This is a genomic window from Vibrio sp. 1249-1 (assembly GCF_033340495.1).
The window spans coordinates 288,357-346,027 of sequence record NZ_JAWOWJ010000002.1 but is presented as its reverse complement, the minus strand read 5'-3'; the positions used below and the strand labels follow the sequence as shown (position 1 = coordinate 346,027).

Genomic DNA, 57,671 nt, shown 5'->3' with positions numbered 1-57,671 from the left:
GTTGAAAGCGGTAATATCGTTCTTCATACCGATCGCACTCTCGATGAAGTACTGGGTGACGATATGGGCGTAACGGGCGTCCGCATTAAAGACGTGAACAGCGGTGCGACAGAAGATATCGATGTAATGGGTGCATTCATCGCAATTGGTCACCAGCCAAACACACAAATCTTTGAAGGCCAAGTAGACATGAAAGATGGCTACATCATCGTTCAATCAGGTCTTGAAGGCAACGCAACACAAACTAGTATCGAAGGTGTATTTGCAGCTGGCGACGTAATGGACCACAACTACCGTCAAGCGATCACCTCTGCAGGTACAGGTTGTATGGCTGCATTAGATGCTGAACGTTTCTTAGACTCACTTGGTGACAAATAACTTTTCACATTTGTGTCATATCCTTAAAGCCCAGCGGTATTCCCGCTGGGTTTTCTTTTGTATACTACCGCCTCATTAAAACAATTATCATTAAGCCTTCACGATGGATAAGAAAAAGCAAAGCAGCTTGAATAAGTGGCTGAAGCAACAAAGTAAGTTAGCCAAGCGCTGGCTTATGATTGCGATAGGCCTAGGCGTACTTTCAAGCGTGTTTTTATTGGCTCAAGCAGCCCTGCTCGCCTCCATTCTGCACCAGTTAATCATTGACCAAGTCGACAAAGCCGACCTCATTTGGCATTTTGTTGGGCTCGGTGGCACGGTTATCGGTCGAGCTGCTTGTACCTGGGGTCGAGAGCTTGCCGGTTACCGTTGCGGGGAGCAAATTCGAGTTTATATTCGCCAACTCATTTTAGATAAAGTTCATAAACTTGGGCCAGCTTACATCAAAGGCAAACCTGCTGGCAGTTGGGCAACGCTCATCTTAGAGCAGGTAGAAGATATGCAAGATTTCTTCTCACGCTACTTGCCTCAAATGTCATTATCGGTACTAGTGCCTTTCATCATTTTGGTTGTCGTATTCCCAGTAAACTGGGCAGCAGGCTTGATCTTCCTGGTCACTGCACCACTAGTGCCTATTTTCATGGCACTGGTTGGGATGAAAGCCGCAGAAGCAAACCGTAAAAACTTTAAAGCAATGCAGCGTTTGTCGGGTCACTTTTATGACCGCTTGCAAGCAATGACGACCATTCGCTTATTCGATAGAACAAAATCTGAAACTGAAACTCTTAAGGGTGCTTCAGAAGTCTTTCGTACTCGTACCATGGACGTTCTGAAAATCGCGTTTCTGTCTTCTGCGGTGTTAGAGTTTTTCACTTCTATTTCTATCGCAATTACCGCTGTCTACTTTGGCTTTAGTTATATCGGGGAGCTGGACTTCGGCTACTACGGCACGGGTGTTACGCTCTTTGCTGGTTTGTTCATTCTGATTCTTGCGCCAGAGTTTTATCAGCCATTACGTGATTTGGGCACGTTCTATCATGCGAAACAGCAAGCGGTTGGCGCAGCAGAAAGCATTGTCGAATTTCTGGATTTGGAAGTCGATCAAATCAAAGATGGTACCCAAGCGTTAGATAAAAACAGCCCTATCCATATTGAAGCGGACCAGTTAACCATTTTTAGTCCGGAAGGTAAGCAGCTCGCAGGTCCCCTATCCTTCTCTCTTGAAGCCAACAAAAGTACGGCTTTAGTTGGACCAAGTGGCGCAGGTAAAACAAGCTTGGTAAACACCATCCTCGGTTTCATGCCTTATCAAGGTAGCTTGAAGATTAATGGTTGTGAATTGTCGCAACTGGATCTAGCCACATGGCGAGAGGCAGTAAGCTGGATTGGTCAAAACCCGATGCTATTACACGGTAGCATTCGAGATAACATCACACTAGGTAAGCACAATATTCAGGATGCAGACGTACATTCTGTGTTGAATGACTCTCACGCTGCTGAATTTGTTGAAATGCATGGGTTGGATTATCCGATATCTGATCGTTCTGGTGGTTTATCTGTCGGCCAAGCGCAGCGTTTAGCACTGGCTCGCGCCATGCTACAAAATGGTCGTTTTTGGTTATTAGATGAACCAACCGCAAGCTTAGATGCTCGCAGTGAAAAACTCGTGATGAAAGGCATTAACAAGTATGCGCATGCCACAACGAATTTGATGATTACTCACCAACTTGCGCCTTTACAAAACGTATCGCAAATTCTTGTTATGCAGGACGGCCAGATTGTTCAACGTGGTGATTACGCCACACTGTCGACAGAATATGGCTTATTTAAAGACATGTTGGAAGCGAACCTCGCACAACGTGAAACAGACAAGGGGAACTTAGATGCGTGATTTACTCCCTTATCTAAAACTCTATAAGAAACACTGGTTTGGTCTTTCGCTAGGTATGCTACTGGCATTTCTGACCTTAGCGGCATCTATTGGCTTATTAACGCTATCAGGTTGGTTTATTTCAGCCGCAGCGGTGGCAGGCTTGACGGTTGCTCGTGAGACCTTCAACTACATGTTACCAGGTGCCGGGGTACGCGGCGCTGCAATGACTCGAACCGCAGGTCGATGGGGAGAACGTGTCGTTAGCCACAATGCAACGTTCAAGCTGCTTACCGATCTACGTATCTTCTTCTTTAAGAAACTTGCACCACTGATTCCGGGTCGTGTTTCTACGATGCGTGATGCCGATCTGCTCAACCGCCTAGTAGCGGACGTAGATGCGATGGATCACGTTTACCTTCGACTTATCAGCCCTGTCGTGATTGGTGTTTTTGGCATATTGAGTTTAACGGCTGTCCTGGCGTTCTTTGATTGGCATCTCGCGCTGCTGCTTGGCTCGATTCTTACCGTCATGTTGTTTGTATGGCCAGTGTTGTTCTATAAACTTGGTAAAAGTAATGGCGAGAATCTCACTCATCATAAAGCGCAATTGCGAGTGGCGACACTGGACTGGCTTCAAGGCTACAGTGAACTGAGTATCTTTGGAGCAGAAGAACGTTATCGTAATCTCATTCTAGAGAAGCAGAAGCAGTTGCTGTCTAACCAATTTGTGAACGCGAATTTAACGGGCATGGCTTCAGGCCTGCTTATGCTGGTGAACGGCCTTACACTGGTTGTGATGCTTTGGTTTGCTGCAGACGGCGTAGGTGGTCGTGCTCCTGATCCTTGGATTGCGCTGTTTGCGTTTGCAACCATGGCGAGCTTTGAGATTCTGATGCCTATCGCGGGCGCATTCCAGTATCTCGGTCAAACGTTGACCTCTGCTCGTCGTTTAAATGAAGTAATTTTGGCTGAACCTGACGTTGTCTTCCCTGAGCTGTCGAAACATAAAGACACAACGTTAGACATTGAATTCGACAACATAGATTTTACTTACCCTGACGGTCAGCAAAAGGTGCTGAAAGACTTGTCACTCTCACTACCGTTGGGCACTAAAACTGCAATTGTAGGTCAAACAGGTTCAGGTAAATCAACACTGATTCAGCTTCTTTGTCGCTACTGGGATGTAAACCAAGGTGAAGTTCGAATCGGTGGTACAAAACTGCAAGATTGGAGCGAGTCGGACCTGCGAGCAGCAATGACAGTGGTCAGTCAACGCGTAGATGTACTAAACGGGACACTACGTGACAACTTACTCATGGCCGCTCCGGACGCAAGTGATGAGCAACTGTCTACTATTTTACAAAAAGTCGAGCTTGGCGGACTTCTTGAAGAGCCGGGTTTAGACGCTTGGTTAGGCGACGGCGGTCGTCAGTTATCTGGTGGTGAGAAACGCCGAATCGGTATTGCTCGAGCATTGCTACGTGATGCCCCAATCCTACTCTTAGATGAGCCGACTGAAGGCCTCGATAAGCGTACGGAACAAAAAGTGATGGCGCTTTTCAATGAACACTTTGCTAATAAGACAGTAGTATTCATTACACACCGACTGATAGAGTTAGAAAGTATGGATAGCATCTGTTTGATGGAACAAGGTGAGATCATCGAACAAGGCGACCATCCAACGCTACTCGCTCAAAAAGGTCGTTACTACCAGCTATTACAATCTCTATAATTCGATTTTCAGTGACGAGAAGGGCTCATCAAACGATGAGCCCTTTTGTTATTCCTGTATTATTAGTTACCTAATTAAGCACGTATACAGTGCTGATTTACCGACCAGATTTTTTGAGATAAGCCGCCATTTCATCTTTCGGAACCATGCCCCCACCAGTTGCCCAAACAAGATGTGTTGCGTTTTTGAGTTTTTCTTCGTCAAATTTCATTTGAGACTGATAAGCATGGTTATTCGAGACGTGCACTGCCCCAATCATACCGGCTAATGCAGAAGGCTCTAGATTAATACCTTCCAGTTCACTTAACTCACCCAAGTGGTGATACATACGAGCGTCATCAATGGTGTAAAAACCATCAAGTAGCCTTTCCATCGCTCTTCCGACAAATCCCGAGGCACGCCCGACTGCCAAGCCATCAGCGGCGGTGATGTTATCGATACCCAAATCTTGTACCGAAATATCGTCATGCAAGCCTGTATGTACGCCCAACAGCATGCACGGGGAGTGCGTTGGCTCCGCGAAAATACAATGGACATGCTCGCCAAACGCTACCTTCAAGCCAAATGCCACCCCACCAGGCCCGCCGCCAACACCACAAGGAAGATAAACAAACAATGGATGATGCTCATCAACCACGATTCCCAAGTCATCAAACTGCTGCTTAAGACGCTCACCCGCAACAGAGTAACCTAGAAACAGCGTCCGTGAGTTTTCATCATCGATAAAGAAACAGTTGGGATCTTTTTCTGCCTCTTTACGACCTTGCTCGACAGCAATACCATAATCTTCTTGGTGCTCTACGACATTAACACCATGTGACCGGAGCTTATTTTTCTTCCATTCCCGCGCATCCGCAGACATGTGGACTGAAACTGAAAAACCCAGCTTCGCACTCATGATACCAATGGACATACCAAGATTGCCGGTTGAGCCAACTGCAATACTGTACTGCTTAAAAAACTGCCGAAACTCATTGCTGAACAATTTGCTGTAATCATCGCTTTCACAGAGCAAGCCGGCTTCAAACGCCAACTTTTCTGCATGAGTGAGCACTTCATAAATACCACCTCTCGCTTTGATCGAACCAGAAATTGGCAAATGACTGTCTTTTTTGAGCATTAAATGGCCCAATATTGGTGTGTCGTATTGCTGCTCCAAACGCACTTTCATATTGGGAATATCCACCACTGCGGACTCAATAACGCCACGCGACGTTTCCGTTTCGGGAAACGCTTTCATCAAATAAGGCGCAAATCGTGCTAGCCGTTCACTCGCCGCTTGAATATCTTTTTCATCTAACCCGACATGAGGTAAGCCTTCCTCCAAGGAAGTGATATGGGGGTTAAACCAACAAACCTCTTCAAGATCAATAAGTGCTGCCAAGAGTGGGAACTGCTTAGTCAGCGCTTCAATATTTGCCTTGGTCATTTTACCTTCCTGGAATGATGTGAGTTGAGATAAACAAAAGCGCCGCAATAGCGACGCTTTGGAGAACAAATATCAGTTATCAGTTTGAGCTTACGCGTAGTTTTTCTCAAACTCTTGCATGAAGTCTACTAACGCTTGAACGCCTTCAAGCGGCATTGCGTTATAAATGGATGCTCGCATACCACCAACTGCTCGGTGACCTTTTAGCGCTTTCAGCCCTTTAGAGTCTGCTAACTCAAGGAAGGTTGCATCCAGTTCAGGCTTAGCAAGTTGAAATGGAACGTTCATCAAAGAACGGTTCGCTGAGTGCACGCCATTACGGTAGAAATCAGACTGATCGATGTAATCATACAGTAGCGCGGCTTTAGCGCGGTTCACTTGCTCAATCGCTTTTACTCCGCCCTGTGCCTTCAGCCATTTGAAAACAAGACCAGACAGGTACCATGCAAAGGTTGGTGGCGTGTTGAACATTGATTCTTTTTCTGCCAAAACAGTGTAATCCAAGATACTTGGTAGAACCTGCTTCGCCATACCTAATAAATCATCGCGCACGATAGCAATAGCAATGCCGGAAGGACCAATATTTTTCTGAGCGCCCGCGTAAATCACACCGTATTTAGACACATCGATTTCACGAGAAAGAATTGTCGAAGACATGTCAGCAACAATCGGTTTGTCGGTGATAGGAAGATCGTTAATCTCAATACCATCAATGGTCTCATTTGGACAGAAGTGAACGTAAGCCGCTTCTGGAGCAATTTTCCATTCACTTACAGGTAGAACCGCGACTTTCCCGTTGATTTCTGTTTTTGCATCAAACACGTCTGGTTCGCAGTATTTTTTCGCTTCAGCTACCGCGCTTTCAGCCCAATAACCACCATTGATGTAAGTTGCCGTATCGGCATCACCAAGTAAGTTTAGAGGAACAGCAGCAAACTGAGCACGAGCACCACCTTGGCAGAACAGCACTTTATAGTTGTCCGGAATATTCAGAAGGTCACGTAAATCCTGCTCGGCTTCTTCTGCAACTTTGATGAACTCTTTGCTTCGGTGACTGATTTCCATGACCGAAGTGCCAAGACCTTGCCAATCGATTAGTTCCTGTTGTGCTTGCTGCATAACTGCTTTAGGCAGACCTGCTGGCCCTGCACTGAAGTTAAATACGTTGTCCGTATTTTGTTCCATGATGCTCATTGCTCCTGCTATGTAAATATTACGAAATTAATATCACGTTTTCGCAGTGATAAAAACAAGAAAAGAGGTCTTACGACCTCTTTTTAAAGACTAAGCGTTGAATTGGAACAAATTCGCAACAACACGAATTACTGTTGTTGCATCAAAGCAGGCATAAGTAGAGCCACCAATGGGAACTCATGCCCATTTTCGAACTTCAATTTGCCTTCACCAATTTCTGCTTTTAATTGATAACCGCCCTCTACTTTTTCGATCAACTCCATAATAAGGAGCTCATCAATCCCTTCTTGAATAAATGGGTAATGCGTTACTAATTCATCAGAGAAGTAAGTGCTAAGTTCACCAGTAGTGGCCGTCACCAACTTCATTGGATCTTGAGTAATATGCTCAGTACCTTCAGGGATGGATAGTTGCCACTCGTTGTGGAACTTGCCGTCACCGAACGCGAGTGAAAGCTCGTTCACGGATAAATCAAAACCTTTGCTAAACAGCGTATCGACATGCGGCAATAAATTCGCAATTTCCTGCTCATCTAGCATAGGAGAGCCTTGATAGATAGACATAATTTGATCAAAAGACTGGCTATCCACATCTGCAATTGAGAAATCCAACTTAAAGTTATCGACATCCGTCCCATCAGTTAAACGTAGTTTCTTAGCATCTAGGTTTAATTGACTGTTCAGCTTATCACCAGACTCACTCATCGTAGTGTTACCACGGTAGCTCGCATTTTCAATCAAAAAGACAGGCGTCAAGTTCGCATCAACCACATCCAGCTTCTCTAGAGAGAAAGATTGCTCGCCTAACCAGTAGCCTTTTGCTTGCTTTCCTTTACCTTGCCCTGTCAATGCATTCAGATGAAGCTCTTCACCGTTTTCAAAATCCACTTGAACAGAAGGAACGGAAACTTGGTAATTGAGATCACCCAATACCGTCACATCACCTGTTACTTTTGCAGGGCTTGTAGAAACAGAAACACCTTGCGCTTCGTTACGATAATGCCAACTGTCTAGGTCGAGGATAAATGCTGTATTGCCATTTAGTTGAGTCTGGCTATGCATCGTGAGAGGCAAAAAGTCATTGTCCACCAATTTTGAATCAGCTGTTAGGCTTGTTAGACCGTGGCTAACATCACTGGTTACGTCAAACGTCGTTGGCATACCATCACGCTCTAGCTGAGTTTTAAGCTCAGGATCAACAACTGAATAACGAGTCAGCACGACTGAAGACAAGTAGCCACGCTGATACTCGACCACTTCACCTTTAATCATTTCATCATTCATATTGGTAATACCATCTTCAATGATGGACTGACCAATTTGTCCGACAGCCAATGGCCAACACAGTGCTAATGAGATAGCACCACCAATGGCGCCGATTTTTTTAAGATTTTGCATAACGTCACTTATTAGATATTTTCGGTCAGTCTACCCCAAACCACCTGCGGAGAAAACATTGAGACAAATCAGACTATTGATGCTTATTCTAGTCCATTAATCAGGAATCATACTTGGCTCCCACTCATCATGTCCTTTTATTGTTAAAGTTTGCGTGGCGAAGTTTTAACCGGAGCTAAAACATCTGTGAATCGTTATGCTGTGTTGTGTCTCGACAACAACCCAATCAGTGCTGAACAGTTTCGATTGGAGCTGTCTGCCTTCTCAAGTAAGTTTGATATATTTTCTGTCGAATCGATAGAAGAGGCTCAAAGCGCTTTAGAGTATCTAGAAGAAAGAGAACAGACTGTTGCTTTAGTTATAGCGAGCCATCACGCTCATTTTAACGGCGTGGATTTTCTTATTGGTTTAGACCGGATGCCACATACCGAGCAAGCAAGAAAAATTCTTATTAGCTGCTCGTCTGATATAGAAGCAATTCTCACTGCCGTTAATGAGGGCAGGCTCGACCACTGCCTCACTAAACCTTTGCCAGATCACGTCTTATTTAACACAGTGCAAAAAGAGCTGACCCAATTTATCTTGCGAAATGGCAAAGAAGACCTGCTAAGTTACAGTCAGATATTGGATCATCACAGCTTGTTGCGAGCGCACATCAATAACCAGATGAGCCATTATCAAGCCGGATTCTTACACGACTACCACTCGATGTCTGATGCCGAGTTAGCCGAGCAAGTGATCTCCGCTCTCCAGCAATTTTTCAAAGATAATGACGAAACAAGAGCGTGCCGTACATACTCACCTGAACATTTGTTAACCGTGGAAGGCAAGCCAAATAGCTTTTTGTGGTTTATCACCGAAGGTGAAGTGGCTCTGTACAAGCGCGATGAGCAAGGCATGCAGCGAGAGGTTGTACGCCATAACAAAGGGAATATTGTCGGAGGCATGTCGTTTGTTACTGGGGAATGTTCTTTCTCGACAGCTCTAACACTAACCAAAACAGAAGTTATCAAACTCGATCGCAACGTATTCAATAAAGTGATGCAAAGCGACTCAAACTTACTGCCTCTTTTTACAAACTTGCTCTTACGCCACTTCAACCGCCGATTGCAAAGAAGCATCAACACCAAACTGCAACTTCAAAAAACGCTCGAATCTTTAGAATCAGCCCACCAGCAGCTCATTGAAAGAGAAAAAATGGCGATGCTTGGTCAATTGGTTGCGGGAGTGGCCCACGAACTAAACAATCCAGTAGCCGCGATATTAAGAGGCGTAGAGAATTTAACGCATACACTAGAACGATTACTTAACGATGCGCCCAGTTCCGATATACAAACCAAAGGCATTGAATTACTGAACAAAGCGCAAACCTCAAAACCCGCTTCAACCGCCGAGCTCAGATCACGCGTAAAAGCGCTTAGCCATACTCTTCCAGACCGAGCGTTGGCAAAGAAAGTGGTGAGCCTTGGTTTAGAATCCGATCACGAGCTACTTACCCAACTAACGAGAAAGCAGCAAACGTCTTATCATGCTCTCAATACACTAGAGCAATACCACAAAGCAGGTTCTACACTTCGCTCAATTAATGTCTGTGCAGCACGAATTGCTGATATGGTAAAAAGCCTGAAAGGATATGCTCGGTCAGATGATGAGACCCTGCACTATGCCGATATTCATGAGGGCATTGAAGACACCTTGGTGATTTTCGAGAACAAATTAAAAATGCACCAAGTTTCAACCGACTATGCAAACTTGCCTTCCATCCTTTGTCAACCGATCGCACTCCAACAGGTGTGGACGAACTTGGTCTCTAACGCCATTGACGCATTTCCAGAGAAAGGTGTGTTAAACATACAAACACGCCTTGTAGAAAAAGAGCACACACATTATGCCGTTATCTCATTTGAAGATAATGGATGTGGCATTCCTGAATCGCAAAGAGACGCCATTTTCGAGCTGAACTTCACCACAAAAAAAGAAGGTAATTTTGGCTTAGGCATCGGGCTGTCCATCTGCCAGCAAATCGTAACAGCACACAGAGGGTGGATTGACGTCGAATCAGAGATCGGCCAGTTCACACGAATGACCGTCTGGTTACCAGTCATCGAAGAAGGAGATGAAACATGACCAAGTATCTAATTTTATGTGTCGATGACGAACGAGAAGTCTTGGATAGCGTGCTCCAAGATCTTGCTCCCTTCGAGGAGAACTTTGTCGTCGAAGGAGCGGAATCGGTGACTGAAGCTCGGCAAGTGATTGAGGAGATGGCGGAAGAAGAAGTTCAGCTTGCGCTCATTTTATGTGACCACATTATGCCGGAACAAACTGGGATCAGCTTCTTAATCGAACTCAGTCAAAATGGTGACACAAAAGCAGCGCGCAAAGTTTTACTCACAGGACAAGCTGGTTTGGAAGACACCGTAGAAGCCGTAAATAACGCGAGTCTCGATTATTACATTGCCAAACCTTGGAAAGGTGAAGCATTGAGAAAAGCAATCGTGTCTCAGCTTACCGCGTTTGTGATTGAGAATGATGATAACCTGCTATCCTGGACTCAAATCCTTGATTCTGAGGCAATCCTCAACGCCATGGCAGAAAGAAGAGCAAGCTTTGGCGAGTAATAAAGTGTTTGGTTCTAACTTGAACTCAACGATGCTCATTGCACCACCTAACCTCGCATAGTCGAATGAGGTTAGAAAAACATCGTTACTTGTCCGAGTGAAATTCTCGGACACTACGTATATGGCGTAGTTTTTGCTTAAACCAAGGAACTATTAAGTTAATTGACAAAACATCGACACATTTTTGTTGGTCGTGGACCTTCCTTTTTATTATGATGTCGGACAAATCAGATTACGGTTCAAGTGGTTGCTTGAATCCATGGAAATAATGAACAAGGTTTATCGTTAGTTATGCGTAAAACACTATTAGCCGCTGCCTTACTAGTGGCATCAAGCCATGCCCTAGCTGCAAACGATCGCAATGCGCCAGCAACTATGAGCAACTTTAGCTACGACTATTTCGAAGCACGTATTGGCGCAAGTCCTGTGACATTTGGTGCTGGATTCAGCAAATCAATTCACCCGAACGCGCATGTTATTGCTCGTATTGACTCTGAGTTTGAAAGTGATTTTGACTCAGCTGCAGGCTTTGGCTTCCATTCTCCGCTAAACAACTGGGCAGATCTTACTGGTGAAATGCTAATGCGCGTTGTGCAACCTTCGAATGAGAGCAGCACAGATGTTGGTATGGAGCTTAACTTAGGTGTTCGCCAATGGTTGGGCCCTCAATTAGAAGTAGGCGGCAAAGTCGGCTACGTTTCTATCGATAACGATGACGATTGGACTGGCTCTGCCTACGCTCGATTCCACTCAACAGAGCTTTTCTCTTTGGGTGCTGAAGCACGTATCAACGATTTTTACGGTGATCAGGTAATGTTCACTACGCGTTTTAAGTTTTAAGATTTGTGCTATAAGAAAAGAGCAAATTAAAAAAACAAAAACCGAGGTCTCTGCCTCGGTTTTTTTGTCTAATTTAATGACTAACTCAATGAAGTGGTAAAAAACTTCAACGTCCTTTTTCCGCTTTTCACACTTGCCTTTACGACCCGCTAACTCCATCGAAACGAGTCAATCATTGTGCGATCAGCTTCGCTTAGTCACACAGTGCCAATAACTGTTTTTTACGCGGCTCTTGGATCAGTTTCCAATGTACGCCATCAGTTGCACCAGCAAATTTCCACAGTAGCTTTACATCAACATCATTACCGTAAGCCGTTTTAACTTTGTTGAAGACTTTTACAGGTCCAAGTTCTAAAAAGGTTTCTACGTCATCAACACCGGCTTTCTTGACCATACGTTCAAGGGTTAGTTGCATGTTGGGTAAGTCTCTTAAGCGTCTACTGGCAGAGGACTTTTGATATTTCCGTTCCTTAATTGAGTATTCAATTGATTTCTGTACCAGTTCATCAAGCCCTACATATCCGGATTCGAATAAATCGGTTACATCATAATAATTTACGGTTGCCGTCGTCTGTTTTTTGACGTGCTTATACTTCTCACAGCTCAGTTGAGTAAACACTTCATCTAGCCCATTACCACCACGTAAGTAGCAGCAATCATTGCTGACAAGCGCAAACATAGCATCATCGGTGAATAAACCAATACCACCGAACATAGAACGTTTTTGGTACTCACTGAAGGTGCGTACATATTTAAAAAAAGCTTGGTCTGTCATGTCCATTGACCTCTTTAATCTGAATAAATTACCCCGATTAGCGATGTCACCAGATAAACAGCAGCTTATAGCGAATTATAAATGTCGATTTGTTGGCGATATTTTTGTGAGTTGTGCTCACCAACTTGCTTAATCATACTTAACGTTGAAAAATAAGTTAGGACATAGGTCACATATAAAAAAGTATAAATTCTGCATACGTGATTAGTTTCACACTTATTGTTTGTGTGGTGATATTTTTTTGACGCATAGCATGCCTAAAACACGCCATCATTATGATCTCGCTGGCAATTACGGGCACATAATACGCATTTAATTGATAAAGAATACGCTGTAAGGGTACACTGTACGAAAGATCTCAAGTACAGCGTCACAATGGAACATTTATCATTTTTTTGGCTGCCAAATAATAAAGATAAGCTTATAAACGCACTGGAATCCGAGTTTGCTCAGCTGGTAGAACAGTCCATCGCCACGGGTAAGATTTCGTTACCTCCTATTCCTGATGTCGTGCTTAAAATTCAGCAGTTATGTGTCGAAGAACACACCACGATTGCCGATGTTGCTAACTGTTTATTGGAAGATCCCGGATTAGCAGCGGTCGTTTTACGAGTCGCTAACTCTGTGATTTTCAATCGCAGAAATATCACCTGCAACGACTTAACTACAGCGGTATCTCGTCTCGGAATACTTCGTGTACGTGATATTGTTACCGCACAAGCGATTGAGCAACTTAAACACTCAGTTAATCTCACTAAAGAATGCAATGCCATCTTGGTGAAGAGTGCCGCGATATCGCGTGAGCTCGGTGCCGTCATGGTGATGTTGGTTCAATCGTTTCGTAGCCACGAGCCAGGCACTTATGGCCATCTAGAGCAAGAAAAGGCGTTATTGGTCGGTCTATTAGCCGATATTGGGTTATTTTGCCTAATTAATGAGTACCACTTGTACTTAGATAGGGGCAATTACTTAGACCCAGATATTGCATTGCAAATCTTCCAAACACGTTGTTCTGCCACAAGTAAACTAGTGCTTGAGCGTTGGGGATTTGACAACGACTTCAGAGAAGTATCCTCAAACGAAAAATACGAATTAACGCGACCAGAAGTGAGTTATCTCGACATCGCTAGAATTGCGCATCATTTATTGATGTTTCGCAATCACGATGAACGCATTGACGAACACGAAGTTGAATTCAACTTAACTGGTGCAGAAGTCTTGTATGAACTTAGTAACATGAGTGATACTGACTTCAATGATCAAATCCGTGCTGTACTCAATGCTAGCGGTTTGTAATTTATCGCTTTCTGATAATACCTTATCCGTGATAAAACGATTCGCTCAAGGCTGAGCTGTGTGTGGTGAAATATCTCTAATTTCAACCGATAGATAATTTGATTTATGCGTGTTGATGTTATCTCAAAAAGGAATCATTGAGCTTTATGTTTTCAGGGATGCTATTTATTTTCGCTCCGCTTGTGGTGGGGTATCTAATTCCTATATCTCGATCTTCGTTATTGGAGAAGATCAATCAGTCAACGTCCTACCTTATTTACGTCATTTTGTCGTTGATGGGTCTTAGTTTGGCGGCGCTCGATAATTTAAGCAGCAACTTACAAAGTATTCTCCTCTATGCGAGTACGTTTTTTTTGTGTCTAAGTGCCTGCAACCTGTTGGCTCTGCCTATTATTGATAAAATTATTCCACTCCAGACCAATCAGAATCAAAAGAAGCTACCGTTATCTTCGATGGCTTTAGAGTCTGTTAAGCTTATTGTGGTCGTTGGCGGAGGGTTAGTGGTTGGCCTGCTGTTACCCATTGATTTGAGTTGGGTAGATACAGCAAGCGAATGGATACTCTTTCTACTTCTATTTTTTATTGGTATTCAGCTGCGCAATAGTGGACTTACTCTGCGTCAAATCCTATTAAATAAACAAGGAATGGCCATTGCGGCTGTTGTCATCGCAACATGTATGCTTGGTGGCGTTCTTGCAGCGGTGCTTTTGGATCTTCCTCTTTATCAAGCACTCGCAATGGCTTCAGGTTTTGGCTGGTATTCACTCGCAGGTATTTTAATGGGTGACGCTTTTGGTCCGGTATTTGGTGGCGCGTCGTTCTTGATTGAATTGATGAGAGAGTTAGTCGCACTGGTTGCCATTCCTCTCTTTATTCGTAGCTATCCGTGCACCGCAATTGGTTATGCCGGTGCAACAGCAATGGACTTCACCCTACCCGTTATTCAAACTACCGGTGGTGTGCGTTGTGTTCCTGTTGCTATCGTTAGCGGCTTTATTTTGAGTTTATTGGTACCAGTTATGATGCTTTTCTTTGTATCACTTGCTAGCTAGATCTCAGGTTTTCGCTTTAACATCCATTACAATACGGCAAAAATTTAAATACCCAGTTAACGTCAAAGTGGTCAATATTTTTTGGCAAGACCCCTCTTTCTTTTCGTCATTCAGCCCAACGATTTGTCACGACCAAATAGAAAGAAGGGAGAAACATCAACTGATGTGCATTGCGTTAATAAAGGGATAACAACCAGAAGGAAGAAGAATGAAACGCTTTGTCGTTGCAGCGCTCCTCGCTACAAGCTCAACTTTTACGCTTGCCGCAGATCAACAATGTCTTGCTAGCAAATACGATGGCTACGTCGATGCCTCACTACAGTGGTATCAAGATCTTGTTGATTTGACGGTTACCCAATATCCAGATCTGAAAGAAGTTAGTCAATGGTTCTTGGATGGACGTAAACATCACTTTGAATTAAACCGCGAAGCGGTTCACTACTTTCTAGAGAACGACCCTAGCCGCGTTGCGACGGAACAGCCAATCGAAGCATGGTTAAAACTAGAGCAACATGACGTTAAGCAGTTAGCGACCCGAAGCGATAAGTTAGGTGAAGTTGCAAAACAGACATTTAGCGACCGTCAATCAACTAACCACCCAAAAAACTACGAGCTTCGTTCAGCATTCGCTGATCTGCTTAGTCATCCCCAACAAATTGATACCGCACTTAATAAGTACAATCAGTCAATAGAAAAGATTGAAAAGCAGAAATGTGACTAAGATTGCTCGCATTAGTAGTTGATTCGCATTCGATAACATCAGAGTGTTTTAACGTACTCAATCTAGAATTTTTTAATGTGAATATCGTAACCTTCACCTAAAATTTTCATTTCTACAACTTGGGTTTCAACAATTAAAACGGGACTTTGCGCCCGTTTTAGTTTAGATTGTGCCGCTCGCATTACCAAAATAACTACAAAGATTCTTTGCTATGGTTAAGGAACAAAAAACCGCTGATGTTAGCTTTGAGAGCTTGCTAAAGATCTTCACTGTCCCAGAAGGTCCGGACTCAACGTTAACTAAAATTGACGAGAGCCTCTCGCGAAATCTAAATCAATTTCTTCGTGAACACATCGTGGCAGAAGAAAAGCCTTTACGCGAAATCGAAAAAGACTTTTCTTCTGCTCAGATTCCTGAGCAGCCAGAGTTCGTGTCAGATCATACAGAGCACTTACTCGACACTTTGGTGTCGCACTCAGTTCACACATCTTCACCAAGCTTCATTGGTCATATGACATCGGCACTGCCTTATTTCTTGATGCCACTGTCAAAGATCATGATCGCCTTAAACCAAAACCTGGTAAAAATAGAGACTTCCAAAGCCTTTACGCCACTTGAGCGTCAAGTTTTGGGTATGCTGCATCGCTTGATATATGGTCAGAATGATACGTTTTACAATCAGTGGATGCACAGTGCAAACCACTCATTAGGCGCATTTTGTTCCGGCGGCACCATTGCCAATATCACTGCGCTTTGGGTAGCACGTAACAAAGCGTTAAGAGCCAATGGCTCATTTAAAGGTGTGGAAAAGGAAGGCCTTTTTAAAGCCATGAAGCACTATGGCTATGATGGCTTAGCGGTGCTAGTGTCTGAGCGTGGTCACTACTCCCTTAAGAAAGCAGCCGATGTATTAGGGCTAGGCCAAGAGGGCTTGGTTGCGGTTAAAACCGATGCCAACAACCGTATTATTGTCAACGACCTGAAAGCGAAAATTGTTGAGCTCGAAAAACAAAATATCAAGCCTATTGCTGTTATTGGTGTGGCAGGCACAACAGAGACAGGTAATGTTGATCCATTGCCTGAAATCGCTGAAGTCTGCCAAGCTCACGGCTGTCACTTCCATGTAGATGCCGCATGGGGTGGCGCAACACTTATGTCGAACCATCACCGTCACCTTCTTAAAGGTGTGGAAATGGCAGACTCAGTAACTATTGATGCGCACAAGCAGCTCTACATCCCGATGGGCGCTGGTATGGTTCTGTTCAAAGACCCTGACGCAATGAAATCCATAGAACATCACGCTCAATATATATTGCGCAAAGGTTCAAAAGACCTAGGCAGCCATACATTAGAAGGTTCACGTTCGGGTATGGCGATGTTGGTCTACGCCGCAATGCACATCATAAGTCGCCCAGGTTATGAGCTTCTTATTGACCAAAGCATTGAAAAAGCTCGCTACTTTGCGGATTTAATCAAACAGCAAGATGATTTCGAATTAGTTTCTGAACCAGAGCTTTGTCTGCTCACATACCGTTATTTGCCGCCATTCATCCGTGAAGCATTAGCACAAGCAGAAGGCTCACAAAAAGAACAACTGAATGAGCTGATCAATGAGTTAACACAGTTTATTCAAAAGCGTCAGCGCGAAACGGGCAAATCGTTCGTTTCACGTACAAGACTGAACCCAGACCAATGGCAACGCATGAATACGATAGTGTTTAGAGTGGTTTTGGCAAATCCACTGACCACAAAAGAAATTTTGAGCTCAGTGCTTGATGAACAACGCGAAATCGCCAAGCAAGCACCAAATTTGATGAAAAGGATTCAACAGCTGGTTGTTGATATTCAATCGTCTTAACAGCCAGATCGAGTTACATCAATTTGAAATTTTTTTTCGTTTTGATGTAACTCAAACATCATTATCGTGCGACTAGCGCAACAAAACTTCGTTTACACATCCAATTCTGTAGTTTTTACAACATTTTGTTTGAGGCCTGTCAAATTCTCACTAAATAGTACCCGTTATTGGTTTAGACTGATTGAAGATCAGGTTTATACTGATTCTATGGCGCTGGTTGTTTTCGTTAACGCCCCACTCTACTCCGGAATCTTCGTGTTTCCTTTCGTTAGCAGAGCCAGCGAGTTGTTCTCTATACCCTCGTGAACACTATGAATACATTAGAAAAAATTCAAAAAAACCTGGAGAATTTCAGTAAGTCAGAGCGCAAAGTTGCGGAAGTAATTATGGCGTCTCCACAAACTGCAATTCATTCAAGCATTGCAACGCTGGCTAAAATGGCTGACGTTAGTGAGCCCACTGTAAACCGCTTCTGTCGTCGTCTGGACACCAAGGGCTTTCCAGATTTTAAGCTTCACTTGGCACAGAGCCTAGCAAACGGCACCCCTTACGTTAACCGTAATGTGGAAGAAGACGATGGCCCAGACGCGTACACCCATAAGATTTTCGAATCGACGATGGCGTGTTTAGATGTCGCGAAAAATAGCCTAGATCCAATGCAAGTCAACCGTGCGGTCGATTTGCTAACGCAAGCGAAGCGCATTTCATTCTTTGGCCTTGGTGCATCATCTTCTGTTGCCCGAGACGCACAAAACAAGTTTATTCGCTTTAATATTCCAATTACTTGTTTTGAAGATATTGTTATGCAGCGCATGAGTTGTATCAACTGCAGTGATAATGATGTTGTGGTTCTTATTTCTCATACCGGTCGAACAAAGAGTCAGGTAGAAATAGCGAACCTTGCTCGTGAAAATGGCGCAACGGTTATTGCGATTACAGCGAAGGATTCTCCTCTAGAAAAGGCAAGCTCGCTGGCCATCACGCTCGATATTCCAGAAGATACCGACGTTTACATGCCAATGGCAAGCCGGGTTGTACAAATGACAGTGATTGATGTGCTAGCAACTGGCTTCACTCTTCGCCGTGGTACAGGTTTCCGTGAGAACCTAAAACGCGTAAAAGATGCGTTGAAAGACAGTCGCTATGACAAACTAAGCCAGTACTAAGCACTAAAGCTTAGTCAATACTTTATCTAGGGGAGCTCAAGGCTCCCCTTTTGTTTTAATGCTGCTAAGGGAGCAATCACCCTAAGTCGTTGACACTCGATAAGTCCGTTCTTGATTCCAGTACTTCAACAGAACTGACATGTTGTGCACTCTCTGCTACACACTCTCCACTACAATCACAGACTTGCTGCAATATGTGTATCAAACGTTCCTGATTAAGAGGTAAAGGATTCCCTTTGATTGCCATTGATTTAAGCGCATCATTCGCCACTTGCTCAAAAGAGGTTTGGCATACTCCAAATTGAGCCAGTAGCGGTAACGCTAACTTATCTAGCACCATATTTACCCAAAGAATTCCATCGTGTTCGTTAGCATTTACTCGCTCAGTGACTAATTGGGCCAGCTTACGATAACGACTTATCACATCATTCCTACCCGCGAGTTTAGCAGCGTTAATGTTCTCCTGCATCACGTGCGGAGCTAGGCGAGCCGTAATAACGCTATGGGGGGCGTCTAACTTGCCTCCTAACGCCGATGCTAACCCATGAGCAGCACCTAATTTGGCATTAGTAATCGCCATACCACCAAGCAATGCAGCGAACGATAAATCAGAGCGCGCCTTATGATTATCTTGCTTACAAGCGGCAATCACTGAACGGCTTAAACGGCGTAGCCCCTCTTCGCAGACCATATCAGTAAGAGGGTTTGGCTCACCACACACATACGCTTCCATTAAATGAGTGAACGCATCCATTGCGCCACGTCCAGATGTGTATTGGTCGGTCCCGTAAGTAAGTGTCGGGTCTACAATGGCAACGTCTGCGAGCATATCAGGGCTTCGAAGACTCACTTTCACTTTATCTTGTCCAGATTTCAGCACAGCATTTCTGGTCACTTCTGAACCGGTGCTTGCTGTCGTAGGAATTGCAATAAAATGAAGAGGCTTTGCTTTTAAAGGGACGCTTCTTCCTACCACTTCTACGTAATCGTAAACATTGCCTTGATTGGGAATAATGGCAGCTAAGGCTTTGCCCATATCGATGACGCTGCCACCACCTATCGCAACCACCATATCAGGTTGGAATTTTCTACCGAGCACTGCGGTCTCTTCTACCATCGTGATGTATGGTTCACCAACGATAGCTACGTGCTGGTAACGCATATTTTGAGCTTTAAGATATTGGATAATGGGGGCGGCTCGTTGGGTATCCTGCCCAGTAACCAGCAAAACACTGTAGCCAAATTGGTTAATAACGGACAATGAAGATTGAAGTGCACCTTCACCAAATATAATCCTTGTTGCAGTCATAAACTGAAACATACACACCCTCCCAAAAGAATATACCCAAATAACCTCTCGCCCTCTGATTTAACACTTATGTAAGAGTTGAAGTTATTTGCGTATAGCCAAAATAGATTGCTATTTTTTTAAACAAAAAAAATTGACCAATTCCACCTTGCCATCATTAACCCTTTAGAATGTATGTTTTTTATGCGTCACTTCACATACTTCAGAGCCGTAAAATAAGCACGCGCGTTTAGTTTTTATTCGATAGATTTCACCTATAGAACCAAGAGGTAATTGCCGCTTTATTTCCGTATCTGGATCGGGCATAGTTACTCCAACAAAAGAAAGCGCACTCAGCCGCTATGTTTTGTACGCTTTCAAAAAAGAATAGATTTAGGAGAAATAAGATTATGTTCGTTGTTATCTTTGGTCGCCCTGCATGTCCTTTCTGTGTTCGTGCAAAAGAGCACGCAGAAACGCTAAAAGCAAAACGTGATGACTTCAACTACCGTTACGTTGATATTCACGCTGAGGGTATTTCTAAAGCAGATCTTGAGAAAACAGTTGGTAAACCAGTTGAAACCGTTCCTCAGATCTTTATCGACCAAGAGCACATCGGTGGCTGCGACGAATTCGAAGCATACGCGAAAGAGCACCTAGGTCTATTTGACGAGTAATAAAGACTGTTTTCAAAAAAGCCGCTTCATGCGGCTTTTTTATTATTTTTCAGCTGGTTATTACGTTAAGTCAACTAATGGTAAAACCTAAAAAAATTCACTTATCTTTTTGCTATATTTAGTTACAATTCACAGTTCTTAATCTTTTTTGGCACACACTCTACCGAGCCACACAGTGAACATAGACGTCGTATACCTTCTTGAGCAAAACCCTATCCTTCTAATCTTCGTCGTATTAGCCATTGGCCTTGCCATCGGAAAAATTCGATTTGGCAAATTACAATTAGGCAACTCTATTGGCGTTCTTATTACCTCTTTGGTAATGGGCCACCTTGGTTTCTCATTTAATGCAGAAGCTTTAACCATTGGCTTTATGCTGTTTATCTACTGCGTTGGCATTGAAGCTGGACCAAACTTTTTTGGTATATTCTTCAGAGATGGTAAGCATTATTTTATTTTAAGCATGACTGTTCTCGTGTCTGCGGTCAGCTTAACGTATGGTTTGAGTCACTATTTCGGCCTCGATTTTGGCTTATCCGCCGGTATGATGGCAGGCGCATTGACCGCAACGCCAGTACTGGTTGGTGCACAAGATGCTCTTAACTCTGGCCTTGCGACTATACCGCGGAATATGGAATTTTCTCTGGTATTAGAAAATCTATCCGTAGGCTACGCGATGGCTTATCTGGTCGGCTTAATTAGCATGATCATGTTTGCTAAATTGTTGCCAAAACTGCAAAAACAAAACCTTTCTGATTCCGCGCAGCAAATCGCACAAGAGCGTGGCCTTGGAAATTCAAGCCAGAGAAAAGTGTATTTACCCATTATTCGAGCTTACCGAGTGGGCCCAGAGCTAATTGACTGGACTGATGGTAAAAACTTACGAGAACTGGGTATTTATCGTCAAACTGGCTGTTACATTGAACGAATCCGCCGAAATGGTATTCTCGCCCACCCAGATGGTGATGCTATCTTGCAAGAGGGAGATGAAATTGCACTGGTTGGCTTCCCTGACAGCCATGCTCGCTTAGACCCTAGCTTCCGTAATGGTAAAGAAGTATTCGACCGTAACTTGCTTGATTTACGCATCGTTGAAGAAGAAATCGTCGTAAAAAGTGACGCAATCGCTGGTAAGCGTTTATCGGATTTGAATTTGTCTGAGTTTGGCTGTTTCTTAAACCGCGTAGTTCGCGCTCAGATTGAAATGCCTATGGACTTAGACATTGTGCTCGCTAAAGGGGACGTCCTTCAAGTGAGCGGCGAGAAAAGCCGAGTACATGGACTGGCGGAAAAAATCGGTTTCATCTCGATCCACAGTCAAATGGCCGATTTGCTCGCTTTTTGTAGCTTCTTTATTTTGGGTATTCTGTTTGGCCTCATCACAATGACGTTCGGTCAGGTGTCTTTCAGTTTGGGTAATGCGGTGGGTCTTCTGTTGTCCGGTATTACGCTTGGTTTCTTACGAGCAAATCACCCTACTTTCGGTTATGTCCCACAAGGGGCGCTGAATATGGTCAAAGATCTAGGGTTAATGTTCTTTATGGTCGGAATTGGTCTAAGTGCAGGTGGAAAGATGTTCGAGCACCTAACGCAAGTAGGACCAAAAGTCATTGGTTTGGCATTTATTGTCAGTGTTGTGCCTGTAGTTCTGGCTTACTTAGTTGGCGCACACGTACTCAAGATGAACCGTGCCCTGCTCTTCGGTGCCATTATTGGCGCCCGTACTTGCGCTCCGGCTATGGATGTCGTTAACGACTACGCTAAGTCCACCATCCCAGCCCTTGGTTATGCGGGTACCTATGCGATTGCGAATATTTTAATGACGCTAGCTGGTACGATTCTGATAATACTAAGTTAATACTCACTTTGACTATGAAATACAAAAAGGCGCTCAATGAGCGCCTTTTGTTTATTGGTTATCTAGTCTGTGATTCGATTAGATTTGAATGAAGTCTGCTTCAACTGCTGGATTCACATCCGCTTCGTAATCTACGCCTTCAACGCCGAAACCAAATAGTTTCAAGAACTCTTCTTTGTACTCAACGTAGTCAGTCAGCTCTTTTAGGTTCTCAGTCGTAATTTGAGGCCATAGCTCACGACAGTGCTGCTGAATGTCGTCACGAAGTTCCCAGTCATCCAGACGTAGGCGGTTCATCTCATCAACTTCTGCCGCGCTACCGTCTTCTTTGTATAGACGTTGGCTGAACATACGGTAGATTTGTTCCATACAACCTTCGTGTACACCTTCTTCGCGCATTTTCTTGAATACCATTGCGATGTACAGTGGCATAACAGGAATTGCAGAACTCGCCTGAGTTACAACAGATTTAAGTACCGCAACATTGGCACTACCACCTGTTACTGCTAACTTGTCGTTTAGCGCTTTCGCTGCACGGTCTAGGTCCATTTTTGCTTTACCTAGTGCACCATCCCAATAAATTGGCCAAGTTAGCTCAGTACCAATGTAGCTATACGCGACGGTCTTACAACCTTCAGCAAGAACACCAGCATCAGACAACGCATTGATCCAAAGTTCCCAATCTTCACCGCCCATTACAGTGACAGTGTCTTTGATTTCTTCTTCTGTTGCAGGCTCAACGCTAGCTTCGATGATCACATCTTTGTTGGTATCAACAGCCGTTGATGTGTAAGTTTCACCGATAGGTTTAAGAGATGAACGAACTAATTCACCAGTTTCTGGCATTTTACGTACTGGAGATGCCAGTGAGTAAACCACCATATCGATTTGACCTAAGTCTTCTTTGATGAGCTCGATAGTTTTCTGTTTCGCTTCATTTGAGAAAGCGTCGCCGTTTAAGCTTTTTGCGTACAGACCTTCTTCACGCGCTAGCTTTTCAAAAGCAGCGGCATTGTAAAAACCTGCTGTACCTGGTTTCTTCTCAGTACCTTCTTTTTCGAAGAAAACACCGATAGTTGATGCACCGCCACCAAATGCCGCAGCGATACGAGAAGATAGACCGTAGCCACTTGATGCACCAACAACAAGAACACGCTTAGGTGCGTTTTTGATTGGACCTTGCGCTTTGGTGTACGCAATTTGTTCTTTTACGTTAGCTTCACAACCAACAGGGTGCGTTGTAGTACAGATAAATCCACGAATTCTAGGTTTGATGATCATATTCAACTTCCTTTAAAAAACCTTGTTAGGATAAAAGTTTCGTTGGGATTTCGCATCTAATTTCTGTAAAAATGCTCTTAAAAGGCAAGTGGTTGGAGCACTATCCCACCATCCACTCCCCAAGAATACAAAAAAGCACCTCATTGAGGTGCTTTTCTTAACATTAGTTGTCTATTATGCCGCCGGATTCAACTGCGACTTTTTTGGGCTATGAGTTCGCACTTCAGAAAAGTCATGACTAAAGTGGTCAACTTGAATCGCCTTGTAGCGCAATTTATCTGCAGCCATGATTTGATCAATTTCTTGCTCAGTTAACACGCCTGCTTCAAATGCTTGCTGCAAACGGTCATGCAGCAGACCTTTACGAGCCACTTTACCATCCTTCGCAGCCTTCATAAGTTTACGCTCCAAAGGTTTAATGTCGTACATTGCAAGGAATGCATTCTCCATTAAGCCTACGCTGTCATCCTCTGATTTTCCGATGTAGCACAGATGCGTGAGGCGATCACGTTGCGCGCCTGGTGTCATCATCGCTTCAGCCAAATTCACACACAGCTCATCACTTGGCTTATTGAAATGATTACCAAGCGGGAACAATAGCCCCTTAAGCACACCGCCAACGTATTTCACAGGGAAGTTGGTGTAAGCCTCATTTAATGACTTAGAAGCGTTATACAAACAGTGTTGAACAGCGTAATGAACGAAGTCTAGATCGCCTTGTTGACGGCCTTCATCTTCATACTTTTTCAAGGCAGCAGATGCCATGTATAGATAGCTTAATCCATCACCCAAACGTGCTGAGATCATTTCTTTACGCTTCAAGTCTCCACCTAAGGTTAACATCGCAAAGTCTGCACTTACTGCAAGTGCACGACTGAGACGAGTAATGTCTTTGTAGTATTGCTGCGTTGGGCCACTCATGTGCGCGTTAACAAATCGAGAACCAGTTAGTGCTGCACCAAATGCACCGAATGTATTACCGAGAGCGTGCTTGATGTGTTTAAAGAGTAAGTTGTCAAATTCTTTCGCACCTTGTTCAGAATCTGGATTCGCCGCAGCTTCCATTTCTTTTAGAACATATGGGTGACATCGAGTCGCACCTTGACCAAAAATCATCAGGTTACGAGTCAGAATATTCGCGCCTTCAACAGTGATAGCAACCGGGATACCAAGGTAATGTTTAGCAAGATAGTTCATTGGACCATCTTGAATCGCACGACCCGCATGGATATCAAACGAATCATTTAGAATGGTACGCGCGATTTCCGTCATGTGGTACTTGGCAATCGCGGTTACAATCCCAGGTTTTTCTTTCATATCGAGAGAAGTCGTCGTTAGCGTACGCGTCGCTTCTAGTAGGTAAGTAAGACCACCAATGCGCCCCATTGCTTCTGCAACACCTTCAAACTTACCGATCGACATTCCAAACTGTTTACGCACGTAAGCATAAGCACCTGTTGTACGTGTAGTAAGGTGACCAATCGCTGTGCCAAGCGCTGGGAGAGAGATACCGCGACCAGCAGAAAGACACTCAACCAGCATACGCCAACCTTTACCTGCATAATCAGCGCCACCGATCAACCAGTCCATAGGGATGAAGACATCTTCACCACGAGTAGGACCATTCATAAACGCAGACCCCAGAGGATCATGGCGTTCGCCTATCTCGACACCTTCATGGTCAGCGGGAATCAACGCACATGTAATGCCAACCTCTTTCTTGTCACCAAGTAGCCCTTCAGGATCCTGCAGTTTAAATGCTAACCCGAGCACTGTCGCAACTGGCGCAAGCGTGATGTAGCGTTTATTCCAACTAACTCGCACGCCAAGCACTTCTTTGCCTTCATGGGTGCCGTAACAAACCACGCCTTGATCAGGTATGCCACCCGCATCAGAACCCGCTTCAGGGCCAGTTAGGGCGAAACAAGGGATGTCTGTACCATCAGCTAAACGAGGCAACCAGTAATCTTTTTGCTCTTGCGTACCATAGTGCGATAGCAGCTCACCAGGACCAAGAGAGTTCGGTACCATTACCGAAACCGCGGTACTGATACTTCGAGTCGCAATACGAGAAACAATGGTTGAGTTCGCCAAAGCGGAAAATTCACGACCACCATATGCTTTCGAGATGATCAAAGAGAAAAATCGCTCTTTACGTAGGTACTCCCATACTTCAGGCGGTAAATCCCTGTCTTCTTTGACAATCTTCTGGTCATCAAGCATTTTTAGCAGAGTTTCAAGCTCATTATCCATAAATGACTGCTCTTCTGCCGTCAGTGTAGGCGTTGGATAATGATGCAATGTTGTGAAGTTTGGCTTGCCTGAGAATAGTTCGGCATCCCACCATACACTACCCGCTTCCATCGCCTCTTTCTCTGTGCTAGACAGAGGTGGCAATACTTTTTTGAACACTTTAAAAGCCGGGTCACTAATCCATTTTCTTCGTAGAGAGCTCATAGTTCAGATCCTTTTGTTCACGTAACCGCTCGGGGTATAATCTTATTATTGGTTTAACTTTCTTATTTGTCTTATGCCAACTGCTTTGCTGACATTCCTGCTGACAAATATGGAATCAGTAAATCTACGACAGATTTCACATCGACTTCCTTTTTAAACTTACTTTCTGCCAGCTCCGAAAGAGCTTGGCTTGAAGCCATCGTAAATACACAGGTTCCTAACGTGAAGTGCAGTCGCCAAAACAACTGTTCTTCACATAGTTCCGGGTTCGCCTTCATTATCGAGAAAGTGAAAAGGTTCAGTACCTCTTCGTATCTGGTGGTAATGAACCAGCGTAGATGACCTTGAACGTCTGTATAACCGCGGCCAATTAACAACATAAATAGCGCAGTACCATTTGGGCGTACATCGTTTAATGTACGTAAAGGTAATCGCAATGACTCAAAGACATCGTCCATGTTGTAGCTATCGCGCGTGTTTAACTCAATTAATGAAGTCTTAATGCTCGGCATTAGTGCTTCTAAATACCTATCTAAAACCGCTCTAACCAGCGTTTTTTTATCGCCAAAGTGATAGTTTACCGATGCTAAGTTAACGTTAGCTTTACCTGTTATCGTTCTTAGCGAAGTATCATTAAAGCCATGTTCAGCAAAGAGTCCTTCTGCGACATCGAGTATTTTTTCTTTTGTTGATGTTCTCGGGGCCATTTTAATCACTCGTATTAAACAACTGTTTGAAAATATACTCCCGAAACTTAAGATTAACAAATGATTAACATCACACTTTAACCAATTGGTCTGACCAGACAGTAAAAGGTGTGATCTAATCTTTTGAAATTCAATCGAATACTCCAGTGAAGCTTGTCAGAAGAAAACGATCAAATTTCTCAGACCATCGCAATTGAAACGCTAACAATAGCCTTGACGGCTCGGAGTAAGCGACGAGAGTATGAAATACATCTTCGGTTCTAGGGGATATAAAATGAGAAACACCGAAGTTAGTCACTTCACCAAGTTGGTAATCCATCTCGATTTTTCTATTACTTTCGGGTGTGTAAGAAGCTAGAAAGCATTAAGTAGAAATTTTTTGAAAAAAAATGGAACTGTTTGGAAAAGGCTCGGTCTGAATATACGTAACAGTTAGGGCATTTGAAGTTTCACTGGCCGTCAAACTTGTTTCCATCTAATTGTTACGTTGCTGCTTTTTTCTTATTAACTCCTATGTTTGTATCCGCCCAGTCAAATTTTCGGCTGGGCTTTTTTTCGCCTATAGATTTGCCAAGCGCCTCTTTCGATGATTTGCCCCAACTCCATAAGCTAGACCTTAGCTGGTCACAAAAGTAACCAGCCTGAAGTGGTTGATGTGCCGATCTGCAGACATAAAAAAGCCTCCCGAATGGGAGGCTTTACTAAACAGTGTGTATCTTACGCTTGCGCTTTCTTAGGCAAAGAAAAGTGCAGTAACGCGTAGCCAAGTAACGCGGCTGTCGTCGAGCCCATTAAGATACCTAGTCGAGCATAGGTATCAAACTCAGGGCTTACATTTCCAAACGCTAAAGAGGAAATGAATATAGACATTGTAAAACCGATACCACACAACACAGATACCGCAAAGATATGCTTGAAGTTAATGCCTTCCGGTAGCTTAGCTACACCCATTTTTACAGCAGCCCAACTAAAGGTGAAGATACCTAGAGGCTTACCAACCAGTAGCCCCAAAGCAATACCTAATGGCAGCATTGAAGTTAGGCCTGACATCGATACGCCTTCTAGCGAAATCCCCGCATTTGCAAATGCGAATAGAGGTAAGATACCAAATGCCACGTATGGATGAAGTGCATGCTCCATGTGCTTAAGTGGGGAATGTTCGCCCTGTTTACCCTTAAGAGGAATAGCAAAGCCGATCACTACGCCTGCAAGTGTTGCGTGAACACCAGATTTAAGTACCGCAAACCATAAGATCGCGCCGACTATCATGTATGGCGTCAGTTTCGTCACTTCCTTCGCATTCAACATGAACAGGACACCAGTCATGATGAAGCCAACAAGCAGCGCCATGCTAGAAAGATCACCTGTGTAAAACAGTGCAATAATAACAACCACGCCTAAATCGTCGATGATAGCGAGAGCTAACAAAAATACTTTAAGGCTTACTGGTACACGCTTACCTAGTAGCGCCATGATACCTAGAGCAAATGCAATATCCGTCGCAGCTGGAATGGCCCAGCCAGAAACCGCCTCTGGGTCGTTAGCATTAAACGCAACGTAAATAAGAGCAGGGGCTAACATACCACCAACCGCTGCAATCGCAGGGAAAATTGCGGTTTCTTTTGATTTTAGCGCTCCTTCAAGTAGCTCTCGCTTCACTTCAAGGCCAATAAGTAAGAAGAAAACAGCCATTAGGCCGTCATTAATCCAGTGAGAAACTGACATACCGAATACATAAGTATGCAGTACAGATTGATAAGTTTCGCCCAGCGGTGAGTTAGCAATGGTCATCGCAATTGCCGCTGCAATTACGAGAAGAATACCACCTGCTGATTCCATTTTGAAAAAGTCACGAATGACATCGTTCATGGTTTCGTCCTTATATTTATTATCTTAATAAACGATTAACAAAGAGTGATAAGAGTGTATAGCTGTCGAAAACTTTAGAATAATCGCTTCTTCAGAGTATAAACTTCGGTTTTTTCGATGTTAAGTTTACTATACATCGTATTTTCCAACATGACACTCAATTTTGATCGGAGATCGTATTTGTACTTGTCGCACCAAATATTTATCAAGATGATGAGAAAATCAGCATAACACGGCTTGTACCATCATGATAACCCCGTACTTTTGAGAAAAAGCTAGGAAGCTTCGCGCACCAAAAAACCACCCGTAGGGGGTGGTTTTCTTCACAACTCAATAGCCTGTCAGCTGCATAAAGCCCCAAGCCTCATTGGAGCCGGAAGCTAAAGTAGGCCCTTCCCAGTAAGGTATTACAAAGGGTAGCCACATATCTGACTTGATAATGCGGGTAGTCAAATTAATTTGATGCTTCGGAATATTGATAATCCACTGCAAAGGTAACCTTCTTCCATTGGATAAACTGGTCACTTGCATTGGTTTAATACTGATATCATCGTCTGAGAGGTTGATGACTTTACCTGAGCGTGTCGACAACGTGCCAAATACGTGCGGTGTTTGCCCATGGTGACGATAACGGCTAACAGTTAATGCTCGACCATCATCTAAATTGAAAACAAACCAATCCCAGCCTTGTTGCCCCTCACCAATTAAGCCGCTGCCCCATTCTTTTTGCGCCCATGCAGAACCCGTCACTGAGAATCGCTTACCATTTAAGCTTAAGCTGCCTTTTACTTTTAAAAATGGAGCACTGAAGCTAAAAGAAGCAACAGATTGCAACGCATGTTTAACTTGGAAGCCTTTGTCTCCATTCACCACAAAGGGGCCGCTTGTCATGGTATTGAGCTCAAGTCCAAACGTATCAGTATTCACATTCAAGTTGCCCGGGAAAGGCGTCGCACCGAGTGATCGCCAAGTCCAATTATCAATCCATAACCTGAAAGGACGATTGATCATACCAGCTTGGCCTATCCCACCTCTAGCTACCCGTTGCTCTTTCCATACATGCGAGCCATGACTGACGACAACATGTGAAATGTACAATTGAGGGTTCTGCCAACCGCTGGTTTCTCGCTCGTCCGTCGCAACCCTGAAATAGCTCCATTGAACATTGTAGATCTTGCCTTGCTCATCTTTTAGCTTCGCAAAGTAGTGCCACCATTCATGCTGATACTCGGGATGAAAGCGAAAGTCTGAGGGTAAAGAGACATGCTCATTAGGTAGTACAGGCTCGAAAATCGTTTGATTTTCACGCGTTAAGATAGAATCAAGTTCGCTTTCTCGTGTTGCTGTCGCCTCTAACCAAAAAGTTGAGTAAAAAGCAGCCCCAGTCAGAAAAGCGAACGTAACAACAATGAGCGTTGAAACCAACAAGCGTTTTTTAGAGCCCATTTTTTTCATTACAACGCGTCCCTTAATGACTTCATCGGTGTACTTTTGATCATTCTAATAACTGGCAATGCGCCAGCAACCATGATGGCAAGCATCGCCCAAGCAATGGTTTGAGCATACTCCCATGGAATCGTTTGAAGCTCTAGAGACCAGCCAAATGATTGCTTAATGATAATATCAACGATCAAATGTGCGAGCGCCAAGCCGAGCGGCACTGCAATAATCGCAGAAATGGCTCCGAAGACGAATAGCTGCAAACCACCTAATACGACAAGTTCTTTTCCGGACACACCCATGCACCTTAATAAGGAAAAATGCCGCTGCCGTGAAAGTTCTCCTGCCAACGTCGCAAAGAATAAACCAAACACTGCAATAATCAGCGTGATATTGCCCAAGGTTCCTGCTATCGCAAAGGTATGATCAAACACTCTCATTGCTTGGCTATAAATATTACCGTTATCAAACACACGATCTTGCGGGAGACGGAATACATTCTCTAAGCGATTTTTCAGCCCTTCTCCATTGACGTTATCTTTTAATACTACGCCAAGACCAACATTACCCGTACCTGCAAATGCATACAGCCAATTCCGGTGCGACATCATCACCTGGCTATATGGGTTTCCATAATCGTAGTAAACGCCTACGACTTGCCAGTCACCACCAAGCGGTTCTTGCAAGTTAATGAAATCGCCAGGGCGGATATCCAGCTTCAAGGCCATCGACTCACTGACCATTAAGCTCTTGGTAGCGTGCAGTTGATACCAGTAATTTGGGACACCTAACTTGACGGTAAGTGAGTCTAACTCACCTTCAGAAGAGCCCGTACTCACAACTTGCAGAGCACCATGCTCGGTCGGCATATCTTTTTCCCAGCGCCACCAAACCGAGTTCACCTCTGGCTGATTCTGGAGCCATGCGCTCATCCTAGCGGCTGAATTGTTGGTCGGATAGATGTACACATCAGCCGCTAATCGCTGATTTAGCCACTTATCGGTTGTATCTCGAAAGCTTCCGACCATCGTTTCTACACCAATGTTTGCCGCCAGCGCTAACATAAACGCCATCGTAGCCACACCGCGATAGCTCATGCTCGCTGCTGCATCAGCAAAAAACCAACGGACACGAACCCATCGCATGGTATAAGAAAAACTTTGGAACATATGCCACATAATAAATGGCATAAACAACGCCACACTAACCAACATCAGCGCAATAATAGCAAAGCCGGTTTCTTGTGTTTTCGGCGCCTGATATACCGCTATTGCAGCGACACAAAACGCACATGCCGCAAGCGCCTGCCAAGAGAACTCTCTTCCAGCAAATCGCATTAGCGACAGTCGAGAAGAAAGGCGGATTGGTTGTGACTTCAACAAACGGATTAATGGCCACAGACACGATATCAACGCACCCATCGCTGCCATGATTAGACTGTATAAGCTAGATTGCCATGACCATCCTATGGTTAAGCCTACGTTGGCATCATACAAATCACTCAGGCTCGAAGACACTGCTGGGATAAGTTCATTTGCTAAGATCAAGCCAAAAAAGTTACCACACGCCCACGCAATAAAGACGAGCAAAGACAACTCTAGCAATAAGGCTTGCGCTAACTGTGTTCCGTTAACACCAGTCTGTCTCAAAATACCTACCAAACGTTGTCGCTGGATGAAAGACAGAGACATCGCTTGATAAAAAATAAACAACCCAACCAAAAACGAGAGCATTCCCATCGCGGTGAGATTCATATGGAATGCGTTAGTTAGCGACTCAAGCTCAGTACGCGTATTCCTAACAAGCGTCATTCCGTTTGGCAACATGTTTTTCAGTGCTATCAGCTTTTCCTCTGGCATTTCGCCACAAGAAATCGCAGACAAACCTGAGCTCCGCTTGAGCATACGCAACAACGATATATCAGTAACCAACCGAGTACCCGAAAGCATCTTGTCCTTATCTACTTGAATAGGCCCAAGACGGCTTCCGTCATTCATCTCAATGAAGTCCCCATCCTGCCAACTCATGTAAGCGGCTAAATCTTGACTAACGAGAATAGGATAAGGGGGCTTCATTAGAGATAAAACAGGCATCTCACCTAGCGATTTTCCTTGTTGTAGTGGGATCATCGCGACAGGATCAATCCCCACCAACATCAGGCTCATATCGGTCTTGGCATCTAGATGAAGCACGTCAAACGGTGCACATTGGTTAAACCCAGCTCGACGTAACTGAATATAGAAACCTTGAGGAATTTTATTGGCAGAGTGCTTCGTTCGGATTCGGTACGGCAAAGGATTGGAGAAAAGCTTTTCACCAGTGGCATAACTTTGTTTTGCATGCTGGTTGATAGAAGTAACACCAACAAGGAGGGACACGCCTAAAGTTAATCCCAGCCAGACAAGAATAATTTGTAGAGGGTAACGACGGTAATGACCGAGTAGTGCCTTAACTACGGGCCATAACATGTAGCTGCCCTCCTTGAAGTCGAATCTTTCCTTCCATATGGGCGGCCACTTTTTCACTGTGCGTCACTAACAGCAAAGTACACTCCAGTTGGCGAGCGAGGCTCGTTAGTAAGCGCATTACTGCTTCTGCGTTTCGCTCGTCTAGGCTACCAGTTGGCTCATCAGCAAGCAGGATTTTTGGCTCCATATAGAGTGCACGAGCAATCGCCGCACGTTGTTGCTGACCACCAGACGCCTCTTCCGGATAACGTCCTAGCAATGGCATTAAGTCCAAAGCAGAAAGAATTTGACGCCACAACTCTTTATCTTCCGGCAGACCTTTTAACTGACGACAAAAACGAATATTGTCGGCAATATTAAGTGTAGGAAGCAGGTTGAATTGTTGGAAGATATTCCCAATATTGTTACGGCGATAAAGGGTTCTTAAATGCTCCGGTGCTTCATGCATAGCAAAATTTGGAAACTGCACTTCACCAGAGTCGGCAGTATCTAATCCGGCGATTAAATTCAGCAGAGTACTTTTACCCGAACCACTTTCTCCCATCAGAGCAACTTGGTCGCCTTGCTGCAATGTTAATTCTGCCCCTTGTAATACAGGGTGAAACTCTCCCCCGTCTACATAGCCTTTACATAGGTCTGACAGTTTTAACATTGATTATGCCGCTCGGATGGTGTTTAAAAATTGGGATCAGAATCTACACTAAAATCCTGTTAGTAGAAAGTATTTTGAATGCTTGATCACACTATGGAAGTACAAATGCAACTCGATTCACTTTCTGTTGCTAATTTTGTTGACGTTTTGAGCAGATTTTTGCAGCCAAAATAAACTCTGTTCCTCCTTACTGGCCAATCAGGTTTTTCATCCATTTTCGGCTAACCATTCTTGGCAAGCAAATCACCCACTTCACAACTTCTTCTGTCAAAAAGAGTAAGTAAACCCATTGTGGGTCCCAATTGAGATAAATCGCTGCAAATGCTGCGAGTGGAATCCCGATCACCCACTGCGCCAAGATGTCTTGATACAAACAAAACTTAACATCACCGCCCGCACGTAATACACCAACAATAGCCATCATCGGCACCGAGCGTAGCACGACACCCAACGCTAGAATCACCATAAACTGTTCAGCTAGCTCGCGAGTGTCCGTTGTCAGTGCACTAAACGCATTAAGGATCCATTGATTTGACACTATCAACAAGACGGCGACCACAAATGCGATAAGCACATTCAAAATGACCGTAGCCCATGCTTGATAATAAACGGGTTCAAAATTACGAGCGCCGAGCTGGTTCCCGACTAGAACTGCAGCCGCATTCGATAAACCAATCATCATCGCCAATGCGATCGACTCAACAGGTGTCATTACGGAAAGTGCCGCCAAACCTTGTACACCTGCTTGCCCCATGATGGCGTGATAAGCAAACAGCCCACCAGCCCACGCCAAGAAGTTAAATGTGGTGGGCAAAGAGAGGCTCAAGAAACGCGTAATTTTATCTAAGACCAATCCTGCGCGTATATCATCCCAACCAAATGCGATTATGTGCTTTTTCAACCATAGATAACCAAACAAGCAACCTACTTCGATCGCGCCACTGATTACCGTTGCGATCGCTGCTCCCGTAATACCCAGAGCAGGAAAGCCTAATTGACCAAAAATTAAAACCCAGTTAAGAAACACATTAGATAAAATGCCTATACCACTAAAAAAAGTGCTTAGGCCTGGTTGGTGCATCGCCCTTAGGCCCACCGACATACTGGCCACACATGCAACAGCAAACATGCTAACCGACGAAATAATGAGATAGCTGGCCCCTAGCTCAATCACTTCTTGTGAATCGGTAGTCAAGCTCATGATGAGTTGTGGAAAAACAACAAACAAAGCAACAGCAATCGCAGCAAACATCATTGCGATCATCCATGTTAAAGCGGTACTGCGACGCACCCCAACTTTATCGCCAGCCCCCCAATATTGAGCGGTTAACAACGCACCGCCCGTTGTCACCCCAACTAACATGATGGTGGTGACGAAAGTCGCGCGCGCAGCAACTCCAACAGCGGCAATTTCAGCTTCACCAAGTTGACCAAGCATAAGAACATCGACGAGGCTTCTGCTAGAAAACATCATGCTTTGCAGTGTAATTGGTAACGCGATTGCAAATAAACGACGTAAGAATGCTTTATCTGCGTGTATTGAGAGTTGAGAAAGAAAAGTCACAAGCGCTCCAACGACAACTTATTGATAGAATGGGGAAAGTGTCTCATGATTATACTCTGTGGTGTTTATTCCACCAACGATAAAAGGACAGATAATGAAAAAGGTGTTGGTGCTAGGCGCCTCGGGTTACATTGGCTCTCAACTTCTTCCGTTACTTTTAGATAAAGGTTACGCCGTCACAGCAGCGGCGCGACATATTGATTATTTAGAGTCAAGAACTCAGCCTCACCCTAATTTAACGTTAAGGTATCTCGACTTGGCTGACGCAGAGACCACGAAGGCTGTAGTGAACGATTTTGATTTAGTCTTTTTTCTCGTGCACGGGATGGCTCAAGGTGATGACTTTGTTGAGTACGAACTAAACCTTGCTTTGAACTTCAAATATGCGTTGGAACAAAGCTCCGTCGAGCATGTTATCTATTTGAGCGCTATTCAACCTCAAACCGGAAACTCTCGCCATTTAGCCGCTCGTAAAGCCACGGGAAAAATAATTCGACAGTCTGGTATTCCAGTAACTGAATTGCGTGCAGGCGTTATCATCGGCCCCGGCTCTGCTGCTTTCGAAATCATGCGTGACTTTGTCTACAACTTACCTATTTTGATCGCGCCTAAATGGGTCGACTCAAAAGCGAACCCTATTGCCTTGCCCAATCTCAACCACTATTTGTTGAAGTTAGCAGAAGCCCCCTCTCCAGAAGAAAGTCAAATTTATGAAGTTGGTGGGCCAGATACACTTAGCTACCGCGAACAGTTCAAAGTCATTTGCCGAATCACGAACAAGCCGTATCGACTGTGGTCGACCCCGCTACTTACTCCGAAAATGGCATCGTACTGGCTAGGTTTAGTTACCTCAGTGCCAACTAGTATCGGTAAAGCATTACTTGCGGGCTTAGAGCACGACTACATTGCAAACTCCAAAGCGATTGAAGAACGATTTCCTCAAACGCTGATCAGCTACGAGCAAGCGGTAACTGATACCATTCAAGATGAAGGCACATTTGTACGCAGTAATGTCTGGGGGTTTGAACCCGCAGCGCTTCGTCGATGGCAACCAGGATATGGCTATTACCCAAAACAAGCTGGAGCGAGCATTAAAACTCATGCCTCCGCTGCGGCATTATGGAAAGTGGCGCAAAAGATCGGGAGTCGCGAAAAAGGCTATTACTTTGCCAACATCTTGTGGCGTACACGTGAATGGCTCGATATCTTTTTTGGTGGCGGAAAACCGATTCGCGTTTCTCCTCCTGGACCAGAGCTTAAAGTCGGTGATTTTATTGACTCTTGGAAAGTGATTCGCTGCGATAATAATCAGTTTCTTTCACTGTTTTTTGGTATGAAAGGCCCAGGCCTTGGGCGTTTAGAAATTACCATCAAAGATCTCGGTGACGAACGAGAGCTGGATATTACCGCCTGGTGGCACCCGCAAGGGTTTCTTGGGCTGCTTTATTGGTTTGCAATGATGCCAGCCCATCTTTTCATATTTAAAGGCATGGTCAAAGCCATCGCGAAAGAAGCAAACCGTTTAGAAAACAAAAAGCCCCAATAACAGGGGCTTCTAAACACTCAAAATGTCACTTTAGTCAGCTTTGAACGAGAGTGGAATTTCGGCTAACTGGTTGCCTTCGTTTGCTGGAAAAATAAGGTACTCGCCATGGTATTTCACCATCGATTTGTAGTCTGTTACCTTATGAACCATAAAGCCCGCTTGCGCTGCTTTCTCAACAAACTCAGCATGATTGCCACGCACAAACCAACTCATTGGCTTTACGAGCAACTCGCCATCAAAACAGCTTTCGCATTGGTCTGCACATAACGCTAAAGAGTTTTGACCTTCAGTGAAGATTTGTACTTTGCCGCACCCAATCAGTTGCTCAGATGTTGAGACTTCCCAGCCTGCTTGCTCCATCAAATCAAGAAAAGACTCAATATCTGAATCTTTGAACACTTTGGAGTCTTCACCTTCAGGGAAGAATTGCGCATAAAAAGAAGAAATACGTTTAAAGATAAACAACAAACCAGCATCGTTCCCCTTTGAGCGACCTGCTTTTTGCCAACGCGTTAAGTCATCGCCTACCGTACGTCCGAAACGTTGTGATTTTAGCGCCTTTGTTACCCAACGCACTAAATAATGGTTATTCGCAACAGGGGCATTGGCTAACTTACCTGAGCGATGCTCTTGATCTAACTCTTCAAGTGCTGAGTTAACCAAGTTTTGAATTTCTTTGGTGTAATTCGACATTACGCCTTTCTTCCTAAAGTCCAATAAAACAGTGCTGAAAGCACAGAACAAGCAAACATTACGATGATCATCGGCCAAGCAACATTCCCGGGCAGTGATGCCACCAGCGCACCAACCAATGAACCGATACCGAATCTTAATGTCCCCGCTAGAGACGACGCCGTACCCGCCATTGATGGGTAACCACTTAAAAGCAGCGCCATCGCGTTACTACCTATCGTCGACAATGTACCGATAAACAGCACAACAAAAGGTACAATGCCCCATAATCCGAAGTCCATTAACCAACTTACGAATAAACCAATCCCCGCCAAAAGTTGCACGAACAACCCAAAACGAAGCATGGCATGGGAACCAACTTTCTTCACCAAGCGACCATTAATACTGGTCATGATGATCATCGCCACAATGTTCAAACCAAATAGGTAACCAAAGTGGTCTGGTCGAACACCATATAAATCAATATAAACAAAAGAACCCGCCGTCAAAAATGCAAACATTCCGGAAAATGAAAACGCACCTGAGAGCATCAAACCGATCGCTTCAGGATTGGAGCATAATCTGGCGTAGTTTCTCAGCGTCGTGCGGAAACGAAGAGGCTGACGATTTTCAGGCTGTAACGTTTCAGGGATTTTCCAAAGTACGAGAAAAATCACAACTACAGCGAAAATAGCTAGTACCCAAAAAATGGAACGCCAACCAAACCAAATCGCGAGATGGCCACCGATCATCGGTGCCACCAACGGCGCAATAGTAATGACCAGAGTAACGAAGGACATTGCGCGTGCAAAGTCTTCACGGTCAAACATGTCACGCACGACAGCTTGGATAATGACCGCCGCTGCCGCGCCAGCAAAACCTTGTGCCGTACGTACATAGGTCAGCGCATCAATGCCATTTGTTGTCGCACTCACAACAGCAGCCAAGCCGAAGAAAAGTACGCCTAAAATCAACACAGGTCTGCGACCAAAGCTATCGGCAAGCGGCCCGTGAATTAACTGGCCGATCGCAAAACCCGCGGTATAAGCCGTCAACGTAATCTGAACCGCGCCAGGCGCGACCCCCAAATCTTTCGCAATTGTTGGCATCGCAGGCAAATACATATCGATCGCCAAAGGCGTCAAAGCACCAATCGCTCCTAGTACCAGAAACAATAGAAAACTGATTTGGGATTGCGGAGCACTTTGAGCTTTTTCTGTCATTCTTTTACCTCTTGTTGGAGCCCTACCGTCAATACTTGCAGAACAAAGTGAAAATAACGGAAGTTCTCATATCGCTGAATGTAGAAGCCAAAAACCTGTTCTATCCAACGTTCGAGAATCATAAGGGCAAATATGTACCAAGGTGTGACCTTGACGAACTCGACATAGAAAAGCATGTGAAAGCGAAATGTGTTTATGGGAAACAAACACAATGCAGTAAAAATGATGGCGTTGACACCATCATTCCATTCACCGTAGCCGAAGGCTTTGCAATAAGAGTATGCATGCATCAGCTAAATGCAAAGGCATATCACTGAGATGAGTAAGCACACCGGAATTGTCTAGGCACTAATTTTGGTAGGAAAATTTATTTTGAGCCAATTCCTACCAAAAGACTAGTTCCTATTAGGAACTAAAGAATTTCCCATGCCGACAATTAATTCCAAATAGAATCAATTTCTTCTTGCGTGAGGTGGCGATAATCACCTGGTTCTAGTGCCTCATCAAGTTCGATAGAACCAATACGCTCACGATGTAAGTACTCAACTTTATTTCCTAACGCCGCGAACATACGTTTCACTTGGTGATACTTACCTTCCACGATAGTTAACAATACTTCATTCTCGGCCTCGTTCACGATTTCCAAACGAGCGGGCAATGTTGCTTCTGATTCATTGCGCAAAATGATGCCTTGTTCGAGCTTTTCCGCGTAATCTGGCTGAATAGCATCGACGAGCCAAACACGGTACGTTTTCTCACACTTATGCTTAGGTGAGGTAATACGGTGAGACCACTTACCATCATCCGTAATCAACACTAAACCAGTTGTGTCGACATCTAATCGGCCCGCAAAGTGAAGGTTTTCAATTTTAGGCTCATCAAGCAATGCGAATGCAGTTTGGTTGTAGCCATCTTCATGTGAACAAACAAAGTCAGCAGGCTTATACAACATAATGTAACGAGGACCAGGAGCACCAATAACACGGTCTTCCCACATCACTTCCGCACCTTCAGGTACTTTAAATGCACCACTTTTTTGAACCTCACTGTCTACGGTGATGTCTCCACTTTTGATGATCTTTGTTGCCTGTTTGCGTGTTGCACCCAGAGCGTCACACAAATATTTATCTAAACGCATGAATACCTCATTGAATTATACCCAAGTGATCTCTAAATCTTGGTTTAAAGGTCACTTGGGTATAAAAGTCAGGTATTATAGCGTTCCTCGTTCGAATAGTTGAGCAATTTCACATATTTTCATGTACACACTTCGTCCTTATCAAGCCGACTCGGTTAAAGCCGTTATTCATTACTTTCGTAAACACTCGACACCAGCAGTGATCGTGCTGCCAACCGGTGCAGGAAAAAGCTTGGTGATCGCAGAACTTGCTCGCCTTGCGAAAGGACGAGTGTTAGTCCTCGCCCACGTAAAAGAACTGGTCGAGCAAAACCACGCAAAGTATGAAGGTTATGGTTTAAAAGGTTCCATCTTCTCAGCAGGATTGGGACGAAAAGAAACTGACCAGCAAGTCGTGTTTGCTTCGGTTCAATCGGTCGTACGTAACTTAGATTCGTTCAAAAACCAGTTTTCTCTGCTCGTTATTGATGAGTGCCATCGTGTGCCAGATGACAAAAACAGCAGCTACCAAAAAGTTATTACTCACTTACGAGAACTGAACCCTGGCATTAAGGTGCTAGGACTAACTGCAACGCCCTATCGTTTAGGAATGGGCTGGATTTATCAGTATCACACCCGAGGTCAAGTGCGAACCGAAGAGCCTCGATTCTTCCGCGATTGTATTTTCGAACTGCCGATCCGTTACTTGCTCGACGAAAACTTCCTCACTCCAGCCCGCATGATGGATGCGCCCGTTTTGTCTTACGACTTCTCTCAGCTGAAGCCCGCTAACACCGGACGCTACAAAGAAGCAGAAATGGACATGGTGATCGATAAAGCCAAACGTGCGACTCCACAAATTGTTGAGCAAATCATGCAATATGCGAAAGAGCGTCAAGGTGTCATGATCTTCGCTGCAACTGTTCGACACGCACAGGAGATACACAGTTTATTGCCAGAAGGCGAAACTGAAATCGTCATTGGTGATACACCTACGCCGGAGCGCGATGCGATCATCCAAGCGTTCAAGAATCGTCAAATAAAATACTTAGTCAATGTTTCGGTACTGACAACCGGGTTTGATGCGCCGCATGTCGATTTAATCGCGATTTTGCGACCAACAGAGTCAGTCAGTCTGTACCAACAGATAGTAGGACGAGGATTACGCTTATCAGACGGAAAATCAGAATGTTTAGTGCTTGATTACGCAGGCAACAGCTACGATTTATACCAACCTGAAGTCGGTGATCCCAAACCAGACTCTGACAGTGAAATTATCACGATTCCTTGCCCGGCTTGCGGATTCAATAACAACTTCTGGGGTAAGTTGGATAGTAACGGTTTCTTGGTTGAACATTTTGGCAGACGTTGCCAAGGTTACTTTGAAGATGAAGACACAGGCGAACGTGAACACTGTGGCTACCGTTTTCGTGCCAAATACTGCGGTGAATGTGGTGCGGACAACGATATCGCTGCACGAATTTGTCATGAGTGTGATGCGACGCTCGTAGACCCAGATAAAAAGCTAAAAGAAGCCCTTAATCTCAAAGATGCATTAATCTTTGAATGCACAGAAATGGACCTATCTGTATTTAAGTCCAGTGATGGTAAATCTCAGCTAAAGGTGACGTATTCTGGTGAACCATACCAAGGCGAAGGCAATGCGTTAGTTCATGAGTTTTGGTCATTGAGTACCAAAAAACAAAAACAAACGTTTAAAGATCAGTTCGTACGCCCCCACTTAGCAGACAAGCATCGCCCTTTTGAAGAGGCTTCACCGACACGCGTTGTCGCTAATCAACATCGTTTCCGTTTGCCTCAGTTTGTTATTGCTAGAAAATCTGGTCGCTTTTGGAAGCTGCGAGATAAAATTTTTGAAGATGAGTTGAAATAACATCCACAACACATGGCAAAACTTAATTAGCTGATTCACTCTCTGTTCATCTATATCCGATATACTGCGGCTAACGCTCCAGAAAAGGTTTGACTATGTATAAAGCAACGACTTCTCTACATTCTGCGTTACTTTTCGGCCTTATTGCGACATTCATGTGTGCACCAAGTTTTGCCAAGCATGACAACGAGTACACATCACAAAATGGCCACGCCATCGTGCAAGATGTCGAAAAGCCAGGAACACGCATCGAATTCGATGAAGATCAAGATGAGGTCTATCGCGCGGTTCAACAAGGATATATACGACCATTTTCGGAACTTTACGCCGCAGTAGAAAACGACTTATACGGCCGCATCATCAAGGTCGAGCTTGAAGAAGATGATGATGCTTGGGTGTATGAATTGAAAATTCTGTACAACAATAGCGTCCTGAAAGTTGAGTACGACGCCGCCACGCTGGAAATGCTTGAGATCAAAGGTCGCAGCTTTAACAAAGCGTTAAAGCCGCAAAACAACTAAACTTGTCTAATGCGTAATCCAGACACGATGCGTAACTTACTTCGATAAAAATCCAAACATAATAAGAATCATCAATATGAAAATACTTGTTGTTGAAGATGATCCTCGTTTAGGCGAGCAAATCATCGAAACATTAGAAAGTACCGGCTGGGTACCAGAATTGTCCCAAGATGGCATAGACGCTCTGTATCGCGCGACTTCGGAAGAATGGGACGCCATTGTTCTTGACCTCGGCTTGCCAAAACTGGATGGTCTTACCGTCCTAAAAGGCATCCGAGATGAAAACATTAATACTCCTGTCGTGATTTTAAGCGCTCGCGACACCCTAACGCAGCGAGTTGAAGGCTTAAACGCAGGTGCAGACGATTACCTAACTAAACCATTTGAAATGGTTGAGCTTATCGCTCGTATTCGTGCACAGCTTCGAAGAGCCTCTGGTAATGCCTCTCCTGTGATGCAAATTGGCGACTTGAGCTTGGATACACGCACTTCTAAAGTCATGTGGCAAGGGCAAGCGGTAAGCTTGACGGCGCTAGAGTATAAAGTGGTCGCTTACTTTATGCATAACCCGGAAAAAGTGATTTCTCGAACCGAACTCGTCGAGCACATTTACAAACAAGACTTTGATCGTGACTCCAACACAATCGAAGTTTTTATCGGCCGAATTCGCAAAAAAATCGCACCAAAGATCATCAAAACTGTCCGAGGGTTGGGATACCAATTAAATGCCGAATAGAAACAGGCTACCGTTGAACGCAATAAAACGACTGAGTATCAAAAGTCGCCTCGTTTTAGCGGCGATCGTTTGGTTAACGGCAATGATCCTCGCCGCTGGTGTGACGATACCGACGCAGGTCTACAACTATATGGTTGATGACACTCGCTCACAGCTCAGCATTTTTATGGATGAAGTCGCAGCACAGTTAGAAGTCGATAACACCGGGCATCTTTCACTCGCAGCTCAGCTATCAGACCCTCGATTTAACCGACCTTACAGTGGTTTGTATTGGAGTGCCTCTACAGAGGCAAGCCTCGAACGTTCTCGTTCGTTGTGGGACAAAAAAATCGAATACAAAGGTTTGGATAAAGATGCGTATGGAGCAAGAGGCGAAAAACTAATTACGCTAGAAAAAGCACTGTATCTTCCTGATTACGATGGTCCTATTCACATTATTATTGGTATTGACGAAGAGCCCATTAAAAATACCCTTCAAACGTTAATCGGCCAACTTTGGCTTATTTTGGGTTTATTATTCGCGGGCGTACTTACCGTCATTTTACTGCAAATTGCTTGGTCATTGAGTCCGCTTACAAAGCTACAAAAAGAATTAGCCGAGCTGAAGTCTGGTAATAAAAAGAGTCTAGAAGAAACCTACCCAAAAGAGATTTCTCCTCTAATCTTCGACCTCAACGCTCTGCTGTTCCATTACCAAGAATTACTAGAGAGAGCTCGCAATCATGCAGGTAACCTATCTCATGCACTTAAAACGCCACTTTCTGTTCTAAAAAATGAAGTTCAGACGTTAGAACCTGAGGCACAATCCCGTCTCAGAGCTCCAATCAATCAAATACAAGACCATATCGATTACCATTTGGGTCGTGCCCGTATGGCCGGATCGATGAACATATTATCAGTGAAGTCGAACCCAGCAGATCGTGTGGATGCTATCTCAATGGCGTTTGATAAAGTGTATGCGAGCCGAAGCATTACCTTAATTAATGAACTTGATTCAGAGCTGAATGTAGCAGTAGAGCAGACCGATCTCGATGAAATGCTAGGTAACTTGCTAGAAAATGGCTATAAGTGGGCCAACAGCATGATTCGTGTGCACTCCTCTCAGGATAAGGAAAATATACACATCATTATTGAAGATGATGGGCCAGGCATCCCTAAAGAGAAACTGAGTCAAGTAATCAAGAGAGGAGTTAGATTGGATGAAACAACCCCTGGCTCAGGTCTTGGTCTAAACATAGTCAGTGAAATGGCACACAGTTACCGAGGTCAGTTAACATTGGATACAAGCGCTTTAGGTGGATTAAAAGCATCTTTAGTCTTACATCTCAGCCGAACATAAAGCATATAACACATAAACTTTGTTTTTCGGACCATGATCAGTAAACCGATGAAAATGAAGTCGATGTGAACAAAATCCAAGCAAAGCGTTAAAAGGGATAGCCTTCCACCCCGCTAAATCATACCTTTTTGTTGATTTGGATACGATTTGGGTTGCCCATTTATAATTGGAATGATAGTATCCGCGCTCGCTTGAACAGTTCCTGTTTCAAGCTTTACCACGAACAACAAGGTCGCATTGTTGATTGTGAACATTTGATTTTTACTAATTTGAGAGTAAATACTATGAAATTCGAAGCAGTAGTACGTACTGAACTAGGTAAAGGTGCGAGCCGCCGCCTACGTCACGCTGGCAAATTCCCTGCAGTTGTATACGGCGGTGAAGAAGCAGCAGTAGCTATCGTTCTTAACCACGACGACATCGTAAACCAAATGGACAAGCCTGAATTCTACGAAGGCATCGTTCTAGTTATCGATGGCAAAGAAGTTAAAGTTAAGCCACAAGACGTTCAACGTCACGCGTTCAAGCCAAAAGTTGAACACATGGACTTCATCCGCATCTAATTCCCTACCAAGGAATTAATCGGATTAAATCCAAACCTTTTGCATAAAAGATAATCGGACTTACCAACCGAGACATCTAAAAAATTTCAAAACCCCGGAGTCTTACCACCTCCGGGGTTTTACTATATTTAGCATATAGCATTTGATTTATGAGCGGGCAATATACTTCACTAAAGTGAGATCGGTCAGCGTCATACTCTCAATCACTTCCGACTCTTCCTCTCCAGTACGCACAAAACCACACTTCTTGTAAAAGTTAAGCCCCTGTTGATTAGTATCCAGTGCTTTCAAACTGATCTGCATAACTGACGTAGAGAGCAAACGTGTCTCTAACTCATCTAACAGTGCACTTCCTGCTCCTTGCCCATAATGTAGCGGCGTAACGTAGCAACATGTCACTAATGCCGTTTTATCTTCGCTGGTGTGGTTAGGTAACTCGTAACTTAAAAAGCCAACAATTTCTCCTTGCCTCTCAACTACGATCAATTGGGCCAGTTGCTCCGTCATCACTCGTGCCCACATCCTTTCTCGACGCTCAATCGTAAACTGCTCTATGTAGCTCTTTGGCATTAATCCTTTATACGTCACCTGCCAAGAATCAACGTGTATCTTGGCGATTTGGGCTGCTTCCTTTTTGAGTGCGTCCCTTACTGTGTATCTCATAAGCATCCTTTATTAGCGTTCACCACTTACAAATTCTTTTAACCCTACCCTTTAAACCAAAGCTCAAAGATAACAGCTACAGTCGCAACGCTTTACATTAATCCATTTCATTTTCATTAATTAAATGATAGTTCACATCATAATATTCGAAGAAGAACGATCCATTATTTACTTTTCATTTTGACTCATTAGGTTGAATCTATTTGTTTAAACACTCGAGTGTCAAATGCGGAATAAGCACGATAAGGTATCGGATGAGGATAAATAAACGATGCCTAAAGCATAAGGTTTCTAAACGATCGCAATTATAGTAAAGAGATAAATACAATTTTTGATAGAGTTAGGCAGAATAAAGCCATAATCAAATGAGTTTCAATTCTGTGCTGTTCATTATGCATACAAACCGAGCCCCTCATCATTAGAGCGAAAATTTATAACGATTTGTGTCATACCTATTAGGGAAAACATAAACTTGGCAAAATTATCACCAAAATCAGCGTAATACTTCGCAAAAATGCGCATTGATTCACACAAACAACACACATTCAATTAACTACCTCACAAAAAATAGAGCTAGCTATATAAAATAAATACTAAATACCAATTCTGTTTATTTATAGACGTAGTTTGCAGGCTTATTAATTCATTTCTCCGATAGAAGTATAAATAAGAGATAGATCACTAAAGTTTCACATTAATTCCGTATATTTCACGCCGTAACAATAACAAAATCACAAAGAAAGGATCCCTTATGAAGTTTTCCAAATCTCTTTTGGTAGTGGCAGTGGGCGCTGCGCTAGCAGGATGCGGCTCAGACAGCGACAATTCTCCAGTAACCTGCGAGACTGCAGATTCTTGTACTAAGTTCACCGTTCTCCACACTAACGATAACCATGGTCGCTTTTGGCATAACAGCGACGGCGAATACGGCATGGCTGCGCGTCACACTTTAATCGAATCTATCCGCGCAGAAGTCGAAGCAAAAGGCGGTGAAACCATTCTGCTATCTGGCGGTGATATTAATACCGGTGTACCAGAATCAGACATGCAAGATGCGGTTCCAGACTTCGTAGGGATGAACCTACTTGGTTACGATGCAATGGCTGTCGGTAACCACGAATTTGATAACTCACTAGATATTCTCGATATGCAAGCCGAGCTAGCTGACTTCCCTATGCTGGCTGCGAATATCTATAAAAAAGATACAAACGAGCGTTACTTCGCCCCTTACAAAGTATTTACTATCAACGGCCTTAAGATCGCTGTTATTGGTCTAACAACGCAAGACACTGCGAAGCTAGTCAATCCAGACAACGTATCAAACATCCACTTCGAAGACCCTCAAGTAGAAATCAAAAAGGTACTGAAGGAAATCGAAGAGAACGAAAAGGTAGACCTAGTATTTGCAACGACGCACATGGGTCACTACGAAGATGGTAAAAACGGTAGTGAAGCACCAGGTGACGTGAAACTCGCTCGCTCTCTTGAAGAAGGACAGCTAAACGCTATCATCGGTGGTCACTCGCAAAACCCTGTATGTATGGAACCAGGTACCAATGAGTATGCTGATTTCAAACCTGGGGATGATTGTGCCCCAGACCAACAAAAAGGCACTTGGATTATGCAAGCGCATGAGTGGGGTAAATATGTGGGTCGTGCAGACTTCGAATACTACGACGGCAAGCTTCACTTAGCGAATTACGCACTGATTCCTGTAAACCTTCTAGACGAAAACGATGAAGTTATCGGTGAACGAATTCAACAAGATGCAACGGTAAAAGCGTTACTACTGCCATACCAACAACAAGGTCAAGAGTTATTAGATGAGAAGATTTCTAATACGACGGGTAAGTTAGAAGGTGATCGTAACGTAGTTCGCTCTCAACAAACTAACCTAGGTCACCTACTCGGCGAGGCATACCGTACTTACAAAACGGTAAATGCTGACTTTGGTGTGATGAACTCTGGCGGCGTGCGTGATTCAATCCAAGATGGTGATATCACTTACCGTGACGTACTAACGGTTCAGCCATTTGGTAACTTCGTGACTAAAGCAACTATGACAGGTAAAGAAGTTAAAGAATACCTAGACGTGGTTGCGACGAAATCTGCAGGGTCTGGTGCTTACGCTCAACTAGATAACATCACTTTAGATGTAAATTGTGATGCTGGCTCAGTAACCATTACCGATATTAACAATAAAGGCTTCGATCTAAACGAAACGTACACATTCTCTGTAATCAGCTTCAGTGCTGCTGGTGGCGATAACTATCCAATCATCGATGTTCAATCTACACAGCTAACTGATGCATACGTTTTGCGCGAGTTCTTCGTAAACAACCCACAAATCTCTGCGGATAACTACAACAAGAACTTAGAGAACATCAAATACTTCAGTAATGGCCAACCAGTAAAAGGCTGTCCTGCATCTGGTAGCTAATACTAAACACCTTCCCCCTGGCACTAAGAGCTTTTACAAGCAATTTCGTCAGGGCTTTCCTCAAAACCGAAGCTTTGTGCTTCGGTTTTTTATTTTCGATAAATTACTGAAAACTCTCCACCTTCACAATATGTTCAAAAATTGTTCATTTGTGTTATTGACGCCCCTGTGTTGGGCTTCTATGTTTGATAAGGTCTTTTAAATATGCAGGTTCATCGGCTAAATTTCGCGAAACATTTTTAATAGCATAGTCAATGATTCTGAGAAAGATGTGAATGGCGTTACAAACACTGCTCTCAAACAATTTGTCTTTGGACTTCAAACGATGGTGATGTGCCTCCACGCGCACACTAATGAGCAGCGATCTGGACGTCAATGTGTTCAAACTGCTGCCATCGAGTTCTGGAGGTCAAAAATGAAACGAGCCAGCAATAGCTACAGACTCCAAATGATCAAAGAAGTAGTTACCCGTAGAGAGCGTGAAGCTTGTACGGATCCTATGGCGAGATATATTCATCAACTGATGGATGAACGCCCAACAAGTAAATTAGATGTTGAATTCAATCATCGATTTTCAGGAAATCACTTCGACGAACAAGCGGGAGGCTGGGTTAGCGACCGTTGGTCGATGAAATAACGCCAATTACCGCTCTATAGGGAAAATGGATAGGAGATTCCCGGTTCTTAAAGGACACCTTGCCGGACCGGGAATATGTAAAAGCCTAATCAGAACCGAAAGCGAAGGCGTAACCCCACAGACTGAACAAGAGTTCTAGAATAAGTCTTGTTGAGGCGATGACTCATCTTGAAGCTGTTCTGGCTTCGTCTTCCCTGCCAACATCTTTCTTCTGTACCTTTGACGACACAACTTAATAACGTGCAACTGCTGAGCGGGGGTTAAGTTAAGCCAATTAAACCTTTCCTCTCTCTTTCTCATACACCCCTTGCAATACCCTTTTTCATCGGAGGTACATACTCCAACACAAGGGCTTGGGACAGTAAAAAACTCCAGTTGCTCCATACTAAAACCGCTCTTTCCATATTAGGGCGTATTGGCCTAGTTTAAATAATGAGAAGATTAGTCAGCAACAAAACTTGCTATATGCTTCGTTATGTCAAAAACATACGAAACCATAACCTTATGCTGACAAAAACAGTGTTTTATTACTTATACTTACCGCGTTTATAAAAACGGAGTCTATAAAATGAAGCTTAGCCTAAAAACGTTAGTTACAGCAATCTCTCTCCCTGTTCTTATGACTGCTTGTGCTAGCAACGGTGATGATGTGAAAGAAATAACGGCTCAAGATTTGCAGCACCACAACTGGGAACTTGTTCAAGTTGATGGCAAAAATATCGTTCTAGACGAACACCAAAAAGCGGCTCGCCTAGAAATCGGTGAAAATCTAACCGCAAACGGCAACGCAGGTTGTAATAACTTCTTCGGTCAAGCCGAGCTGAAAAACAACCAACTACGCATCGAAAAAATGGGCATGACCATGAAGATGTGTATGGAAGATCAAATGAAGATCGAAAACGCAATGACACAAACACTATCTAACTGGAGCGATATCACGCTAACTAAAGATGGTCTTGTTCTGAAAAGTGCCGATCACGAATTGACGTTTACACTACGTGACTGGGTAAACTAATCCCAACTAAGTAAACCAGATAGTATCTTAAAGCAGCCAAACGGCTGCTTTTTTTATATCGATGAATCGTTAGTCATGCATGCTAAAGTCATTTAAATGGCCAACTTTCTTTCTCTTTTCGCCCTCAATTCCATGCTTTAGACATCAATTTTGCTCTGTAAAACAACCTATTCATATCTCTGGGGACAATAATTTTCAATTACTTGAAAGAATATCCTCAAACAAACGGTCCGCTCCTAAAATGACACCAAATTTGTCCTTTATTCGTTTTGCTTCACATTGAGAGTAATTCTTTGAATCAATGAGTGATTCCGTTTGGGATTGGCATTGATAATAGAGAGAGATGAATTACTATCCTTGTAACAGAGCGGAACGACTTGCGAAAACGTCAATAGAAACGAAAGCAAGAACCAAAAGACATAACACGGAATAGATATGAAAAAGCTACTCAGCAGCATTGGCATTTTAGCCACGACTTTTGCGACACCTTCTTTTGCCGATTCATCAGTGAATAGCGAATGGCAAAAAATCGAACAGCAAGCCGACGGGCAATCCGTCTACTTTCATGCTTGGGGCGGGAGCCAAGAAATTAATCGCTACATACAGTGGGCGAGTAGAGAGCTAAAATCACGTTATAACGTGACGCTAAACCACGTTAAAGTAACTGATATTTCTGAGACCACTACTCGACTTATCGCAGAAAAAGCGGCAGGCAAAAACAGCGGTGGTAGTGTTGATATGGTTTGGATCAATGGCGAAAACTTCAAATCAATGAAGGATAACCAATTGCTATTTGGTCCTTTTGTCGAAGGTTTGCCAAGCTGGCAATATGTGGATAAATCTCTACCAATTGATGTGGACTTCTCCGAGCCAACAGAAGGTCTAGAAGCACCTTGGGGAGTAGGACAATTAGTGTTTATCCATGACGAGCAAACCCTCCATAACCCTCCAAAATCATTCTCAGAAATGCTGAGCTATGCAAAAGCGTTCCCGAATCGCCTGACTTACCCTCGACCACCAGAGTTTCATGGCACAAGCTTTATCAAAGCATTACTCATTGAACTGTCTAACAACGCCCCTGAGCTGCAACAACCAGTTACCGATGACACGTTTGAACAAGTCACTCAACCGCTGTGGTCTTATCTAGATGAGTTCCATAAAGTCGCTTGGCGCGGTGGTAAGCAGTTTCCAGGCGGTACAGCAGAAACCCTTCAGCTACTAGATGATGGTCAGACTGACCTGGCGATTACCTTTAACCCGAACGCGGTTTTCTCTGCGCAGTCGAGCGGTAATCTTGCAGAGAGCACCAAAGCGTACGCAATGGACGCAGGAGCACTCTCAAATATCCACTTTTTAGCGATTCCTTGGAACGCAAATGCCAGTGCTGGTGCACAAGTTGCGATAAACTTTTTATTGAGCCCTGAAGCACAGTCTCGCAAAGGTAACCTAAACATCTGGGGCGACCCTTCGGTACTAAGCAACCAATACCTAACTGGTTCGGCCAAAAACACTCAACAATTCAAATCTATCGCTGAGCCACATCCAAGTTGGCAAGCGGCGTTGGAAAAAGAATGGTTGAAACGCTACGGGAATTAGTAAGAATCCATGTTAAGAGCGCTGTATTTAGTCATTATCGCAGTTTGTATTTTGCCTACCATTCCGGGACTACTTGGAGTGGTGGTCTCTGCGCTCGGTTATGTGCCTCCTATCGGCTTGCACCACTTTTCTTTAGATGGCTTTAACGCTGTTTTTGATTGGGAGGGTGTTTGGACATCCATCGGGCTTACTTTCTACTCTGCCATTTTCAGTAGCTACTTGGCTTGCTTGATCACATTTGCGATTTTGCAAGCCTCTTGGGGCAGTAAGTTTTGGCGAAAAATTGAAGTAAGCCTCTCGCCACTTCTTGCCATGCCGCACATAGCGTTTGCGATTGGCTTTGCGTTCTTGTTTGCCCCAACTGGTATGGGCGTTAGGGTTCTCAACCAACTGTTTGGTTACGACCCGAATGCACAAACGGTGAATGACTTAGCATTGCTGATTAAAGATCCGCACGCACTCGGTTTGATCATCATGCTTGCGATTAAAGAAGTGCCGTTTTTATTGTTGATGAGTATTCCAATTCTTCAGCAATTGAAAGTCGATAAGATTGAAAAAGTCAGTCATTCGATGGGCTACAGTTCGGCGCAAGCGTGGTGGAAATGCGTGTTCCCACAGTGGATAGCAAAACTGCGCTTTCCAATGCTGGCGGTATTGGCTTACAGTTTGTCCGTTGTCGATGTCGCCCTGATTATTGGCCCCACCAACCCGCCGACGTTTGCGGTTTTGGTATGGCAATGGTTTAACGATCCAGATTTATCGCTCCTACCAAGAGCGGCCGCTGGCGCAGTAATACTGTTTGCGATCGCAAGCCTTTTGATTGGATTTGCACGCTTAATGGAATGGTGTATTACCAAAGGCTTCAAACGCTGGCAGTACTCTGGTCGAAACGGGTTTCGTTTACCCGGTAAAACCCTATTTTCACTGGTCGCGCTACTTGCACTTCTAATGATTCCACTCATGGTGCTGTGGAGCTTTGCCCAACGTTGGCGCTTTCCAGATTTGCTCCCAAGCCGTTACAGCCTGCGTTTTTGGGAATACGAATGGCACAGTATTCTAGGGACTCTAGAACAAAGTATGTCAATCGCCCTAATCAGCGCGACTGTCGCGCTAGTTCTTGCTTTAATAGTACATGAGTATCGTCTCCGTTATCGCTGGCAGGTGCCCGGTTACATCATCGCCATCCCAATGCTGATTCCTCAGCTATCCGTGCTATTCGGTATGCAAGTAGTGACGCTGTACTTAAACAGTAATGCGTATTTCTTTTGGGTATGTTGGGCGCATGTATTCTTTGCGTTCCCATTTATTTACCTCTCGCTAGACGGTCCGTGGCGCAGCTTCGATAACGGCTTAACTCGCGTCGCACTCAGCTTGGGTAAATCACCGATGCAAGCTTGGTTAAAAGTGAAACTGCCAATCCTCCTGCCTGCAATTGCATTCGCGTGGGCTGTCGGTATTAGTGTCAGCCTGGCGCAATACCTACCAACATTGGTGCTAGGGGCTGGGCGCATTAGCACCATCACAACCGAAGCCGTTGCACTATCCAGTGGTTTTGACCGACGTGTCACCGCTATTTACGCCATTTGGCAAGCTCTGCTGCCATTCTTGTTCTTTTCTTTTGCGATACTGCTTAGCCACTTGCACAGGAAGTATCGCCGCTTGTCTATAAAAGGTTTACTACTGAATGAGTCTTTGTCTCGAAAACCTCGCCATCCGTAAAACCAATGGCGACGCGCTTTTTTCAGCGTTCAACATGACCGTAGAAAAAGGTGAAATCGTTACCCTGATGGGGCCTAGCGGTTGTGGTAAATCCACTTTGTTGGATGCCATTGCCGGGCACCTATCCGCCGAGTTCAACTACTCTGGATCCATTACGCTTGATAACGAAAAGTTGGATGCCCTCCCTGCCCATAAGCGTCAGGTCGGTATTCTATTCCAAGAAGATTTGCTCTTCCCTCATTTAACGGTGTGGGAGAACCTTGCCTTCGCGCTACCAAACTCAATCAAAGGTGAAGAGCGTAAAGCTCACGCTATGCAAGCACTGAAGAACATTTCATTGACCAAACTAGCAGAGTCCTTTCCTGACCAAATTTCGGGAGGGCAACGTGCCCGTATCTCATTGACTCGTATGCTGCTAGCAAAGCCAAAAGTTGCGCTACTTGATGAGCCCTATAGCAAGCTGGATAAAGACCTGCGCGTGCAATTTCGCAATTGGGTGGTCGAACAATTGCAGCAAGCGAACATCCCTACTTTGATGGTAACGCACGATGAAGACGATATTCCTGATGGCAGCAGCTGCCTAAACTGGCCGTGGGAGACAAATCATGCTTGATAGCCTGAGTATAAAGCTCATCCGCAAACCGCTGGCACTCAGTGCGAAATATCTCGATAAATGTGGTATCACTGCAAATCAGACGACAGTGTTTGGTTTTGTACTTGGCTGTTTTGCCCTGCCGGCTTTGATCACCGAACAGTACTTGTTGGCGTTGCTGTTTATTTTGCTGAACAGAATCTGTGATGGGTTAGACGGTGCACTGGCGAGGATTCAAGGCATTACCGATGCGGGTGGTTTTCTTGATATCAGCTTAGATTTTTTGTTCTATTCGTTGATTCCTTTTGGCTTTGTGCTTGCCAACCCAGAGCACAATGCCGTTGCAGGCGCATTTTTGATTTTTTCCTTCATCGGCACTGGTAGTAGCTTTTTGGCTTTTGCCATCATGGCAGGAAAACAAGGCATCGATAATCCGGTATATAAAAACAAATCGCTTTACTACATGAGCGGCTTAACCGAAGGTACAGAAACCATTGGCTGCTTGGTTTTATTTTGTTTGCTACCGCAACACTTTGCCGTCATCGCGTATATCTTTGGCGCGGCATGCTGGTTTACTACTTTTACACGTATTTATTCAGGGTTTCATACGCTTAACGATCATTAATACTGCTTAGACAATCGCGTTTCCTTAAGGGACAGGCCGCTAAGCCACTGTTTTATAAAGCACCAAAACGCAGGTTAAATTGGGGTATATACTCTTTGAATGAAGAAACCATTCGGAGGCTATATGAAAAAACAGATCAATTTAGGCATGTTGCTCACCATTACTTGTGCGCTCGTGCTTGGCGGCTGTAGCTCACCTAACCCGTACGGAGATGCATACGGCTCATCCGACACTCGCAAAGTTCAGCAGGTTTACTACGGCACAGTAGAAAAAGTAGAACCCGTAACCATTGATGCCTCTACCCAATCCAATGCCATTGGCACCATCGCTGGTGCTGCCGTGGGCGGGATCTTAGGCTCAAAAATTGGGGGCGGTTCTGGCTCGGATATCGCTGCCATTGGTGGTGGTCTATTGGGTGGCTATGCAGGCAGCAAAGCGGCTGAAGCAACCGCGAAAAGAAATGGCGTGAATCTGACCATTCGTTTAGAGGACGGAAAGATTATCTCTATTGTTCAAGAAGCAAATCCAAACATGATTTTCCAACCAGGCCAAGCGGTCCAAATCAATGTTTCTGGTAATGACGCCAGAGTCGTTCCTCGTTAATTCGGACGAACCAAACCTTTGGCCTGCTTTAATTCAAACACCTAATCCGCGCAAGCTTACATCACTGGCTTGTTAACTTGCGCGTTTCTTTTCGTATCAAACTTGATCGTCGTCAATGGAACATCAATCTCCCACACCTTTCGATGTTCAAATGACATCAAGTTGCTAGCATGAGCCCATTCCAGATAACTTTGGGCTTGTTATGACTCCGACTGTTGACCACGTATTCCTTAATATCGCGCTAAACCTCAGCTCAAATCGCTCTCACGAGCAGCAATATCAAAATCTCATTGATGGGGTCGCGCAAGTATTCCCATGTGATGCGAGCTGCCTGTTTATCTTCGATGAGGATGGGTTTCTAACTCCTGTCGCGGTAAAAGGCTTATCCAGCTCGGTCTTAGGTCGTCGCTATTTCCCCAAGGCGCACCCTCGCTTAGATGCCATTATTCATAGCCGTGAACCGGTGCGTTTCGATGCCGATTGTTCACTGCCGGATCCTTTCGACGGCACACTATTAACTGAAGACCAATGCATTGATGTTCACGATTGCATGGGCTTTAGCTTGTATGTCGAAGGCCAACTTGTTGGCGCACTAACGATGGATGCACTAACGGTGGGCGCGTTTGATGGCATCGATCCTGTCGCTATCGAAACCTTTGCGGCTTTGACCGCTGCGACATTGCGTAACATTGCTCAGTTAAAAGCGCTCAAAGCGCAAAACCAGAAGCAAAAAAGCGTCACTCAAACCCTTATCCAGCAAGCCCGTTCTCAACATGGTGAAATGGTGGGTTTGAGTCCACAGATCAACCAGTTACGAAACAACATTGCGACCGTTGCTCAATCAGATTACGCAGTACTTATCACAGGAGAGACCGGTACTGGTAAAGAACTGGTCGCGCACTCGGTACACGCGCAATCTCATCGTAGCGATAAGCCGATGATTTACGTCAACTGTGCGGCCCTGCCTGAAGGTCTGGCTGAGAGTGAACTGTTTGGCCATGTCAAAGGCGCATTTACAGGTGCTAATAGCCACCGTGCCGGTAAGTTTGAACTGGCAGACGGTGGAACGATTTTCCTTGATGAAGTGGGCGAACTGCCTTTGATTTTGCAAGCAAAATTGCTACGTGTGATTCAACAAGGCGAGCTGCAACGTGTAGGTAGCGATCAGCATTTGATGGTCAATGTGCGCATCATCGCCGCGACTAATCGACAATTAGAAAAAGAGGTCGAAGCTGGCACGTTTCGAGTAGACCTTTTCCACCGTTTAAACGTGTTCCCAATCCAAGTCCCCCCACTGCGTGCCCGTGACGGAGATATTCCCGTTTTAGCAGGATACCTGTTAGAAAAAGTACGCCAACAATTTAATGCGCCCAACCTGCACGTTCACCCTAAGGTGTTGGCTCAACTGGAGTCTTCACCTTGGTACGGAAACGTACGCGAGCTCGAACACACTTTAACTCGCGCGGCTTTACACGCTATTCAACAAGGTGCAAGCACGATCATGCTTAACCATTTCGACACCTCATTGGCTCTCGGTGATGTAAAAAACACATCGCATTATTTACCCAAAGAAAGCCAACCAATGCGAGAACTGATAGAAAGCTATCAACGTGATTTAATTGAACATGCTTTAAGCCAAACTGGTGGCGTTTGGGCAAAAGCAGCGGAGTTTTTGCAAATGGATCGCGGGAACTTATATCGAATGGGTAAAAAGCTCGGGATCAATAAATAACCAACCACAAGAAGCTGATGTAATTAAGACATCATTTACGTTGTCTTAATTACATCACTCGCCCTATCAAAAACAAATAAAATCATTAAAAATCAACAAGATAATAATTGGCACGCATTCTGCTCTCTAGTGGTCAACATCACGACTATTAAAACAATCACTGGAGAACCCAATATGTTCTGTATTCAATGTGAACAGACAATTCAAACCCCTGCTGTTAAAGGTTGTTCTTTTGCACAAGGTATGTGTGGTAAAACTTCTGAAGTATCTGACCTGCAAGACGTGTTGGTTTACACACTGCAAGGGGTTTCTTTTTGGGCATCAAAAGCACTTGAATTCAACATCATTAACGATGAAATCAACCAATGGGCACCCAAGGCATTTTTCTCTACATTGACGAACGTTAACTTCGACCCTGAACGCATCCTAGAGTTAACTTCTCAAGCCGCAACGTACAAAGCATTGTTAAAAGAGCAAGTAATGTCTGCTGCAACACTCGCCGATACCGAAGTTGCTGACATCCCTGTTGTTGCTCACTTTGAGCTACCAAATAGCGCAGAAGCAATCTTAGCTTTTGCTCCTCAAGTCGCGGTGAACCGTGGTAAGGACCAAGTACATGAAGATGTGATTGGCCTACGCCTACTTTGCCTATACGGCCTTAAGGGTGCAGCCGCGTACATGGAGCACGCACGTGTTCTTGAGCAAACCAACAACGATATCTATGCCGAATACCATGAAATCATGGCGTGGTTGGGCACAGACCCTGAAGATCTCGGCGAACTACTTGATTGCTCAATGCGCATCGGCATGATGAACTACAAAGTGATGGAAATGCTCGACCAAGGTGAAACAATGACCTTCGGCCATCCAGAACCAACCACGGTTAACGTCAAGCCAGTAAAAGGCAAATGTATTCTTGTTTCTGGCCATGATTTGCATGACCTAGAAAAAATCCTGCAACAGACTGAAGGCAAAGGCATTAACGTTTATACCAACGGTGAAATGCTGCCTGCACACGGCTACCCTGAGCTGAAGAAATATCCTCATCTTGTCGGCAACTACGGCAGCGCATGGCAAAACCAACAGAAAGAATTCGCAAACTTCCCTGGCGCAATCGTAATGACGTCAAACTGCTTGTTGAATCCAAATGTGGGTCAATACGCAGACCGTTTATTCACTCGTAGTATTGTTGGCTGGCCTGGTGTGGCTCACATCGAAGGCGATGATTTTAGCCAAGTGATTGAATGTGCTCTAGCGCAAGACGGTTTCCAACACGATGAAATCGAACACCACATCACGGTTGGTTTTGGTCGCAATGCACTGATGAACGCCGCCCCTGCGGTTATCGACCAAGTGAAGCAAGGCAACATCAAACACTTCTTCCTAGTCGGCGGTTGTGATGGTGATAAAGCGGAACGCAGCTACTACACCGATTTTACGGCTGAAGCGCCAGAAGACACGCTAATCCTGACCTTGGCGTGTGGTAAGTTCCGCTTCAACAAGAATACGTTCGGAGATATCAACGGCATCCCTCGCCTATTGGATGTGGGCCAATGTAACGATGCTTACTCTGCAATCCAGCTTGCACTTGCACTGGCGAAAGAGTTTGACTGTGATATCAATGAACTACCACTCACGCTTGTGCTTTCTTGGTTCGAGCAAAAAGCGATCGTTATCTTGCTAACGCTATTTGCATTGGGCGTGAAAGGCATTTACACAGGCCCTACTGCACCGGCATTCCTAACGCCAAACCTAATCGCCATCATCCAAGAGAAGTTCGATATGCGCAGTATTGGCAATGTTCAGGATGATCTAAAAGCCATCCTAGCAGCTTAATAAACTTGC

At 44.3% G+C, this 57,671-nt stretch carries 47 protein-coding genes (1 of these 47 only partly in view); 29 read left to right on the top strand and 18 right to left on the bottom strand.

The genetic code is table 11. The features are described 5' to 3' along the window. From trxB to cydC, 3 genes are all read left to right on the top strand, one after another. Positions 1-378, top strand: partial view of a thioredoxin-disulfide reductase gene (gene trxB / locus R7Z50_RS05020; RefSeq protein WP_005377991.1) — the end only. Its footprint begins 582 nt before the window's first position; only the last 378 of its 960 coding nucleotides appear in the window; its start codon lies off the left edge, out of view; its stop codon occupies positions 376-378. 103 nt (positions 379-481) lie between these two features. Continuing rightward, positions 482-2,269: a heme ABC transporter permease/ATP-binding protein CydD gene (cydD, locus tag R7Z50_RS05015; protein WP_064368080.1), complete on the top strand. Its 1,788-nt coding sequence runs from the start codon at positions 482-484 to the stop codon at positions 2,267-2,269. Next, complete coding sequence (cydC, locus tag R7Z50_RS05010; RefSeq protein ID WP_262659315.1) at positions 2,262-3,983, top strand: heme ABC transporter ATP-binding protein/permease CydC; 1,722 nt, start codon at positions 2,262-2,264, stop codon at positions 3,981-3,983. The genes cydD and cydC overlap by 8 nt, the downstream gene beginning before the upstream one ends. A 97-nt stretch (positions 3,984-4,080) precedes the next feature. Here cydC and R7Z50_RS05005 read toward each other — a convergent pair whose 3' ends face one another. The 3 genes from R7Z50_RS05005 to R7Z50_RS04995 form a co-directional block, all read right to left on the bottom strand. After that, the gene (locus R7Z50_RS05005) at positions 4,081-5,412 is read right to left on the bottom strand and encodes a D-serine ammonia-lyase (protein ID WP_064368077.1); all 1,332 of its coding nucleotides are present in this window, start codon (positions 5,410-5,412) and stop codon (positions 4,081-4,083) included. A gap of 90 nt (positions 5,413-5,502) precedes the next feature. Beyond that, positions 5,503-6,597: a 3-phosphoserine/phosphohydroxythreonine transaminase gene (gene serC, locus R7Z50_RS05000; RefSeq protein WP_064368076.1), complete on the bottom strand. Its 1,095-nt coding sequence runs from the start codon at positions 6,595-6,597 to the stop codon at positions 5,503-5,505. A gap of 137 nt (positions 6,598-6,734) precedes the next feature. Next, on the bottom strand, positions 6,735-8,003 hold the full coding sequence (locus R7Z50_RS04995) for a DUF945 family protein (protein WP_064368075.1): 1,269 nt from the start codon (positions 8,001-8,003) through the stop codon (positions 6,735-6,737). Between the two features lie 186 nt (positions 8,004-8,189). Here R7Z50_RS04995 and R7Z50_RS04990 point away from each other — a divergent pair, with 186 nt between their 5' ends. From R7Z50_RS04990 to R7Z50_RS04980, 3 genes are all read left to right on the top strand, one after another. Beyond that, a complete protein-coding gene (locus R7Z50_RS04990) occupies positions 8,190-10,130 on the top strand; it encodes an ATP-binding protein (RefSeq protein WP_064369085.1) in 1,941 nt (646 codons plus the stop codon). Further along, on the top strand, positions 10,127-10,624 hold the full coding sequence (locus R7Z50_RS04985) for a response regulator (RefSeq protein ID WP_005378005.1): 498 nt from the start codon (positions 10,127-10,129) through the stop codon (positions 10,622-10,624). The genes R7Z50_RS04990 and R7Z50_RS04985 overlap by 4 nt, the downstream gene beginning before the upstream one ends. 291 nt (positions 10,625-10,915) lie before the next feature. Beyond that, entirely contained in the window at positions 10,916-11,464 is a 549-nt protein-coding gene (locus tag R7Z50_RS04980) for a hypothetical protein (protein ID WP_005378006.1), read from the top strand. 193 nt (positions 11,465-11,657) lie between these two features. On the opposite strand, the gene R7Z50_RS04975 is transcribed toward R7Z50_RS04980, so the two are convergent. Beyond that, a complete protein-coding gene (locus tag R7Z50_RS04975) occupies positions 11,658-12,245 on the bottom strand; it encodes a TfoX/Sxy family DNA transformation protein (protein WP_005378007.1) in 588 nt (195 codons plus the stop codon). 369 nt (positions 12,246-12,614) lie between these two features. Between R7Z50_RS04975 and R7Z50_RS04970 the strand changes: the two genes are divergently transcribed. The 5 genes from R7Z50_RS04970 to R7Z50_RS04950 all read left to right on the top strand — a co-directional run bounded on the left by R7Z50_RS04970 (position 12,615) and on the right by R7Z50_RS04950 (position 18,332). Continuing rightward, a complete protein-coding gene (locus tag R7Z50_RS04970; RefSeq protein ID WP_005378009.1) occupies positions 12,615-13,535 on the top strand; it encodes an HDOD domain-containing protein in 921 nt (306 codons plus the stop codon). A gap of 146 nt (positions 13,536-13,681) precedes the next feature. Further along, complete coding sequence (locus R7Z50_RS04965; RefSeq protein WP_005378011.1) at positions 13,682-14,587, top strand: lysine exporter LysO family protein; 906 nt, start codon at positions 13,682-13,684, stop codon at positions 14,585-14,587. A gap of 208 nt (positions 14,588-14,795) precedes the next feature. Then, the gene (locus R7Z50_RS04960) at positions 14,796-15,308 is read left to right on the top strand and encodes a hypothetical protein (protein ID WP_017634875.1); all 513 of its coding nucleotides are present in this window, start codon (positions 14,796-14,798) and stop codon (positions 15,306-15,308) included. Between the two features lie 211 nt (positions 15,309-15,519). Then, the gene (panP, locus tag R7Z50_RS04955; RefSeq protein ID WP_005378019.1) at positions 15,520-17,166 is read left to right on the top strand and encodes a pyridoxal-dependent aspartate 1-decarboxylase PanP; all 1,647 of its coding nucleotides are present in this window, start codon (positions 15,520-15,522) and stop codon (positions 17,164-17,166) included. A gap of 311 nt (positions 17,167-17,477) precedes the next feature. Further along, positions 17,478-18,332, top strand: a complete 855-nt coding sequence (locus R7Z50_RS04950) for a MurR/RpiR family transcriptional regulator (RefSeq protein ID WP_005378021.1) — start codon at positions 17,478-17,480, stop codon at positions 18,330-18,332. 76 nt (positions 18,333-18,408) lie between these two features. On the opposite strand, the gene R7Z50_RS04945 is transcribed toward R7Z50_RS04950, so the two are convergent. Continuing rightward, entirely contained in the window at positions 18,409-19,653 is a 1,245-nt protein-coding gene (locus R7Z50_RS04945; RefSeq protein ID WP_054576427.1) for an iron-containing alcohol dehydrogenase, read from the bottom strand. A gap of 377 nt (positions 19,654-20,030) precedes the next feature. Between R7Z50_RS04945 and R7Z50_RS04940 the strand changes: the two genes are divergently transcribed. Further along, a complete protein-coding gene (locus R7Z50_RS04940; protein WP_005378026.1) occupies positions 20,031-20,297 on the top strand; it encodes a GrxA family glutaredoxin in 267 nt (88 codons plus the stop codon). A gap of 175 nt (positions 20,298-20,472) precedes the next feature. Beyond that, on the top strand, positions 20,473-22,155 hold the full coding sequence (locus tag R7Z50_RS04935) for an aspartate:alanine antiporter (protein WP_005378028.1): 1,683 nt from the start codon (positions 20,473-20,475) through the stop codon (positions 22,153-22,155). Between the two features lie 78 nt (positions 22,156-22,233). Here R7Z50_RS04935 and fabV read toward each other — a convergent pair whose 3' ends face one another. The 8 genes from fabV to R7Z50_RS04895 form a co-directional block, all read right to left on the bottom strand. Continuing rightward, entirely contained in the window at positions 22,234-23,436 is a 1,203-nt protein-coding gene (gene fabV / locus R7Z50_RS04930) for an enoyl-ACP reductase FabV (protein WP_005378029.1), read from the bottom strand. A gap of 174 nt (positions 23,437-23,610) precedes the next feature. Continuing rightward, on the bottom strand, positions 23,611-25,893 hold the full coding sequence (locus tag R7Z50_RS04925) for an acyl-CoA dehydrogenase (RefSeq protein ID WP_065274396.1): 2,283 nt from the start codon (positions 25,891-25,893) through the stop codon (positions 23,611-23,613). A gap of 71 nt (positions 25,894-25,964) precedes the next feature. Beyond that, on the bottom strand, positions 25,965-26,600 hold the full coding sequence (locus tag R7Z50_RS04920; protein ID WP_318148922.1) for a TetR/AcrR family transcriptional regulator: 636 nt from the start codon (positions 26,598-26,600) through the stop codon (positions 25,965-25,967). A 717-nt stretch (positions 26,601-27,317) separates the two neighbouring features. After that, positions 27,318-28,469 (bottom strand): Na+/H+ antiporter NhaA, encoded by a 1,152-nt coding sequence (gene nhaA / locus R7Z50_RS04915; RefSeq protein ID WP_005378034.1) that lies wholly within the window; start codon positions 28,467-28,469, stop codon positions 27,318-27,320. Between the two features lie 330 nt (positions 28,470-28,799). Next, positions 28,800-29,924 (bottom strand): lipocalin-like domain-containing protein, encoded by a 1,125-nt coding sequence (locus tag R7Z50_RS04910; RefSeq protein ID WP_042521997.1) that lies wholly within the window; start codon positions 29,922-29,924, stop codon positions 28,800-28,802. After that, a complete protein-coding gene (locus tag R7Z50_RS04905; RefSeq protein ID WP_318148921.1) occupies positions 29,924-32,377 on the bottom strand; it encodes an ABC transporter permease in 2,454 nt (817 codons plus the stop codon). Before R7Z50_RS04905 ends, R7Z50_RS04910 begins: the two co-directional genes overlap by 1 nt. Further along, complete coding sequence (locus tag R7Z50_RS04900) at positions 32,358-33,029, bottom strand: ABC transporter ATP-binding protein (protein ID WP_005378040.1); 672 nt, start codon at positions 33,027-33,029, stop codon at positions 32,358-32,360. The genes R7Z50_RS04905 and R7Z50_RS04900 overlap by 20 nt, the downstream gene beginning before the upstream one ends. A 187-nt stretch (positions 33,030-33,216) precedes the next feature. Continuing rightward, positions 33,217-34,593: an MATE family efflux transporter gene (locus R7Z50_RS04895; protein WP_172563313.1), complete on the bottom strand. Its 1,377-nt coding sequence runs from the start codon at positions 34,591-34,593 to the stop codon at positions 33,217-33,219. A gap of 94 nt (positions 34,594-34,687) precedes the next feature. On the opposite strand from R7Z50_RS04895, the gene R7Z50_RS04890 reads away from it, so the two are divergent. Beyond that, entirely contained in the window at positions 34,688-36,139 is a 1,452-nt protein-coding gene (locus R7Z50_RS04890; RefSeq protein WP_065274393.1) for a DUF2867 domain-containing protein, read from the top strand. Positions 36,140-36,169: 30 nt separating this feature from the next. Here R7Z50_RS04890 and R7Z50_RS04885 read toward each other — a convergent pair whose 3' ends face one another. From R7Z50_RS04885 to rsuA, 3 genes are all read right to left on the bottom strand, one after another. After that, positions 36,170-36,832 carry a DUF2913 family protein gene (locus R7Z50_RS04885; RefSeq protein ID WP_017820847.1) on the bottom strand — a complete coding sequence of 221 codons (663 nt, stop codon included), beginning with the start codon at positions 36,830-36,832 and terminating at the stop codon, positions 36,170-36,172. Continuing rightward, positions 36,832-38,034, bottom strand: coding sequence for a Bcr/CflA family multidrug efflux MFS transporter (locus R7Z50_RS04880; RefSeq protein ID WP_017820848.1), 1,203 nt, complete (start codon positions 38,032-38,034; stop codon positions 36,832-36,834). The genes R7Z50_RS04885 and R7Z50_RS04880 overlap by 1 nt, the downstream gene beginning before the upstream one ends. Before the next feature lie 436 nt (positions 38,035-38,470). Then, on the bottom strand, positions 38,471-39,172 hold the full coding sequence (gene rsuA, locus R7Z50_RS04875; protein WP_206969800.1) for a 16S rRNA pseudouridine(516) synthase RsuA: 702 nt from the start codon (positions 39,170-39,172) through the stop codon (positions 38,471-38,473). Positions 39,173-39,293: 121 nt separating this feature from the next. On the opposite strand from rsuA, the gene R7Z50_RS04870 reads away from it, so the two are divergent. From R7Z50_RS04870 to rplY, 5 genes are all read left to right on the top strand, one after another. Further along, entirely contained in the window at positions 39,294-41,045 is a 1,752-nt protein-coding gene (locus tag R7Z50_RS04870; protein ID WP_021707635.1) for a DEAD/DEAH box helicase, read from the top strand. Positions 41,046-41,200: 155 nt separating this feature from the next. Continuing rightward, entirely contained in the window at positions 41,201-41,566 is a 366-nt protein-coding gene (locus R7Z50_RS04865; RefSeq protein WP_372036143.1) for a PepSY domain-containing protein, read from the top strand. Between the two features lie 76 nt (positions 41,567-41,642). Further along, complete coding sequence (locus R7Z50_RS04860) at positions 41,643-42,302, top strand: response regulator transcription factor (protein ID WP_005378073.1); 660 nt, start codon at positions 41,643-41,645, stop codon at positions 42,300-42,302. Continuing rightward, the gene (locus tag R7Z50_RS04855) at positions 42,292-43,641 is read left to right on the top strand and encodes an ATP-binding protein (protein WP_005378071.1); all 1,350 of its coding nucleotides are present in this window, start codon (positions 42,292-42,294) and stop codon (positions 43,639-43,641) included. The genes R7Z50_RS04860 and R7Z50_RS04855 overlap by 11 nt, the downstream gene beginning before the upstream one ends. A 284-nt stretch (positions 43,642-43,925) precedes the next feature. Next, the gene (gene rplY / locus R7Z50_RS04850) at positions 43,926-44,204 is read left to right on the top strand and encodes a 50S ribosomal protein L25 (protein WP_005378066.1); all 279 of its coding nucleotides are present in this window, start codon (positions 43,926-43,928) and stop codon (positions 44,202-44,204) included. 147 nt (positions 44,205-44,351) lie between these two features. Here rplY and R7Z50_RS04845 read toward each other — a convergent pair whose 3' ends face one another. After that, entirely contained in the window at positions 44,352-44,867 is a 516-nt protein-coding gene (locus tag R7Z50_RS04845) for a GNAT family N-acetyltransferase (protein WP_206969796.1), read from the bottom strand. 751 nt (positions 44,868-45,618) lie between these two features. Between R7Z50_RS04845 and ushA the strand changes: the two genes are divergently transcribed. Both ushA and R7Z50_RS04835 read left to right on the top strand, forming a co-directional pair. Then, positions 45,619-47,307, top strand: coding sequence for a bifunctional UDP-sugar hydrolase/5'-nucleotidase UshA (ushA, locus tag R7Z50_RS04840; RefSeq protein ID WP_182016159.1), 1,689 nt, complete (start codon positions 45,619-45,621; stop codon positions 47,305-47,307). A 415-nt stretch (positions 47,308-47,722) separates the two neighbouring features. Further along, the gene (locus tag R7Z50_RS04835; RefSeq protein ID WP_005386686.1) at positions 47,723-47,944 is read left to right on the top strand and encodes a hypothetical protein; all 222 of its coding nucleotides are present in this window, start codon (positions 47,723-47,725) and stop codon (positions 47,942-47,944) included. Between the two features lie 135 nt (positions 47,945-48,079). Here R7Z50_RS04835 and R7Z50_RS04830 read toward each other — a convergent pair whose 3' ends face one another. Beyond that, complete coding sequence (locus tag R7Z50_RS04830; protein WP_005378062.1) at positions 48,080-48,328, bottom strand: DUF1289 domain-containing protein; 249 nt, start codon at positions 48,326-48,328, stop codon at positions 48,080-48,082. 184 nt (positions 48,329-48,512) lie between these two features. Here R7Z50_RS04830 and R7Z50_RS04825 point away from each other — a divergent pair, with 184 nt between their 5' ends. The 8 genes from R7Z50_RS04825 (at position 48,513) to hcp (ending at position 57,662) form a co-directional block, all read left to right on the top strand. Then, positions 48,513-48,959 carry an META domain-containing protein gene (locus tag R7Z50_RS04825; RefSeq protein ID WP_005378077.1) on the top strand — a complete coding sequence of 149 codons (447 nt, stop codon included), beginning with the start codon at positions 48,513-48,515 and terminating at the stop codon, positions 48,957-48,959. A 435-nt stretch (positions 48,960-49,394) separates the two neighbouring features. After that, positions 49,395-50,555, top strand: a complete 1,161-nt coding sequence (locus R7Z50_RS04820; RefSeq protein WP_005378079.1) for an ABC transporter substrate-binding protein — start codon at positions 49,395-49,397, stop codon at positions 50,553-50,555. A gap of 9 nt (positions 50,556-50,564) precedes the next feature. After that, positions 50,565-52,274 carry an ABC transporter permease gene (locus tag R7Z50_RS04815; RefSeq protein WP_167415137.1) on the top strand — a complete coding sequence of 570 codons (1,710 nt, stop codon included), beginning with the start codon at positions 50,565-50,567 and terminating at the stop codon, positions 52,272-52,274. After that, entirely contained in the window at positions 52,240-52,887 is a 648-nt protein-coding gene (locus R7Z50_RS04810; protein WP_065274385.1) for an ATP-binding cassette domain-containing protein, read from the top strand. Before R7Z50_RS04815 ends, R7Z50_RS04810 begins: the two co-directional genes overlap by 35 nt. Further along, on the top strand, positions 52,880-53,491 hold the full coding sequence (locus tag R7Z50_RS04805) for a CDP-alcohol phosphatidyltransferase family protein (RefSeq protein WP_042522015.1): 612 nt from the start codon (positions 52,880-52,882) through the stop codon (positions 53,489-53,491). Before R7Z50_RS04810 ends, R7Z50_RS04805 begins: the two co-directional genes overlap by 8 nt. Positions 53,492-53,614: 123 nt before the next feature. Beyond that, positions 53,615-54,094, top strand: a complete 480-nt coding sequence (locus tag R7Z50_RS04800; RefSeq protein WP_318148920.1) for a glycine zipper 2TM domain-containing protein — start codon at positions 53,615-53,617, stop codon at positions 54,092-54,094. Positions 54,095-54,296: 202 nt separating this feature from the next. Then, positions 54,297-55,826 (top strand): nitric oxide reductase transcriptional regulator NorR, encoded by a 1,530-nt coding sequence (gene norR / locus R7Z50_RS04795; RefSeq protein WP_167415136.1) that lies wholly within the window; start codon positions 54,297-54,299, stop codon positions 55,824-55,826. A gap of 174 nt (positions 55,827-56,000) precedes the next feature. Then, positions 56,001-57,662 (top strand): hydroxylamine reductase, encoded by a 1,662-nt coding sequence (gene hcp, locus R7Z50_RS04790; RefSeq protein ID WP_262638010.1) that lies wholly within the window; start codon positions 56,001-56,003, stop codon positions 57,660-57,662. Positions 57,663-57,671 lie beyond the last annotated feature (9 nt).

Coding starts and splice junctions, on each gene's coding strand:
- cydD (WP_064368080.1), top strand. CDS start 482: ATGGATAAGAAAAAGCAAAGCAGCTTGAATAAGTGGCTGAAGCAACAA.
- cydC (WP_262659315.1), top strand. CDS start 2,262: ATGCGTGATTTACTCCCTTATCTAAAACTCTATAAGAAACACTGGTTT.
- R7Z50_RS05005 (WP_064368077.1), bottom strand. CDS start 5,412: ATGACCAAGGCAAATATTGAAGCGCTGACTAAGCAGTTCCCACTCTTG.
- serC (WP_064368076.1), bottom strand. CDS start 6,597: ATGGAACAAAATACGGACAACGTATTTAACTTCAGTGCAGGGCCAGCA.
- R7Z50_RS04995 (WP_064368075.1), bottom strand. CDS start 8,003: ATGCAAAATCTTAAAAAAATCGGCGCCATTGGTGGTGCTATCTCATTA.
- R7Z50_RS04985 (WP_005378005.1), top strand. CDS start 10,127: ATGACCAAGTATCTAATTTTATGTGTCGATGACGAACGAGAAGTCTTG.
- R7Z50_RS04980 (WP_005378006.1), top strand. CDS start 10,916: ATGCGTAAAACACTATTAGCCGCTGCCTTACTAGTGGCATCAAGCCAT.
- R7Z50_RS04975 (WP_005378007.1), bottom strand. CDS start 12,245: ATGGACATGACAGACCAAGCTTTTTTTAAATATGTACGCACCTTCAGT.
- R7Z50_RS04970 (WP_005378009.1), top strand. CDS start 12,615: ATGGAACATTTATCATTTTTTTGGCTGCCAAATAATAAAGATAAGCTT.
- R7Z50_RS04965 (WP_005378011.1), top strand. CDS start 13,682: ATGTTTTCAGGGATGCTATTTATTTTCGCTCCGCTTGTGGTGGGGTAT.
- R7Z50_RS04960 (WP_017634875.1), top strand. CDS start 14,796: ATGAAACGCTTTGTCGTTGCAGCGCTCCTCGCTACAAGCTCAACTTTT.
- panP (WP_005378019.1), top strand. CDS start 15,520: ATGGTTAAGGAACAAAAAACCGCTGATGTTAGCTTTGAGAGCTTGCTA.
- R7Z50_RS04950 (WP_005378021.1), top strand. CDS start 17,478: ATGAATACATTAGAAAAAATTCAAAAAAACCTGGAGAATTTCAGTAAG.
- R7Z50_RS04945 (WP_054576427.1), bottom strand. CDS start 19,653: ATGTTTCAGTTTATGACTGCAACAAGGATTATATTTGGTGAAGGTGCA.
- R7Z50_RS04940 (WP_005378026.1), top strand. CDS start 20,031: ATGTTCGTTGTTATCTTTGGTCGCCCTGCATGTCCTTTCTGTGTTCGT.
- fabV (WP_005378029.1), bottom strand. CDS start 23,436: ATGATCATCAAACCTAGAATTCGTGGATTTATCTGTACTACAACGCAC.
- R7Z50_RS04925 (WP_065274396.1), bottom strand. CDS start 25,893: ATGAGCTCTCTACGAAGAAAATGGATTAGTGACCCGGCTTTTAAAGTG.
- R7Z50_RS04920 (WP_318148922.1), bottom strand. CDS start 26,600: ATGGCCCCGAGAACATCAACAAAAGAAAAAATACTCGATGTCGCAGAA.
- nhaA (WP_005378034.1), bottom strand. CDS start 28,469: ATGAACGATGTCATTCGTGACTTTTTCAAAATGGAATCAGCAGGTGGT.
- R7Z50_RS04910 (WP_042521997.1), bottom strand. CDS start 29,924: ATGAAAAAAATGGGCTCTAAAAAACGCTTGTTGGTTTCAACGCTCATT.
- R7Z50_RS04905 (WP_318148921.1), bottom strand. CDS start 32,377: ATGTTATGGCCCGTAGTTAAGGCACTACTCGGTCATTACCGTCGTTAC.
- R7Z50_RS04900 (WP_005378040.1), bottom strand. CDS start 33,029: ATGTTAAAACTGTCAGACCTATGTAAAGGCTATGTAGACGGGGGAGAG.
- R7Z50_RS04890 (WP_065274393.1), top strand. CDS start 34,688: ATGAAAAAGGTGTTGGTGCTAGGCGCCTCGGGTTACATTGGCTCTCAA.
- R7Z50_RS04885 (WP_017820847.1), bottom strand. CDS start 36,832: ATGTCGAATTACACCAAAGAAATTCAAAACTTGGTTAACTCAGCACTT.
- R7Z50_RS04880 (WP_017820848.1), bottom strand. CDS start 38,034: ATGACAGAAAAAGCTCAAAGTGCTCCGCAATCCCAAATCAGTTTTCTA.
- rsuA (WP_206969800.1), bottom strand. CDS start 39,172: ATGCGTTTAGATAAATATTTGTGTGACGCTCTGGGTGCAACACGCAAA.
- R7Z50_RS04870 (WP_021707635.1), top strand. CDS start 39,294: ATGTACACACTTCGTCCTTATCAAGCCGACTCGGTTAAAGCCGTTATT.
- R7Z50_RS04865 (WP_372036143.1), top strand. CDS start 41,201: ATGTGTGCACCAAGTTTTGCCAAGCATGACAACGAGTACACATCACAA.
- R7Z50_RS04860 (WP_005378073.1), top strand. CDS start 41,643: ATGAAAATACTTGTTGTTGAAGATGATCCTCGTTTAGGCGAGCAAATC.
- R7Z50_RS04855 (WP_005378071.1), top strand. CDS start 42,292: ATGCCGAATAGAAACAGGCTACCGTTGAACGCAATAAAACGACTGAGT.
- rplY (WP_005378066.1), top strand. CDS start 43,926: ATGAAATTCGAAGCAGTAGTACGTACTGAACTAGGTAAAGGTGCGAGC.
- R7Z50_RS04845 (WP_206969796.1), bottom strand. CDS start 44,867: ATGAGATACACAGTAAGGGACGCACTCAAAAAGGAAGCAGCCCAAATC.
- ushA (WP_182016159.1), top strand. CDS start 45,619: ATGAAGTTTTCCAAATCTCTTTTGGTAGTGGCAGTGGGCGCTGCGCTA.
- R7Z50_RS04835 (WP_005386686.1), top strand. CDS start 47,723: ATGAAACGAGCCAGCAATAGCTACAGACTCCAAATGATCAAAGAAGTA.
- R7Z50_RS04830 (WP_005378062.1), bottom strand. CDS start 48,328: ATGGAGCAACTGGAGTTTTTTACTGTCCCAAGCCCTTGTGTTGGAGTA.
- R7Z50_RS04825 (WP_005378077.1), top strand. CDS start 48,513: ATGAAGCTTAGCCTAAAAACGTTAGTTACAGCAATCTCTCTCCCTGTT.
- R7Z50_RS04820 (WP_005378079.1), top strand. CDS start 49,395: ATGAAAAAGCTACTCAGCAGCATTGGCATTTTAGCCACGACTTTTGCG.
- R7Z50_RS04815 (WP_167415137.1), top strand. CDS start 50,565: ATGTTAAGAGCGCTGTATTTAGTCATTATCGCAGTTTGTATTTTGCCT.
- R7Z50_RS04810 (WP_065274385.1), top strand. CDS start 52,240: ATGAGTCTTTGTCTCGAAAACCTCGCCATCCGTAAAACCAATGGCGAC.
- R7Z50_RS04805 (WP_042522015.1), top strand. CDS start 52,880: ATGCTTGATAGCCTGAGTATAAAGCTCATCCGCAAACCGCTGGCACTC.
- R7Z50_RS04800 (WP_318148920.1), top strand. CDS start 53,615: ATGAAAAAACAGATCAATTTAGGCATGTTGCTCACCATTACTTGTGCG.
- norR (WP_167415136.1), top strand. CDS start 54,297: ATGACTCCGACTGTTGACCACGTATTCCTTAATATCGCGCTAAACCTC.
- hcp (WP_262638010.1), top strand. CDS start 56,001: ATGTTCTGTATTCAATGTGAACAGACAATTCAAACCCCTGCTGTTAAA.